General features: G+C 73.9%; 50 protein-coding genes, 2 tRNA genes and 2 pseudogenes (1 of these 54 cut by a window edge). 24 read left to right on the top strand and 30 right to left on the bottom strand.

What is annotated here, in order from left to right; all coding sequences use genetic code 11:
• Positions 1–16: 16 nt before the first annotated feature.
• Positions 17–281: pseudogene (locus AB0D10_RS08535) on the bottom strand (MarR family winged helix-turn-helix transcriptional regulator); the annotation flags it as partial.
• Positions 282–384: 103 nt separating this feature from the next.
• Between AB0D10_RS08535 and AB0D10_RS08530 the strand changes: the two are divergent.
• Entirely contained in the window at positions 385–687 is a 303-nt protein-coding gene (locus AB0D10_RS08530; RefSeq protein WP_360253561.1) for a hypothetical protein, read from the top strand.
• Positions 688–750: 63 nt separating this feature from the next.
• Here the strand turns inward: AB0D10_RS08530 and AB0D10_RS08525 are convergent, their stop codons facing one another.
• Positions 751–1,596, bottom strand: a complete 846-nt coding sequence (locus AB0D10_RS08525) for an NAD(P)H-binding protein (RefSeq protein ID WP_360253292.1) — start codon at positions 1,594–1,596, stop codon at positions 751–753.
• Between the two features lie 84 nt (positions 1,597–1,680).
• Here AB0D10_RS08525 and AB0D10_RS08520 point away from each other — a divergent pair, with 84 nt between their 5' ends.
• Positions 1,681–2,280: a TetR/AcrR family transcriptional regulator gene (locus tag AB0D10_RS08520; protein ID WP_360253290.1), complete on the top strand. Its 600-nt coding sequence runs from the start codon at positions 1,681–1,683 to the stop codon at positions 2,278–2,280.
• Between the two features lie 61 nt (positions 2,281–2,341).
• On the opposite strand, the gene AB0D10_RS08515 is transcribed toward AB0D10_RS08520, so the two are convergent.
• Both AB0D10_RS08515 and AB0D10_RS08510 read right to left on the bottom strand, forming a co-directional pair.
• A complete protein-coding gene (locus AB0D10_RS08515; RefSeq protein WP_360253288.1) occupies positions 2,342–3,178 on the bottom strand; it encodes an NAD(P)H-binding protein in 837 nt (278 codons plus the stop codon).
• Positions 3,179–3,220: 42 nt separating this feature from the next.
• A complete protein-coding gene (locus AB0D10_RS08510) occupies positions 3,221–3,805 on the bottom strand; it encodes a hypothetical protein (protein WP_360253286.1) in 585 nt (194 codons plus the stop codon).
• Positions 3,806–3,998: 193 nt separating this feature from the next.
• Between AB0D10_RS08510 and AB0D10_RS08505 the strand changes: the two genes are divergently transcribed.
• Complete coding sequence (locus AB0D10_RS08505) at positions 3,999–4,769, top strand: MBL fold metallo-hydrolase (protein ID WP_360253284.1); 771 nt, start codon at positions 3,999–4,001, stop codon at positions 4,767–4,769.
• A 25-nt stretch (positions 4,770–4,794) separates the two neighbouring features.
• Here the strand turns inward: AB0D10_RS08505 and AB0D10_RS08500 are convergent, their stop codons facing one another.
• The gene (locus tag AB0D10_RS08500; protein WP_360253282.1) at positions 4,795–5,781 is read right to left on the bottom strand and encodes a zinc-binding dehydrogenase; all 987 of its coding nucleotides are present in this window, start codon (positions 5,779–5,781) and stop codon (positions 4,795–4,797) included.
• Positions 5,782–5,890: 109 nt separating this feature from the next.
• Here AB0D10_RS08500 and AB0D10_RS08495 point away from each other — a divergent pair, with 109 nt between their 5' ends.
• The gene (locus AB0D10_RS08495; RefSeq protein WP_360253280.1) at positions 5,891–6,277 is read left to right on the top strand and encodes a metalloregulator ArsR/SmtB family transcription factor; all 387 of its coding nucleotides are present in this window, start codon (positions 5,891–5,893) and stop codon (positions 6,275–6,277) included.
• Positions 6,278–6,282: 5 nt separating this feature from the next.
• On the opposite strand, the gene AB0D10_RS08490 is transcribed toward AB0D10_RS08495, so the two are convergent.
• The 5 genes from AB0D10_RS08490 to AB0D10_RS08470 form a co-directional block, all read right to left on the bottom strand.
• Positions 6,283–8,100 carry a phospholipid carrier-dependent glycosyltransferase gene (locus AB0D10_RS08490; RefSeq protein WP_360253278.1) on the bottom strand — a complete coding sequence of 606 codons (1,818 nt, stop codon included), beginning with the start codon at positions 8,098–8,100 and terminating at the stop codon, positions 6,283–6,285.
• 101 nt (positions 8,101–8,201) lie between these two features.
• On the bottom strand, positions 8,202–8,939 hold the full coding sequence (locus AB0D10_RS08485; protein ID WP_360253276.1) for a hypothetical protein: 738 nt from the start codon (positions 8,937–8,939) through the stop codon (positions 8,202–8,204).
• On the bottom strand, positions 8,936–9,589 hold the full coding sequence (locus AB0D10_RS08480) for an RNA polymerase sigma factor (RefSeq protein WP_360253274.1): 654 nt from the start codon (positions 9,587–9,589) through the stop codon (positions 8,936–8,938). The genes AB0D10_RS08485 and AB0D10_RS08480 overlap by 4 nt, the downstream gene beginning before the upstream one ends.
• 104 nt (positions 9,590–9,693) lie before the next feature.
• Positions 9,694–10,299: a hypothetical protein gene (locus AB0D10_RS08475; protein WP_360253272.1), complete on the bottom strand. Its 606-nt coding sequence runs from the start codon at positions 10,297–10,299 to the stop codon at positions 9,694–9,696.
• Positions 10,300–10,531: 232 nt separating this feature from the next.
• Positions 10,532–11,299 (bottom strand): CDP-alcohol phosphatidyltransferase family protein, encoded by a 768-nt coding sequence (locus AB0D10_RS08470; protein ID WP_360253270.1) that lies wholly within the window; start codon positions 11,297–11,299, stop codon positions 10,532–10,534.
• A gap of 367 nt (positions 11,300–11,666) precedes the next feature.
• On the opposite strand from AB0D10_RS08470, the gene AB0D10_RS08465 reads away from it, so the two are divergent.
• Complete coding sequence (locus tag AB0D10_RS08465; RefSeq protein WP_360253268.1) at positions 11,667–12,242, top strand: NUDIX domain-containing protein; 576 nt, start codon at positions 11,667–11,669, stop codon at positions 12,240–12,242.
• 88 nt (positions 12,243–12,330) lie between these two features.
• Positions 12,331–13,017 (top strand): HAD family hydrolase, encoded by a 687-nt coding sequence (locus AB0D10_RS08460; RefSeq protein WP_360253266.1) that lies wholly within the window; start codon positions 12,331–12,333, stop codon positions 13,015–13,017.
• A gap of 59 nt (positions 13,018–13,076) precedes the next feature.
• Here AB0D10_RS08460 and AB0D10_RS08455 read toward each other — a convergent pair whose 3' ends face one another.
• Together AB0D10_RS08455 and AB0D10_RS08450 are read right to left on the bottom strand one after the other, a co-directional pair.
• The gene (locus AB0D10_RS08455) at positions 13,077–13,769 is read right to left on the bottom strand and encodes a YidC/Oxa1 family membrane protein insertase (RefSeq protein ID WP_360253264.1); all 693 of its coding nucleotides are present in this window, start codon (positions 13,767–13,769) and stop codon (positions 13,077–13,079) included.
• Positions 13,770–13,867: 98 nt separating this feature from the next.
• Complete coding sequence (locus AB0D10_RS08450) at positions 13,868–14,161, bottom strand: DUF6412 domain-containing protein (RefSeq protein ID WP_360253262.1); 294 nt, start codon at positions 14,159–14,161, stop codon at positions 13,868–13,870.
• Between the two features lie 516 nt (positions 14,162–14,677).
• On the opposite strand from AB0D10_RS08450, the gene AB0D10_RS08445 reads away from it, so the two are divergent.
• Positions 14,678–14,962, top strand: a complete 285-nt coding sequence (locus AB0D10_RS08445) for a type II toxin-antitoxin system prevent-host-death family antitoxin (protein WP_360253260.1) — start codon at positions 14,678–14,680, stop codon at positions 14,960–14,962.
• A complete protein-coding gene (locus tag AB0D10_RS08440; protein WP_360253258.1) occupies positions 14,955–15,377 on the top strand; it encodes a type II toxin-antitoxin system VapC family toxin in 423 nt (140 codons plus the stop codon). Before AB0D10_RS08445 ends, AB0D10_RS08440 begins: the two co-directional genes overlap by 8 nt.
• On the opposite strand, the gene AB0D10_RS08435 is transcribed toward AB0D10_RS08440, so the two are convergent.
• The 3 genes from AB0D10_RS08435 to AB0D10_RS08425 are packed head-to-tail and all read right to left on the bottom strand — an operon-like array spanning position 15,364 to position 17,876.
• Positions 15,364–15,969, bottom strand: a complete 606-nt coding sequence (locus AB0D10_RS08435) for a hypothetical protein (protein WP_360253256.1) — start codon at positions 15,967–15,969, stop codon at positions 15,364–15,366. The genes AB0D10_RS08440 and AB0D10_RS08435 overlap by 14 nt on opposite strands.
• A gap of 55 nt (positions 15,970–16,024) precedes the next feature.
• Positions 16,025–17,128: a Gfo/Idh/MocA family oxidoreductase gene (locus AB0D10_RS08430; RefSeq protein WP_360253254.1), complete on the bottom strand. Its 1,104-nt coding sequence runs from the start codon at positions 17,126–17,128 to the stop codon at positions 16,025–16,027.
• A gap of 13 nt (positions 17,129–17,141) precedes the next feature.
• Complete coding sequence (locus AB0D10_RS08425; RefSeq protein WP_360253252.1) at positions 17,142–17,876, bottom strand: MarR family winged helix-turn-helix transcriptional regulator; 735 nt, start codon at positions 17,874–17,876, stop codon at positions 17,142–17,144.
• Between the two features lie 132 nt (positions 17,877–18,008).
• Between AB0D10_RS08425 and AB0D10_RS08420 the strand changes: the two genes are divergently transcribed.
• From AB0D10_RS08420 to AB0D10_RS08400, 5 genes are all read left to right on the top strand, one after another.
• Positions 18,009–18,566 carry a carboxymuconolactone decarboxylase family protein gene (locus AB0D10_RS08420; protein ID WP_360253250.1) on the top strand — a complete coding sequence of 186 codons (558 nt, stop codon included), beginning with the start codon at positions 18,009–18,011 and terminating at the stop codon, positions 18,564–18,566.
• Between the two features lie 163 nt (positions 18,567–18,729).
• On the top strand, positions 18,730–19,509 hold the full coding sequence (locus tag AB0D10_RS08415; RefSeq protein ID WP_360253248.1) for an HAD-IIA family hydrolase: 780 nt from the start codon (positions 18,730–18,732) through the stop codon (positions 19,507–19,509).
• 136 nt (positions 19,510–19,645) lie between these two features.
• Positions 19,646–20,953, top strand: a complete 1,308-nt coding sequence (locus AB0D10_RS08410) for a low temperature requirement protein A (protein ID WP_360253246.1) — start codon at positions 19,646–19,648, stop codon at positions 20,951–20,953.
• Positions 20,954–21,061: 108 nt separating this feature from the next.
• Positions 21,062–21,739 (top strand): uracil-DNA glycosylase, encoded by a 678-nt coding sequence (locus AB0D10_RS08405; protein ID WP_360253539.1) that lies wholly within the window; start codon positions 21,062–21,064, stop codon positions 21,737–21,739.
• 293 nt (positions 21,740–22,032) lie between these two features.
• Positions 22,033–23,067 (top strand): glycoside hydrolase family 6 protein, encoded by a 1,035-nt coding sequence (locus AB0D10_RS08400; RefSeq protein WP_360253244.1) that lies wholly within the window; start codon positions 22,033–22,035, stop codon positions 23,065–23,067.
• 53 nt (positions 23,068–23,120) lie between these two features.
• Here the strand turns inward: AB0D10_RS08400 and AB0D10_RS08395 are convergent, their stop codons facing one another.
• The 3 genes and pseudogenes from AB0D10_RS08395 to AB0D10_RS08385 form a co-directional block, all read right to left on the bottom strand.
• Positions 23,121–24,980: a kelch motif-containing protein gene (locus AB0D10_RS08395; RefSeq protein ID WP_360253537.1), complete on the bottom strand. Its 1,860-nt coding sequence runs from the start codon at positions 24,978–24,980 to the stop codon at positions 23,121–23,123.
• A gap of 85 nt (positions 24,981–25,065) precedes the next feature.
• Positions 25,066–27,219 (bottom strand): cellulose synthase catalytic subunit, encoded by a 2,154-nt coding sequence (locus tag AB0D10_RS08390; protein WP_360253242.1) that lies wholly within the window; start codon positions 27,217–27,219, stop codon positions 25,066–25,068.
• Positions 27,220–27,776: 557 nt separating this feature from the next.
• Positions 27,777–27,878 (bottom strand): annotated as a pseudogene (locus AB0D10_RS08385) (succinyl-CoA--3-ketoacid-CoA transferase); the annotation flags it as partial.
• A gap of 307 nt (positions 27,879–28,185) precedes the next feature.
• Here AB0D10_RS08385 and AB0D10_RS08380 point away from each other — a divergent pair.
• Positions 28,186–29,091, top strand: coding sequence for an alpha/beta hydrolase (locus AB0D10_RS08380; protein ID WP_360253240.1), 906 nt, complete (start codon positions 28,186–28,188; stop codon positions 29,089–29,091).
• Positions 29,092–29,271: 180 nt separating this feature from the next.
• On the opposite strand, the gene AB0D10_RS08375 is transcribed toward AB0D10_RS08380, so the two are convergent.
• Positions 29,272–30,552 (bottom strand): hypothetical protein, encoded by a 1,281-nt coding sequence (locus AB0D10_RS08375; protein ID WP_360253238.1) that lies wholly within the window; start codon positions 30,550–30,552, stop codon positions 29,272–29,274.
• 388 nt (positions 30,553–30,940) lie between these two features.
• The gene (locus AB0D10_RS08370; RefSeq protein ID WP_360253535.1) at positions 30,941–31,528 is read right to left on the bottom strand and encodes a VTT domain-containing protein; all 588 of its coding nucleotides are present in this window, start codon (positions 31,526–31,528) and stop codon (positions 30,941–30,943) included.
• Between the two features lie 628 nt (positions 31,529–32,156).
• Between AB0D10_RS08370 and AB0D10_RS08365 the strand changes: the two genes are divergently transcribed.
• Positions 32,157–33,248: an LLM class flavin-dependent oxidoreductase gene (locus tag AB0D10_RS08365; protein WP_360253236.1), complete on the top strand. Its 1,092-nt coding sequence runs from the start codon at positions 32,157–32,159 to the stop codon at positions 33,246–33,248.
• Between the two features lie 54 nt (positions 33,249–33,302).
• Here the strand turns inward: AB0D10_RS08365 and AB0D10_RS08360 are convergent, their stop codons facing one another.
• The gene (locus AB0D10_RS08360) at positions 33,303–35,378 is read right to left on the bottom strand and encodes an EAL domain-containing protein (RefSeq protein WP_360253234.1); all 2,076 of its coding nucleotides are present in this window, start codon (positions 35,376–35,378) and stop codon (positions 33,303–33,305) included.
• Between the two features lie 383 nt (positions 35,379–35,761).
• Positions 35,762–36,187, bottom strand: a complete 426-nt coding sequence (locus tag AB0D10_RS08355) for an OsmC family protein (RefSeq protein ID WP_360253232.1) — start codon at positions 36,185–36,187, stop codon at positions 35,762–35,764.
• Between the two features lie 285 nt (positions 36,188–36,472).
• On the opposite strand from AB0D10_RS08355, the gene AB0D10_RS08350 reads away from it, so the two are divergent.
• Together AB0D10_RS08350 and lepB are read left to right on the top strand one after the other, a co-directional pair.
• Positions 36,473–36,808 carry a chorismate mutase gene (locus tag AB0D10_RS08350; RefSeq protein WP_360253230.1) on the top strand — a complete coding sequence of 112 codons (336 nt, stop codon included), beginning with the start codon at positions 36,473–36,475 and terminating at the stop codon, positions 36,806–36,808.
• Between the two features lie 211 nt (positions 36,809–37,019).
• On the top strand, positions 37,020–37,886 hold the full coding sequence (gene lepB, locus AB0D10_RS08345; RefSeq protein ID WP_360253228.1) for a signal peptidase I: 867 nt from the start codon (positions 37,020–37,022) through the stop codon (positions 37,884–37,886).
• On the opposite strand, the gene AB0D10_RS08340 is transcribed toward lepB, so the two are convergent.
• From AB0D10_RS08340 to AB0D10_RS08330, 3 genes are all read right to left on the bottom strand, one after another.
• The gene (locus AB0D10_RS08340; protein ID WP_360253226.1) at positions 37,849–39,030 is read right to left on the bottom strand and encodes a DMT family transporter; all 1,182 of its coding nucleotides are present in this window, start codon (positions 39,028–39,030) and stop codon (positions 37,849–37,851) included. The genes lepB and AB0D10_RS08340 overlap by 38 nt on opposite strands.
• A gap of 225 nt (positions 39,031–39,255) precedes the next feature.
• On the bottom strand, positions 39,256–41,673 hold the full coding sequence (locus tag AB0D10_RS08335; RefSeq protein WP_360253224.1) for a transglycosylase domain-containing protein: 2,418 nt from the start codon (positions 41,671–41,673) through the stop codon (positions 39,256–39,258).
• A gap of 220 nt (positions 41,674–41,893) precedes the next feature.
• Positions 41,894–41,967 (bottom strand) — tRNA-Lys (locus AB0D10_RS08330).
• Positions 41,968–42,089: 122 nt separating this feature from the next.
• On the opposite strand from AB0D10_RS08330, the gene AB0D10_RS08325 reads away from it, so the two are divergent.
• Positions 42,090–42,950: a DUF998 domain-containing protein gene (locus AB0D10_RS08325; RefSeq protein ID WP_360253222.1), complete on the top strand. Its 861-nt coding sequence runs from the start codon at positions 42,090–42,092 to the stop codon at positions 42,948–42,950.
• An 89-nt stretch (positions 42,951–43,039) separates the two neighbouring features.
• On the top strand, positions 43,040–43,891 hold the full coding sequence (locus AB0D10_RS08320; protein ID WP_360253533.1) for an alpha/beta hydrolase: 852 nt from the start codon (positions 43,040–43,042) through the stop codon (positions 43,889–43,891).
• Between the two features lie 122 nt (positions 43,892–44,013).
• Here AB0D10_RS08320 and AB0D10_RS08315 read toward each other — a convergent pair.
• The 4 genes from AB0D10_RS08315 to AB0D10_RS08300 form a co-directional block, all read right to left on the bottom strand.
• Positions 44,014–44,087, bottom strand: a tRNA-Lys gene (locus AB0D10_RS08315).
• A gap of 60 nt (positions 44,088–44,147) precedes the next feature.
• A complete protein-coding gene (locus tag AB0D10_RS08310) occupies positions 44,148–46,280 on the bottom strand; it encodes an ABC transporter ATP-binding protein (RefSeq protein WP_360253220.1) in 2,133 nt (710 codons plus the stop codon).
• Positions 46,277–47,275 carry an ABC transporter permease gene (locus AB0D10_RS08305; protein ID WP_360253218.1) on the bottom strand — a complete coding sequence of 333 codons (999 nt, stop codon included), beginning with the start codon at positions 47,273–47,275 and terminating at the stop codon, positions 46,277–46,279. The genes AB0D10_RS08310 and AB0D10_RS08305 overlap by 4 nt, the downstream gene beginning before the upstream one ends.
• Before the next feature lie 14 nt (positions 47,276–47,289).
• Entirely contained in the window at positions 47,290–48,270 is a 981-nt protein-coding gene (locus AB0D10_RS08300; RefSeq protein WP_360253216.1) for an ABC transporter permease, read from the bottom strand.
• A 416-nt stretch (positions 48,271–48,686) separates the two neighbouring features.
• On the opposite strand from AB0D10_RS08300, the gene AB0D10_RS08295 reads away from it, so the two are divergent.
• Both AB0D10_RS08295 and AB0D10_RS08290 read left to right on the top strand, forming a co-directional pair.
• Positions 48,687–50,393 (top strand): ABC transporter family substrate-binding protein, encoded by a 1,707-nt coding sequence (locus tag AB0D10_RS08295; RefSeq protein ID WP_360253214.1) that lies wholly within the window; start codon positions 48,687–48,689, stop codon positions 50,391–50,393.
• Positions 50,394–50,833: 440 nt separating this feature from the next.
• Complete coding sequence (locus tag AB0D10_RS08290) at positions 50,834–52,045, top strand: low temperature requirement protein A (RefSeq protein ID WP_360253212.1); 1,212 nt, start codon at positions 50,834–50,836, stop codon at positions 52,043–52,045.
• A 53-nt stretch (positions 52,046–52,098) separates the two neighbouring features.
• Here the strand turns inward: AB0D10_RS08290 and AB0D10_RS08285 are convergent, their stop codons facing one another.
• Positions 52,099–53,073 carry a LysR family transcriptional regulator gene (locus AB0D10_RS08285; RefSeq protein WP_360253210.1) on the bottom strand — a complete coding sequence of 325 codons (975 nt, stop codon included), beginning with the start codon at positions 53,071–53,073 and terminating at the stop codon, positions 52,099–52,101.
• Positions 53,074–53,342: 269 nt separating this feature from the next.
• Between AB0D10_RS08285 and snpA (AB0D10_RS08280) the strand changes: the two genes are divergently transcribed.
• The 3 genes from snpA (AB0D10_RS08280) to AB0D10_RS08270 form a co-directional block, all read left to right on the top strand.
• The gene (gene snpA / locus AB0D10_RS08280) at positions 53,343–54,002 is read left to right on the top strand and encodes a snapalysin (RefSeq protein WP_360253208.1); all 660 of its coding nucleotides are present in this window, start codon (positions 53,343–53,345) and stop codon (positions 54,000–54,002) included.
• A 301-nt stretch (positions 54,003–54,303) separates the two neighbouring features.
• The gene (snpA, locus tag AB0D10_RS08275) at positions 54,304–54,927 is read left to right on the top strand and encodes a snapalysin (protein WP_360253206.1); all 624 of its coding nucleotides are present in this window, start codon (positions 54,304–54,306) and stop codon (positions 54,925–54,927) included.
• 207 nt (positions 54,928–55,134) lie between these two features.
• Positions 55,135–55,713, top strand: partial view of a pentapeptide repeat-containing protein gene (locus AB0D10_RS08270; protein WP_360253204.1) — the 5' portion only. Its footprint extends 81 nt past the window's final position; only the first 579 of its 660 coding nucleotides appear in the window; its start codon is at positions 55,135–55,137; its stop codon lies off the right edge, out of view.

Raw genomic sequence — 55,713 nt, 5'->3', positions numbered from 1 at the left:
GGGCCGCGTGGCCGGGTCACCCCCGGGGCCAGGGCCGCCCCGGCGATGTCCTCGATGCTGGTGTCGAACCGGCGCAGGTACCCGGCGAACCGCTCGACGTCCTCCTCCGGCCAGTCGGCCATCACGAGGTCCAGGGCCCGGACGTGGGCCGCGCGTTCGTCGACCAGCCGTTGCTGTCCCGCCGCCGTCAGCCGGAACGTGCGGGCGATGCCGCCGTCCGGATCCGGGATGGGTTCCAGCAGTCCCGCGCTCTTCGGTGCCGCCGTCTGCCGGTTGAGGCTGCGGCCGGGTACGGGCCGGCACTGCCGCTGACGGGGGATCCACCTGGGGCGTGCTGATCGCCGGGATCGTCTCCAGCGGCGGTGTGACCCGGCCTGCGGCGCGATGCCCGCGCTGATCACGGGCGCGGCCCCGCTGTCCGCGCCGGCGTCGGCGAACAGCTTCAACGCCCTGACGCGTTCGCTGGGCACCTCGGTGTCCGCCGCTGTCGTCGGTGTGGTGCTGTCCCAGCTGACCGTCATCCTGGACGGTCACACCCTCCCGTCGGAGAGCGGCTTCCGGGTCGTCCCGGTGATCGGCTGCGGCGTCGCCCCGGTCGCGGCCGCCGTCGTCGCCGTCCCCGCCCCGCCGGCTCCCGCGCTCCGGTCGGTGCCCGCCCCGGGGGGGGCGAGGACGGTGAGGCGGTGAACCCCGCCACCGCCCGATCCGGTGCGGGGTCCGGCCCCGCGCGGTGTCGGACCCCCGCGGCCCCTACCGGAACGCCGACAGGTTGCGAACGGCCCACGCGCCGAAGGGTGCGGCCGGGCGGCCCAGGATCGCCGCCACGTCGGGGCTGATCGTCAGTTCGGCCGGGAGCGGGAGCCCGAGGACGTCCAGCGTTCCGGGGATGACCTGCTCCGGCATGAACCGGGCCAGGTGGGCGTGGGCCTGCTCGCGGGACAGCTCGACGAAGGCGACCTCCTCGCCCAGTGCCTCGGCGAGGGCCGCGGCCTGTCGGCGCGGGCTGATCGGCTCGGGGCCGGTCAGCTCGTAGGTGCGGCCGGCGTGCCCGTCCTCGCGCAGGACGGCTGCGGCGACCGCCGCGATGTCCGCCGGGTCGACGACGGGCAGCGCCACGTCGCCGAACGGGGCGAAGACCGTGCGCTCGGTGCGGACCGTCTCGGCCCAGGCGAAGGCGTTGGAGGCGAAGCCGCCGGGGCGCAGGACGGTGACGTCCCGTCCGGACGCGCCCAGGGCGTCCTCGAACTGCCGCAGCCGGGCGTGCGAGGGCGAGTCCGGGCGGGTGGCGCTGACCTGTGAGGAGACCAGGACGATCCGTTCGACCCCGGCGTCCGCGGCGGCGTCCAGCAGGGCCTCCGGGCTCTCGCCCCGGGTGTTGAGCTCGCCGCCCAGCAGCAGGAACAGCGCCCGGGACCCTTCGAGGGCGGGCCGCAGGCCCGCGGTGTCGCCGAGGTGGCCCCGCGCCCAGCGGACGCCGGTCGCGGGGGCGGCGGGCTGCGGCTGCCGGGACACGGCCACCACCTGTTCGCCCGCTCCGGCCAGCAGCTCCACCAGCGTCCGGCCGATGTTGCCGGTGGCACCCGTCACTGTGATCATCGAGATCCCCTCCCGTATGAGTTAGTTGACTGACTTAGAAAGACCGTAGCACGCGCCCACGGGAGGCTGTCTATAGTCAGTCGGGTGACTGACTCAGTGAATCGGCGCGCCCAGGCGTCGCAGAAGCGTCGGCGGCTCGCGGCCGCCGCGGCCCGGGTCCTCCACGAACAGGGCGTCGAGCGCACCACCCTCGCCGACATCGCGCGCGAGGCGGACGTCCCGGTCGGGAACGTCTACTACTACTTCAAGACCAAGGACGAGCTGGTCCGGGCGGCGCTGACCGAGCACGGCGCCCACCTGGACGAACTCACCGAAGCGCTGGAGCGCGCCGCCGACCCGCGGGACCGCCTCAAGGCACTGGTCGAAGCCTGGATCGGGCAGCGCGACATCGCCGCCCGGTTCGGCTGCCCGACCGGCACCCTGGCCGCCGAACTCGACAAGCGGGCCGACGGAGTCCTCGACGCGGAGGCCGGCGCAGTGATCCGGCGGCTGCTCGACTGGGCCGGGCGGCAGTTCCGTGAGCTGGGCCTGTCCGACCCGGACGGCCTGGCCCTCACCCTGGTCGCCGGCTACCAGGGCATGTCGCTGCTGGCCAACGCCCTGCGCGACCCGGACGTGATGACCCGTGAGGGGGCCCGGCTGCTGGGCTGGCTCGACTCGCTGGAGACGCCGGAGGGGAACTGACCCCGGCGCGGCGCGGCGCGGCGGGGCCGGGACCGGGGTCCCGGCCCCGGGGGCCTGACGCCTACCGGAAGTCCGCCGCGTGGTCCCGCACCCAGCTGCGGACGTCGCGCGGCGGCCGCCCCAGCACCCGCTCCACGGTGTCGGTCACCCGCTCCGGCTCGCGCGTGAACGACTCCCAGGCCCGCAGCCGGGAGTCGACGAACGCGGCGTTCCCCCAGGCCGCCGTCAGCTGCTCGCGGGCCGGCTCCGGCGCCAGTTCCTCCCACCGCAGGCCGACGCCCAGTTCCTCTCCGATGATCCCCGCCAGCTCGGCGTGCGACAGCGACTCCGGCCCGGTGACCACGTACCGGCAGCCGTGGTGCCCGTCCTCGGTGAGCGCCCGCACCGCGACGTCCGCGATGTCCTTCTCGTGCACCAGCGAACGGCGCGCCCGCCCGTACGGCCAGCGGACCACACCCGCCCGCACCTGGTCGGCCCAGGCGAGCAGGTTGCCCGCGAAGTCGATCGCCCGCACGAAGGTCCAGTCCAGGCCGGACCGCCGGATCAGCCGCTCGATCTCCTGGTGGAAGACCGCGGCCGGTTCGTCGTCCGCGAGGTCGGCCACGTCCGCCGACAGGTAGACGACGCGCTTCGCGTGGCGGGCGATCAGCTCGACGACCCCGGGTTCCACGGGCAGCCCGGGCCACATCAGGTAGACCGCCTCCACCCCGCCGGCCAGCGCGGGCTCCAGGCTCTCCGGCACCGTCAGGTCGCCCCGCACCGCCTCGACCCCCGCGGGCAGCGTGTCCTTCGCGGTGCCGCGGACCAACGCCCTTACCTCGTGGCCGTCTTCGGCCAGCGAGGCCACAACGTGCCTGCCCACACTGCCGTTCGCGCCGATCACCAGAATCGTGGTCATGCCCGGCCCAACGCCGTTCGGGCGGAGGCTATGCCCGGATGGTCAGCAACCGGACTCGTCCGGGCCGACGGGCGTCAGCCCGGCCTGCCGGGCCAGCCATTCGGCGCGTTCGAGGTCGCCGCTGCGGAAGTGGATGAACAGCGTGTGCTCCTCGGACGGCCGGTCGAAGTCCGCGTTGCGGCTGTTGAGCACGATCTGCAGGTGGGCGTCCTTGGCCCGCGGCTTCAGGTCGAGTTCCGGGACGGCGGGCCAGGCGAAGCCGCCCCAGTACAGCGCGGCGGGCCCGGACCCGACGATGCCGAGGAAACGCTCCTCGACCGACCCCGGGGGCCGCTCGAAGACGTCGACGTCGAACGGGGCCAGCTCGTCCACCCGCGGATCCCCCGTTTCGAACAGGGCGCGGACCTCGGCGCTGCTCTCGGGATGCGTCCGGTCGGAGGGCGACACCCAGCTGCCGGGGAAGGCTTCGAGCACCTGCCGCGCCTCCGCCGACGTCATCCCCAGCGCGTGGCAGTCCACCGAGACGTGGCCCCACGGCTCGGTGAAGTCCAGCAGGAGGCGGGCGGTGTCGTGGAGGGCCTGCCGGTCGGGCGTGCGCAGGACCGGAAGGGCCCGGGAGGTGCTCATGGCACGGAGTCAACCAGCCCGGGCAGGGCACGGCACGCCGATATTCGGCCCGACGGCCGACGGCCGACGGCCGACGCCCGACGCCCGACGGCCGACGGCCCGACGCCCGACAGCCGCCGCCCGACGGCCCGACGCCCGGCCGGCCCGCCACAAATGATCACGGGGGCCGGCCGCGGAGCGCTACCCTCGCCGGATGCCCGACGAACCTCTGCGCCTCACCGTCCTGGGGAGCGCGACGCCCTACCCGAGCGCCGACAACCCCTGCTCCGGCTACCTGGTGTCCGGAGCGGGCGCCCGGGTGTGGGTGGACGCCGGCAGCGGCACCCTCGGTCCGCTGCAGCGCCACGCCCGGCTCGACGAGCTGGACGCGATCTGGATCTCGCACCTGCACGCGGACCACTGCGCCGACCTGCTCACCGCCTACTACGGCGCGCTCTACGCGGACGTCCGGCTCGCCGCGCCGATCCCGCTGTACGGCCCGCGCGGAACCGCCGACCGGTTGGCGGCCTTCCTGACCAACACGGCGCGGCGCAGCCCGGTCGAATCCGCTTTCGCCGTCACCGAGCTGTCCGACGGCCACCGGGTGCGGGTCGGCGGTCTGACGCTGGTGAGCCGGGCGGTGGAGCACGGCATGCCGGCCTTCGCCCTCCGGGTGGAGGCCGGCGGCCGCTCCCTCGTCTACTCCGGTGACAGCGCCCCGTGCGACGCGCTCACCGAACTCGCCGACGGCTGCGACCTGTTGCTCTGCGAGGCGGAGAGCTCCGAGCCGGAGCCGGGCGACGGGGCCCCGGTGCACCACACCCCCGAGCAGGCCGGCGCCACCGCCGCGGCGGCCCGCGCCTCCCGCCTGCTCGTCACCCACGTCGGTCGCGCCATGACCCCGGCTGAGGCCGTCGGCCGGGCGGCGGCCCGTTTTGCCGGTCCGGTCGCCCACGCCGACCCGGGCGCGGTCTTCACGGTCTGACCGGCGGCCGGGCCCTCATGAGGGGTCAACCACTCACCCGTAGCACGTACTTGCCCGTGGCCCGGCGCTGCTCCATCGCGTCGTGCGCGGCCGCGACGGCGGTCAGGTCGGGCAGTTCGGTGACGGGGAGCTTGAGGCCGCCGTCGGCGAGGAGGTCGAGGACCCGGCGGATGGCGCGGGCCAGCCGGTCGGGGGCGGTGGCGGCCAGGCCGCGGTGGCTGAAGCCGGTGACGGTCAGGTTGCCCGCCATCAGGCGGCCGAGCGGGGGCAGGTCGGCGACGGCGCCGCCGCCCGCGTTGCCGAACAGGACGATGCGGGCGCCGGGTGCCGCCACGGCGAGGTCGAGTTCGAGGGCCTCGGTGCCCAGCGGGTCGAGGACGAGGTCGACGCCCCGGCCGTCGGTGGCGTTCCGGACGGCTTCGGACAGCGCCTCGTCGCGGGCGAAGGCGTGGTCGTAGCCGGAGGCGACCGTGGCGGCGGCCTTCTCCGGGCGGCCGACGGTGCCGATCAGCCGGCCGCCGCCGAGCAGCGGGACGAGCTGGGCGACGGCGTTGCCGATGCCGCCGCCCGCCGAGTGGACCAGCACGGTGTCTCCGGCGTCGAACCGCCCGGCGTCGGTCAGCAGCAGCATCGCGGTGGCCAGGCCGAGCGGGACGGCGGCGGCCTCGCGCAGGGCCACGCCGTCCGGGAGCGGCACGGTGAGCGCGGCTTCCGCGACCGCCACCTCCGCGAGGCCCGCGCCGACGGGCGCGGCGACGACCCGGTCACCGACGGCGAGGCCGGTGACGCCCTCGCCGATCTCCCGGACCGTGCCGGCGACCTCCTTGCCGGGCCGGTACGGCCACTCGGAGGTGTAGCCGCCGTCGCCGCGGCGGGCCATCACGTCGACGAAGTTCAGTCCGGCGTAGGCGACGTCGATCGCCACCTCGCCGGGCCCCGGGGTCGGTGCCCCGATCTCCCGGATCTGCGAGTTCTCGGCCCCACCGGGTGCGGTCATCACCAGTGCGCGCATGTCGGTCCCCCTCGACTACGATGTTCGACGAACTACGAAATTGACGCGGGACAGTGGTACCACGCCGTTTCCATGGATGTCGAACATCGCAGATCAGGAAGGTCTGACCGTGCCCCGCAGCACCCGCCGCCGACCAGCGCTCGCCCACCCCGCGACCGAGGAGATCGACCTCCTCGACGTCCTGCACGCCCTCTCCGACCCCACCCGGATGACCATCGTCGCGGTCCTGCGCGCCGAACCCGAACGGGCCTGCGGCACCTTCCCGGTGGACGTCGCGCCCTCCACGCTCAGCCACCACTTCAAGGTGCTGCGCGAGTCCGGCCTGATCAGTCAGCGGGAGGAGGCCAACCGTCGCTTCTCCGCGCTGCGGACCGTCGACCTGGAGCGGCGCTTCCCCGGCCTCCTCGACACCGTCCTCGCCGCCTACGGGCGACCCGGGGGCGAGGACGGGGGCCGTGGCGGCGGCCCCGGGGTGCGCGGCGGCGAGGCCGGGTAGCCGGCTCAACGGTGCCGCCAGACCGCCCAGTTCTGCCGCGCGTCGGCCCGCTCGACGTACCAGCCGGCGGGGTGGTCCGGCCAGTAGGCCTCCGCCGGCTGCCCCGCCGGCGGCAGCGGGGTGACCAGGGCGCTCGCCTCCGCCGGCAGGGGCTGCCAGCGGGGGTCGAGGAACCAGACCCGGCCCCGGTAGACCTCGAAGGCCTGGGTGCCGCGCAGCGACCAGTCGATGTCCCAGGCGAACACCACGTTGTCGCCCGCCCCGATCCCGGAGTCGCGGGTGAAGCCGGTGGCCAGGCCCGCGCGCCACTTCGCGTGCGGCGCGGCGACCTGCGCGGTGATCGTCGTGGTCGCGAAGGCGGCGAACAGGGCGAGCGAGACGCCGATCGCCGCGAGCACCCGCCTCCCGCCGGACAGGCGAACCAGGACCACCGCGGTGAGCACGACCAGTGCGGCGGCGGTGGTCCGGAGCATGTCGAGGCGGCCCCAGTTGCCGGCCAGGAACGAGACGTCCGGCATGCCCCAGAGTATGAAGACCTCGGTGCGCAGCTTGGCGCCGGCCGACTGGACCACCGTCTCGGCGAGCAGCAGCATGAGCCCCGCCGTCACGGCCGCCGTCCGGCCCAGGGCGCGGCGTCCGCGTCCGGCAAGCACCGCGATGCCGACGACGAAGGCCGCCGGGACGAGGTAGGAGGTGTAGCGGGCGTACACCCAGTCGTCGATCCGGCCGTCGGCCGGCAGCGCGGCGGCCGAGGCCAGGGCGGTCCCGAACAGCAGTGCCACCAGGACGCCGCCGGTGACCCGGAGTTCCCGCGGGAGGCGGCGGTCGGCCACCGCGCACAGGCAGGCGACGACGGCCAGCCCGCCGACGCCCCAGGTGGAGGCGATGAAGTACCAGATCTGCCCGGCGGTGCGGGTGAGCGTCCGCTGGGCGGCCTCCGGGTCGGTCAGCCCCCGCCAGAGGAACCCGCCGACGTCGCTGTTCTGGACGGTGAACTGCGCGTGCAGCCAGGCCGACAGCAGCTTCGCGCCGAGCACGCCGAGGCCGAGCGCGGCCAGCCCGGCGGCCGTGGCGCGCCACGGCGCGCGGCGCAGCAGCAGGACGCCGAGGAGGACGGCGGCGGTCAGCGCGACGACCACGCCGCCGCGGTCGTGCGTGGCCATCGCGTAGCCGGCCGCCGCACCGGCCCCGACGGCGTGCCAGGTGCGGCGCCGCAGGGTGCCGTCGGCGAGCCAGCCGTGCAGGCAGAGCAGCCAGGCGAGGATCAGCACGGGCAGGACGGCGTCGGTCAGCGCGAACTGCGAGTAGAAGATCACCGGCGGCAGCAGGGCGGTCACGCCGCCGAAGACGTACGCGAGCCTCCGGCGCAGACCGAGCCGGCGCAGGGCGACGTAGGCGAGCGGCAGCACCAGCGCGTTGACCACGGCGTTGATGACCATGATCAGCCGGTAGGCGGTGGTCGGGTCGTCGGCCAGGCGCAGCGCGGGGGAGATCAGCAGGGGATAGCCGCCGGGGATGACCACGCCGACCGGGATCTCGGTCGTCGGGCGGCCCGCGAGGACGCGTGCCAGGACGAGGTAGGAGTCCTCGTCCGGGTGGACGGACGGGAAGCTCATGTGCCGGACCAGGACGAGCCGGAACAGCAGCTCGGCGACGTATCCGGCGAACAGGACGACCCCGGGGTGGAGCGCGAGGGCCCGGGTGGTGAGGGCCCGTGCGGCCCGCCCTGCGGCCGTGGGCCGGGTGGTGGCGGCCGGGCGGACGGCCGTGGGTCCGGTGGCCGGGTCGGTGCCGGCGGGCCGGGTGGTGGTGAGTGGCGGCATGGGCCGCACCCCTTCTGTCGGACGACTGTATATGTCGTTGGACTGTATATGTAGTCCGATTGGTTCCGGAGAGGGGGTGCGGCGTTCGGATCAGGCCCGGATCACCGGGAGGGCGGCGGGCTCGTCGGGAACAGGCTTGCCAGCGGGTTGACGAACTCCCTGGACTCCAGGCAGGCGGGGCCCGGGGACTGCATCAGCCCGGCCTCCAGCTCGCGGAAGCTGTTGGCCGGATCGGTCTTGGCCAGTGGCAGGTAGATGAAGATCTCCGTGTTCTTCGGGAGCCGGCGCGGGTGGACGGTCAGCACCATCGGGCTGTTCCCGGGCCGCGGCTCGATGTCCCACCCGGCGTTGAGGTCCACGTGCTCCGGCTGCTTCGGCCGCTTGGTCCTGCAGCCGGGCTCGCCCGCGTAGACCCGGGCGCGGATCCCGAACCGGTCCAGGTCGTGCTGCAACTGGACCGTGTCCACCGGCTTGTTCTGCTCCAGGATGCTGAGCCGGACGACGTCCTCGGCGCTCTCCAGGGTGTACGCGACCGTGCTGGCGTTGCCCAGGGACCGGCCGGTGTCGTCGTTCGTGGCCCCCGGGTCGTCGGTCGCGAAGGTGAGGAGGGCCCCGGCCACCGCGGCGGCCAGCCCCAGCGGGAGGGCCGCCCGCAGGAGCAGGGTGCGTCGGCGGGAAGCCCGCCGGGGGGCGGCGGTGTCGGCGATGCTGTCCATCAGATGGTCCTTCATCAGGAGGAAGCGGCCCTGGTCGAGTTCCGGGGCGGCCGCGGCCGGCAGCAGCCGGGCCATCTCCTCCCGATCGGCCCGGTCGGACCGGTCCCGGGGGGTGGCGCTCATCGGATCGTCTCCTTGGTCGGCCGGACCGCGGACGTGCGGTCACCTGGTACCTGTCCGGTGCTGCCCGGGCGTTGCGCCGCGCGCGCGGAACGCGTCGCGGCCGCCGAGGCCACCTCCCGCGCCGTCAGCTCGCGCAGCCGGGTCCGGGCGCGCGACAGCCGGGAACGGATCGTGCCCACCGGTCTGCCGAGCGCCTCCGCGACCGCCGAGTGATCCAGCCCCTCCCACACGCAGAGCGCGAAGACCTCCCGCTCGGCCGGCCGCAGCTGCTCCAACGCGGCCTTCGCGGCGGCCAGTTCCTCGGCGTCGGCGATCCGCCCCGCCAACTCGCCGGAGAAGTCCGGCACGACCTCGCGCGGCGGAAGCTTCGCCAGTGCCTTCTGGTGCCGGCGCGCTGCCCGGCGGGTGTTGCGGATGACGTTCCCCGCGATCCCCAGCAGCCACGGCGCCAGGCTGTCGCCCTCGGGCGCGATCCGCGCGCGCACCCGCCAGGCCTCCAGGAAGGTCAGTGAGACCACGTCCTCGGCGGCGGTCCGGTCCCCGGTCATCCGTACCGCGTGCCGGTACACCGTCCGGGCATGGTCCTCGAAGACCTGCCCGAACGCCGCGGCGTCCCCGGCGCGGATCCGCGCCCGTATCGATTGCTCCACACCCGGTCCTGTCCGGCGGACCCCGCCCGCTGCGGTGATCCGCGTCACATCGGCCCGCTCCCGCTCCGGCGCGTGACGCCCCGGCGGGCCGTGCGGGACGCGCCTCAGGCCGTGTGGGAGAGCGCCGCCGCCGCCCGGTGGCGGCGGTGGTACGACACGGCCACGGCGGCGAGCAGCGGCGCCCAGGCGACGGTGGGCAGGTAGAGGAAGCCGACCAGGAAGTGGCCCAGCGGGGTCATGCCCGTGCCCGGCATGGCCCACCACCCGGCGAAGGGCGTCCAGAGCACGGCCAGCCCGGCGGCACCGAGCAGCGCCGCGCGAACCACCACGCGGGGGGCGACCGGGCGACCGCCGACGAACGGGACCCAGCGCGGCGGCACCGTGCCCCAGGGCCGGACCAGCCCGAGGGTGAGCAGTGCCAGCGCCTCGGTGAACAGACTCAGGAAGACCGGCCACACCGCGCCCCAGCCGGTGAACCCCATCGCCTGGTAGCCCGCGTCGGTGTAACCGCCGTGCCAGCCCGTGACCAGGCCGAGCCGCCACAGCCCGGCCGGCAGCGCGGTGACGGCCGCGACGTGCGCGGCCCGCACGGCCCACCGGGGCGGGGCCGGCACGGCGGCCCCGACGGCAGCGGCCCGGGCGGCGGCAGTGGTGGTACCGGCGGCCGGGTCGGCGACGTGTGCGGTGGCGGCGGGCTGGGTCATCGTCATGCCCCCACGGTCCCGCCCGGCCCCGGCCCGCCGCGTCCACCCGGCGACGGGCTTCGCCGGCGGTCCTCCCTCGGGCGGGGGAGGACCGCGTCACCCTCCCGCCCGGGGCCGGTTCCCGGTCGAGGGCCGTTCAGCCGTCCTTCCGGGCAGTCGGCCTTTCGTTCGGTCGGCCTTTCGTTCGGTCGGCCTTTCGTTCGGTCGGCCTTTCGGCCGGTCGGCCTCCCGGCTGGGCTCAGCGCAGCCGCGAGGAGGACAGGATCGACGCCAGGTGCGCGACCACCATGCCCCAGGTGATCGCCGTGATCCCCGCGAGCGCCGCCCGCGTCGCGTCCAGGTTGCCGAGCCCGGTGTCCACCGCGGCCGCGGCCAGCAGCACCAGCGAGGCCTCGATACCGTTCGTCACCCGGTGGATCTTGAACACCGAGGCGAACCGCCGGGCCGTCGCGATGCCCTGCGACCGCGGCTGGGTCGACTCCTCGTCCGCCGGCGGCTGCCCGCTGCGGGCCCGGGCCACGTCCACCAGGTCCGTCGACGCCTTGAGCAGCACCACGCCCAGCGCGGCCGCCAGGCCCACCGACACCCACAGCTCCGAGCCGCCGCGCGCCGCCCGGACACCTGCGCCGATCATCAGCGCCGCGTCCGCCAGGTAGGCGCCGAGCCGGTCCACGTACACCCCGGCCATGCTGAACTGCCGCTTCCAGCGCGCGACTTCGCCGTCCACGCAGTCGAACAGCAGGAACAGCTGGAACAGCACGGCCGCCAGCACCGCGCCGGTCAGCCCCGGAATCAGCAGGGCCGCGCCGCCGCCGACCCCGCACACCACCATCACCCAGGTCAGGGTGTTCGGCGACACCGAGGTGCGGACCAGCTGCCGGGTGGTCAGCAGCGAGATCCGCCGCATGTACAGCCGGCCTGCCCAGTGCTCACCGTTGCGGCTCTGTAGCTTGGCCTGCGGCTGGCACACCTCGCGCAGCTCGGCGAGCGCCGGAGCAGCCACCATGACGACATCCCTCCACCTGTCCCGTAACGATCACCAAAGGCTACGGCCTCCCCGGAACGCCCCGACCAGCCGGTACGGCCCCTGCCGCACGGCAGTACCGCCGTGCGGCAGGGCGAAAACCGGTGGGCCCCCCGACGGCCCCCGGGCTAGGCTGCGCGGGTTCGCCGGAACCGGAAGCCCCGGGCCCGACCACCCTTTCCCCACAAGCCCGTTGACGTGCTCCGAGACTGTCCGCAGTCGACCCGGAACGGACCCCGGAACGGTTCCGTCGCGGTCTCGTCAAGGACCCGGACGGTCTCGTCGCGGACCCGGACGGTCCCGTCGCGGACCCGGACGGTCCCCGGAGCAGAACGAGGAGCGCAGATCCATGGTGACCACGGGCAACCCGTCGCCCAGCTTCGACCCGGCCCGACTGCTCGACGATCACCGCCCGCAGGGCCCGGTCGAGACCGCCGACCACGAGCGGGCCCGCAGCCTCCTCGACACCCCCGACCCGTGGAACCGCAGCACCTTCCCCCTCCACTTCACCGCCTCCGCGCTGGTCGTCCACCCGCCGACCCGCCGCGTCCTGCTGCGCTGGCACGTCCGCCAACAGGCCTGGCTGCAGATCGGCGGCCACGGCGACCCCGGAGAGACCCGGCCACTCGACATCGCCCTGCGCGAGGGCCGGGAGGAGACCGGCCTCACCGACCTCACCCCGTGGCCCGACGCCGCCCTGCTCCACCTCGCCGTGGTCCCCGTCCCGGCCTCGCCCGCCGAACCCGCCCACGACCACGCCGACCTGCGCTTCCTCCTGGCGACCGCCACCCCGGACCGGGCCCGCCCGGAGAACCCGGCCTCCCCGCTGGAGTGGCTCACCGTCGAGGAGGCCAAGCGGCGCACCACCGAGGACAACCTCCGCGAGACCCTCGACCGCGCCGCCCGCCTGCTCCCACCCGCCTGACGGCCCCTGCCCGGCCCGTTCGCCCGGCCCGTTCGCCCGGCCCGTTCGCCCACCCGATCGCTCGACGCCCCACCCTGGAGACCACCGGATGCACACCGACCAGATCCTCATCTTCGACGCCGACGACACCCTCTGGGAGAACAACGTCCTCTTCGAGCGGGTCATCGACGGCTTCCTGGACTGGGTCACCACCCCGGCCGAGCGCGACCGGACCCGGTCCCTCCTGGACGGCATCGAGGCCACCAACTCCGCCACCCTCGGCTACGGCGCAACCGTCTTCCGGCAGAGCCTCGCCGACTGCCTGCAACAGCTCAACGACGGCCGCACCCCCACCCCGGCCGAGTACGCCCGGATCGACGAACTGCTGACGCCGCTCACCACCCGGCAGGTCGAACTGATCCCCGGCGTCGCCGACACCCTCACCGCCCTCGCCGACCGCCACCACCTGCTCCTGCTCACCAAGGGCGACCAGGACGAGCAGCAGGGCAAGGTCACCGCCTCCACCATCGACCACCACTTCCGGGGCGTCCACATCGTGGCCGAGAAGTCGGTCGACACCTACCGGCAACTGACCGCCGACCTGGGCCTCGACCCGGACCGGACCTGGATGATCGGCAACTCGCCCAAGTCCGACATCGCCCCCGCCCGCCGGGCCGGCCTGCGCACAGTCTTCATCCCGCACGAGCACACCTGGGTACTGGAGCACGAGGACCTCGGCCCGGACGAGGCGACGCTGCAGCTCGGGGCCTTCCCCGAACTGCTGCGCCACTTCTGACCCGGAGCGTCCGGCTCCCGGCCCGGCCCGGTTCAGCCCACCGCCCCGGCCCGACGGCCTCAGACCGGCAGTACCGCCACCGGCGCCGGCGTCCCGTCCCGGTACAGCCAGGCCCGCTCGGCGGCCGACCACGCGCTCGTCGTCAGCAGGTACAGCGCGGCAGCCACCGGCACCAGCATCGCGAACAGCACCGACCCGAACGACAGGTACGGCAGCAGCCCCGCCCCCGGCTGAGGGGTGGGCTGCGCCGCCGCCGCACGCCGCGTCCGGCGGAAGTTCACGTACCCGACCGCCGCCAGCCCCGCGTACAGCACCCCGAACACCGCGACCTGCCCGGCGCCGTGCGCACCACCCACGTGCAGACCCAGCGGCACGCCGAACAGGGTGTGGTCGAGCAGGTCGTTCGGGGTGGTGAACAGCCGGTACATCACCGAGAAGAACGGGATCTGCACCAGCACCGGCAGGCACCCCGCGAACGGCGACACCTGCTCCTCCCGGTACATCGCGGCCAGCGCCTCCTGCAACTTCTCCGGGCGCTTCTCGTGCTTCTTCTTCAACGCGGCGACCTTCGGCGCGAGCACGGCCCGCGCCTTCTCCCCGCGCGCCGCCGCCCGCGCCAGCGGATGCAGCGCGAGCCGGACGGCGACGGTGAACAGCACGATCGCCAACGCGGTCGGCAGGACGTGGGCGATGGCGGCGACGACGGTGTGCGCGACGGCGACGGCAGGATCGAGAACGGCGAGAACGGACATGGTGAAGCGAGCCCTCCGGGGTCTCAGGACATGAGTGAACGGCGGAGGACGGCCGCGAAGAAGCCCGGAGCCGCGAAGCTCCGGAAACCACGAGGGGGTTACGCGGCCGCCAGGGCCGCCCCCGGCGCCCTGGGGCGTCGCCGGCCCCGGGCGTCCGGATCACGCTGCGGAAGGAACGCCGTACCGAACGCCCGACGTCGCAGCATCCCGCTGCGCACCGCCGCCGGCGCCCGCGCCCCCAGGAGCCGAGCCCCCGCCAACGCCCCGGCGACCGCCCCGGCCACCAGCGTCACGGCCGCGACGGCCGCGACGGACGCCAGCGTCCCGCTCTCACTCCCCAGGTCCCCGGTCAACACCCGGAGCAGCCCCAGCAACATCGCAACCACGGCCACGGCTCACTCCTCCCTCGGTGTCTCGCCGGCTCCCGGACGTACAGGCAGGACGATCCTACGACCCCCCGGGTTCCCGCACGCCACCGGATTTCTCGCCAGGGCGCATCCGTCGCGTTCACCCACACCCTCGCGGCCACCGTCCGCCTCCGTCGTCGGCCGGACGGTGGCCGCGAGCCGCTTGGTGTGCCCCGGCAGCGGCTCGGCGAGGAACCCGCCCATCCGCAGCGGCCCGGCTGTCCTCGGATCCCTTGCCTCCGCCCTCTGGAATCCCTTCCGGTGCCGTGGGCGGTCCAGGGCCCGGTGGTGCGGGGTGGGGTGGGGGTTCCCCACGGGTGGACCGTCCTGGCCGTAGAGCCACGGGTTCTGGTCCTTCTCACTGGTTCCGGCCATGGCAGGCAGCCCCCCCTGGGCGAACGATCAGTGTTCGAACCTGGCGGACGGGGCAAGGCGGGGAGGGGGTTTTCCGGGGACGCGCGGGGTGTAGCCAGTGGTGCTACGCGGGGCTACCTTGGAAGCATGAAGACGATTACCCAGCGGGAGTTCCGGAACAACTCCGCCGCGGTGATGGATGCGGTGGAGGAGGGGGAGACCTTCCACATCACCAGGAACGGGGTCGAGGTCGCGGAGTTGCGGCCGGTGTCGGGGCGGCGGCGGCTCACGGCGGAGGAACTGGTGGCCCGGCACGTGAAGCTGCCGCGGGTGGACTACCAGCAGATGCGCAAGGAGGCCGAGGAGGACTTCGGGCCTGAGGAGCTGGTGGGCGACGAGGGCGACGACCCGTTCGAGCGGCGGCGTGGCTGAGCGCCGGAGGGCGTCGCGGCGGCGGCCCGCCGGGGTGCTGGACACGTGCGTCTACATCGACCTGGCGCTGCTCAGCCCGGCGGACCTGCCGGCCGTGCCGGAGCTGACCGCGATCACGTTCGCGGAGCTGCAGCAGGGCGTGTCGATGGCCCGTGACCCGGCGAGCCGGGCGGCGCGGCTGGAGGTGCTGGGTGCGGCGATGGCCGACTTCGACCCGCTGCCGTTCGACGCGGCCGCCGCCGCCCGCTACGGGACGCTGGTCACCCTGACCATCGCCGCGGGGCGGCAGCCGCGGCCGCGCCGGATCGACCTGATGATCGCCGCCGTGGCCTCGGCCCACGGGTTGCCGCTGTACACCCGCAACGTGGCGGACTTCCGGGGGCTGGGCTCGGCGGTGGAGGTCATCGGGGTGTGAGGGCGGCGGTCCCGTCCCGTTCGACCCGGGCGGCGAGGGCGGCGGCGTACCGCAGGGCCTCGCGCCGGCTGTGGCTGCGCAGCAGGACGGTGTTGTTCCCGCCGCCCTTGCCCCGGTCGGGGCCGGTGGCGGCGCCGACGGCCCAGCGGGGGCGGCCGGTGAGCCGCAGGGCGAGCCCGCGCAGGCCGGTGTTCAGGCCGACGAGGACGACGTAGAGGAGGAAGAGGAGCAGTCCTTCGACGCCTGCGGCGCTCAGGTCGGTGGCGGGGATCGGGTCGTGGTTGTTGAGCGGCTTGCGGGTGGCGCGGAAGCGTCCGAGCCACACCACGGCGATCCGTACGGGCACTTCGTCGGGGCCGGTGACGTCGAGGTAGCCGATGGACCCGGCCCGTTCGCCCTTCGCCCAGGCCGCCCGTTCCGCGGCGATGGACTCGGCCCGTAGGCGTTCGCGGCTCTCGGCCTCGATGACCTTCTGGCGTTCTTCGAACCGCGCGGTCCAGGCCTTCTCGCGCTCCTTCTGACCGGCAGACCAGGCCTGTTCGCGTTCGCGACGCTCGTCGGCGTCGATCTGCCGCCCCCGCTGACTGTTCATCCGCTCATCGTAGGAGTCGGGTCCGCGGGGGCGACAGGTTCCGGCGGGGCGTTCGTCAGCGCAGGCGGACCGTGGTGCCGGTCGCGGCGGAGGCGCGGGCGGCCTCCAGGACGGTGAGGGTGGCCACCGCGTCGTGCGGGTCGACCGGGGGCGGGGTGCCGGGGTCGGTCAGGGCGGCGGCGATGCCCGCGTAGAAGGCGGGGTAGTCGCCGGGGTCCGTCGGGAGGGTGATCGTCGACTCGTCGGTGCCGAGGGTGCCGTAGTACGAGGGGTCGTCGGCGCCCCACGGGCTGGTGCCGTCGGGGCGCAGGCCCGCCCGCAGGTCCGCTTCCTGCGGGTCCATGCCGGGCTTGACGTACCCGGCGGTGTCGCCGAGCACCCGCAGCCGGGGGCCGATCAGCGGGGTGATGGCGCTGGTCCACAGGTGCGAGCGGGTGCCGGAGGCGTGGGTGAGGGCGAGGAAGGCGTCGTCGTCCACGACCGCGCCGTCGCGCCGCACGTCGATCTCCGCGTACACCGTCTCGACGGGCCCGAACAGGGTGAGCGCCTGGTCGACCAGGTGGCTGCCCAGGTCGTACAGCGTGCCGCCGACCTCGGCCGGGTCGGCGAGCTCGCGCCAGCCCGGCTTGGGCTTGGGGCGGAAGCGTTCGAAGCGGGACTCGAAGCGGTGGACCCGGCCGAGGGCGCCGCCGCGCACCAGGCGGCTGGTGGTCAGGAAGTCGCCGTCCCAGCGCCGGTTCTGGAAGACGGAAAGCAGGACTCCCCGCTCCTCGGCGAGCCGGCACAGTTCCAGCGCCTCGGCGGCGGTGCCGGCCAGCGGCTTGTCCACGACGGTGGCCAGACCGGCCCGCAGGGCGGCGCGGGCGAGCGGGGCATGGGTGCGGTTGGGCGAGGCGATGACGACCAGGTCGAGTGCGTCCGGGTCGACGATCAGCTGCTCCGGGGTGTCCACGGCGCGGGCGCCGGGGTGTTCGCGCGCCAGCTGCTCGCGGCGTTCGGGGTTGGCGGTGACCACGGCGTCCAGCCGCAGCCCCGGTGTGGTGGCGATCAGCGGGGCGTGGAAGGCGGAGCCGGCCAGGCCGTAGCCGATCAGGCCGACGCGCAGCGGCCGGTCGGGCAGCGGCCGGTCGGGCCGGGGGCGGGAGGTCTGCGGGTTCATGCGGCCTACTCAATCACGAGGCGCCCGGTTGCTCCCGGTTTGCTGCACGGCCCCCGGAGGGCGTCGACGGCCTCGGGGCGGGACCGTCGTCGGGGAGGGTCACCGACTCGTCGTCGGGGAGGACGGCCGGTTCGTTGTCGGGGAGGACGGCCGGTTCGTGGTCGGGGCAGTCGACGCGCAGTCGGCCGTCACCGAAGGGGGCGTCGACGAAGTCGCAGTGGTGCGGTGCGCGCGGGTCCTCGGGGTGCGCGTCGGGCCGGTAGAAGCGGCAGGTGACGCAGGTGCGGGAGACCGGGACGGCGTCGTGGCGCTGGAGTGCGCGGATCATCGTGGTGGTGCCGCGGAGCATCGCGGCCACGGTGTCCTCGTCGAGTGCCGCGAGCGCCTCGCCGAGCGGTGGGGGGACGACGGCGAGGCGTTCGGCCTCGGTGCGGCCGGCGTCGGTGAGGGTCAGGGTGACGGCGCGGGAGTCGGCCCGGTCGCGTCGACGGTCCACCAGGTCCTTGCCGGTGAGGGCGCGGACGGCGTCGCTGACGGTGGGTGCGGTGGAGGCGAGCGCGGTGACGATCTCGCCCTGGCGGCGAGGCCGCGGGTCGCCGGCCAGGAACATCAGGATGTCGGCCTGGAGCGGGGTGAGCCGGACCGGGCCGGTGTGGTGCCAGGTGCTGAGACGGACGGCCTGGCCGAGCCGGGTGAGGCCGATCAGCAGTTGTTCGCTGGGGGAGAGCCCGGGCAGCTGATCCGCCATGGGGTCGGGTCCTCTCCGCTGGGTGGCGTTCGATGCCCTTGCATTCTAGGCAGTGCCAACTATATTTGGCACTGCCAACAATCACTTGGCACTGCCAATGAACGTCCATCGCAGCGAACGGAGAGCACAGCCATGCCCCGACTCGGCACGATCGACCCCGCGACCGCCGGACCCGACGCCAAGGCACTCCTCGACAAGGTCGAGCGGGCCCTCGGCGTGACGCCCAACATGATGCGCGCCATGGCCGCCTCGCCCGCCGTCCTGGAGGCCTACCTGGCCTTCGCCGGCGCCCTGGCCAAGGGGCGCCTCGGCGCCGGCCTGCGGGAGCAGATCGCCCTGGTCACCGCCGTCGAGAACGCCTGCGACTACTGCTACGCCGCCCACCACGTGCTGGGCGCCCGGGCCGGCGTCAGCCCGGCCGACCTCGCCGCCGGCGGCCACGCCGGCGCCGCCGACCCGAAGGAGGCCGCCGCCCTGCGGTTCGCCCGGGCCGTGCTGCGCAGCAAGGGCTTCGTCTCCGACGAGGACCTCGCCGAGGTGCGCGCGGCCGGCTACGGGGACGGAGAGATCGGCGAGATCATCGGCGCGGTCGCGCTGAACTCCTTCACCAACTGGTTCAACTCGGTCGGCCGGACCGAGATCGACTTCCCGGCCGTCCCGCTCCCCGAGCCCGCGCCGCTCCACGCCTGAGGCGCCCGGCGCCGGCGCGTCCTCCCGGCTGCGGCGGGAGGACGCGTCGGCGCTGTTCCGGTGGGCGGGACGTGCTGCCGTCGGCCAGGTGTGCGGATTAGGCTGTGCCGCGTCAGGGCCCTCGCACGACGCAAGACGTTGCAACACTCCGGGAGACACGCACGTGGCAGACCGCAAGCCCATTGAGTCCTGGCTGACCGACATGGACGGGGTCCTCATCCACGAGGGCACCCCCATTCCCGGGGCGGAGGAGTTCCTGCGCAGGCTGCGGGAATCCGGCAAGCCCTTCCTGGTCCTCACCAACAACTCGATCTACACCCCGCGCGACCTCAGCGCCCGCCTGGCCGGAATGGGCCTGGAGGTGCCGGAGGAGTGCATCTGGACCTCCGCCCTGGCCACCGCGAAGTTCCTCAAGAGCCAGCGCCCGAACGGCACCGCCTACGTGATCGGCGAGGCCGGGCTCACCACCGCGCTGTACCAGGCCGGCTACGTCCTGACCGACAACAACCCCGACTACGTGGTCCTCGGCGAGACCCGCACCTACTCCTTCGAGGCGCTCACCAAGGCGATCCGCCTGATCAACCAGGGCGCCCGGTTCATCTGCACCAACCCGGACGAGACCGGCCCCTCCCCCGAGGGCGTGCTGCCGGCCACCGGTTCGGTCGCGGCCCTGATCACCAAGGCCACCGGCGTCGACCCGTACTTCGTCGGAAAGCCCAACCCGCTGATGATGCGCGAGGCGCTGAACACCGCCGGCGCCCACTCCGAGACCGCCGTGATGATCGGCGACCGGATGGACACCGACATCGTCGCGGGCATGGAGGCCGGCATGGAGACCATCCTGGTGCTCACCGGCCTGACCTCCGCCGCCGACGTGGAGCGCTTCCCGTACCGGCCGACCCGCGTGGTCACGTCGATCGCGGACCTGGTCGAGCTGGTCTAACCTCTGCGGTGCTGTCGCGGGCCCCGTTCCGGCCGTTCGCCGGGACGGGGCCCGCTTCGTGGTTTTCGGCTTGCGGGGAGGCGGGGCGCGGATGAGCACGACGGGGGTATCACCGGAACCGGGAGGTCGTGAGCCGGTGGGTCGTGAACCGGCGGGCCCGGAGGATCCGTCGGGCCCGGATCCGTCGGGCCCGGAGGAGAAGCGGGTCACCTGGGCGGAGCTCTACTTCGACCTGGTCTTCGTCTTCGCGATCACCCAGGTCTCCGGCCTGCTGCACCACCACCACGACGGGGCCGGCCTGGTCCGGGCGCTGGTGGTGTTCGTGCCGGTGTACTGGTGCTGGGTGGGCACCACCGTGCAGGCCAACATCCGGGACGTGGACAACCTGCGGGACCGCCTGGGCATCCTGGCGGTCGGCCTGGCGGGCCTGTTCATGGCGCTCGCGGTCCCGGGCGCGTACGGCGGCCGGGGCGTGCTGCTCGGTGCCGGGTACTGGCTGGCCCGGGTGGTGCTGCTGCTCCTGCTGGTGCGCGTCCCGGGCGTCTGGCGCGGCCCGTACGGGGTGGGCGTGCTGGTCAGCGGGCCGTTGCTGGTGGCGGGCGGACTGCTGCCGGACGGGCCGCGGCTGGCGCTGTGGGCGGTGGCCGCGTCCTGCGACCTGGCCGCGCCGCTGGTGTTCCGGCGGCGGCTCGCGAAGGTCGCCTACCACCCGGCGCACATGCCGGAGCGGTTCGGGCTGTTCCTGCTGGTGGCGCTCGGCGAGTCGATCGTCGGGATCGGCGGCACGGCGGCCTCCGTCCGGCTGGACGCCGCCGAACTCGCCGCCGTCGCGGTCGCGTTCACCATCTCGGCGGGCCTGTGGTGGCAGTACTTCGTGTACGCGGCGGACGCCATGCGGCACGCCGTGGTGATCGCCGACTCGCGCCGGGACATGGTCCGGCGGATCTTCCAGTACGGGCACCTGGCGCTGGTCGCCGGGGTGATCGGGGTCGCGGTCGGCTTCGGGGAGACGGTCGCGGATCCGTGGCAGGCACTCGGACCGGGGGCGGTGGCGCTGCTGTACGGCGGGTGCGGCCTGTACCTGCTGACCTTCGGGTACACGCGCTGGATGATGTTCCGCCAGGTCGCGACGACCCGGATCGTCGCGGCGGGTGTGGTGCTGGTGCTGGTGCCCGCGATGGTGCGACTGCCGGCGCTGGTGGTGCTGGCGACGCTGGCGGTGCTGCTGGTGGCGCTGAACGTGCTGGAGCACCGGCGGGTGGAACGCGCGGACCGGGACGCCGCCCGGCGGGCCGGTCCCGGTCCCGGTCCCGAAACCGGTCCCGGTCCCGCAGCCGGTCCTGGTCCCGAAGCCGGAGCCGGTCCCCGTCCCGGGCCCGACGTCGCTCCTGCGGGTGCCCCGGCAGCCGCTCCTGTGGAGCGGGCTGTCGGTGGGCCTGTGTAGCGTTCGGGGTGAAAGAGGGCGTGCGGCGCAACAGCCGCGGTGTGGGAGGTAGATGTCGTGACGGACACGGTCGAGGCGGGCGTGGTCGAGGCCGGCGAGGGCGGCGGGCTGGAGCTGCCCGAGTCCTGGCGCGGGGTGCTGGGTGCCGAGACGGAGAAGCCGTACTTCGCGGAGCTGAAGGCCTTCGTGGCGGCCCAGCGCGCGGAGCACGAGGTGTTCCCGCCGAGCGGCCAGGAGTTCGCCGCGCTCGACGCCACCCCGTACGACAAGGTCCGGGTGCTGGTGCTCGGCCAGGACCCGTACCACGACAACGGCCAGGCCCACGGGATGAGCTTCTCGGTGCTCCCCGGCACCAGGACGCCGCCGTCGCTGCGCAACATCTTCAAGGAGCTGGACGCCGACCTGGGCGTTCCGGCCCCGGACAACGGCTACCTGATGCACTGGGCCGAGCAGGGCGTCCTGCTGCTCAACGCGGTGCTCACGGTCCGCGCGCACGAGGCCAACTCGCACAAGGCGAAGGGCTGGGAGAAGTTCACCGACGCGGTGATCAAGGCGGTGAGCGAGCGCGAGGAGCCGGTGGTCTTCGTGCTGTGGGGCAACTACGCGAAGAAGAAGCTGCCGCTGATCGACACCGAGAAGCACGTGGTGGTGCAGGGCGCGCACCCGTCGCCGCTGTCCGCCAAGCTGTTCTTCGGCAGCCGTCCGTTCTCGCAGATCAACGCCGCGCTGGACGGTTTCGGCGGCGAGCCGATCGACTGGCGGGTGCCGGACCTGAAGCAGGGCTGAGCACACAGCAGGCCGAGCGCGCAGCGGGCTGAGCACGCAGCGGGCCGAGCACGCAGCGGGGCCGAGCAGGGCCGGGCCCGAGCTGCGCCGAGCGCGGGGTGGCCGTGGTCCGGACGGGTTCGATCTCCCGTTCGCCCAGGGCCACTTGGCGTTCACCGCCGGTGGCCGTCGGCCGGTGCCGGGTGTGCTTAGCTGGTGCCGACCGGTCGCCGGACCGGTTCCGGGAGGGGCGGTACGTGCACGGGCTGGGGCGGTCGAGGACGTTTCGGTGGGCGGGTGCTCCCCGGTGGGCCGTGCGGGCGGCGCTGGCCGGTGTGCTGGTGGCCGTGGCCGGCTGCAGCGGTGCGGACGGCGGCGGGCCCGGTGCCGCGCCCGTCTCCCCGACCGCCGCGGCCACCGGCGGCGCCACCGGCGCGGGTCCGGCCGACGGGCCCGGTGGCCTCGCCCAGCTGCCCGGGCAGACCTTCTACGTCTCCGACCGGACCAACGCCGCGCGGCAGGTGGCCGCGCTGCGTGGCCAGGGCAGGACGGCGGAGGCCGACACGCTGCTGCGGATCGCCTCCCAGCCCTCCTCGCAGTGGCTCGGTGAGCAGGGCGCCAGGGAGATCGCCGAGGAGGTGAGCCGGCGGGCCGCCGAGGCGGGCCGGACGGCGGTCTTCGTCGCGTACGACATCCCGCACCGGGACTGCGGGCAGTACTCGGCGGGCGGTGCCCCCGACGCCGCGGCCTACCGGTCCTGGATCACCGGCGTGGCGCAGGCCCTCGGCGACCGCAGCGCGTGGGTGGTGCTGGAGCCGGACGCCGTCGCGCACACCCTGGACACCTGCGGCGTCAAGGGTGATCTGGCCGCCGAGCGGTACGGCCTGCTCGCCTTCGCCGTCCAGGAGTTGAAGAAGCGTCCGAACGTCCGGGTGTACGTGGACGCGGGCAACCCCGGCTGGGCGCAGGACCCGGACGAGCTGGCCACCGCCCTGCGCAAGGCGGGCATCGCCGCGGCGGACGGCTTCGCCGTGAACGTCGCCAACTTCTACGACACCGACCGGAACGCGGCGTACGGCGCCAGGCTCTCCGCCGCGCTGGGCGGCAAGCCCTTCGTCGTCGACACCAGCCGCAGCGGCAACGGCGCGCTGGGCGGCGACTCCTGGTGCAACCCGCCGGGGCGCGCGCTCGGTGAGCGGCCGACCGCCGACACCGGCCGCCCCGGAGTGGACGCCTACCTGTGGATCAAGAACCCGGGGGAGTCGGACGGCGACTGCGGCCGCGGCGAGCCCCGGGCGGGCGAGTTCTGGCTGCCGTACGCGCTCGGGCTGGCCCAGGCGGCACGCTGAGGCCGTCGGCCCCGCCCCAGCGGGCGCGCTGAGGCCGCCGGCCCCGCCCCGGGTTACCCGTCGACCCGGATCCAGTGGGCGACCGACGGGGTGCCGGCGGCGTCGGTCAGGAACAGCATGTACCAGCCCGGCGGCAGCAGGTTCGGGTTGCCGGGGAGGGCGAGCGAGACGCCGTCCGCCGTCCGGCCGGTGATGTCCAGGGCCACCGAGCGCTGCTCGACGTCCGTCACGTGGGTGACGGAGCTCGGCCGGATCAGCTTGGCGGTGGCGACCGCGTCCGGCCGGGAGGTGCCCACGTTCACGGTGCCGCCGAGCTTCGCCGCCTGCGGCGCGCCGCCGACCTGCGGGCGGTCGCCGCGGTACAGGTACGGCGGGGTGTAGATCTCGATGCGCTGCTCGAAGCCGCCCGGCTGGGTCTCGGCCTTGTCCGCGAAGAGCGGGTTGGAGCCCAGCACGGCGACCCGGCCGTCCGGCAGCAGCAGCGCCTCCGAGTGGTAGTCGCGGCCGACGCCCGGTTCGGCGGCGGTGGTGAAGCTGTTGGAGTCCGGGTGGTACACCTGCGCCTTGAGCAGGTCGCTCTCTCCCCGGCCGCGGTAGCCGCTGGAGCCGCCGGTGGTGAGGACGGTGTCGTCCGGGAGGATCACGCTGTTGAGGTAGCGGGTGCCGCCGGCGGGCAGGTCCGGGCCCGGGGCGAAGGAGGGCGCGGCGACGGAGAGGTCGGCGATGTCGGTGCGGGCCGTGGACAGCGGTGACTCGCCGACGCCACCGCCGCCGAGCACCATCACCTTCTGCGCCTGCGCGGGCGGCAGCAGCACCGCGGAGGAGGTCTCGGTCAGCTCCGGGTCGCGCAGGCCGGGCACGGGCTGGAAGCCGTTGTCCGACAGGTCCCACACACCGGGCACGCGGCCCTTCTCGGCGGGACCGTAGCCGCCGTTGGAACCGGAGTAGAAGAGCTTGCCGGAGGCGGTCAGGAAGATCGCCGGGTAGGTCGGGAAGTAGCGGTCGGGGGCCTTGGTCCAGGTCTTCCCCTTCGGGTCGTAGACCTCGTTGCTGTTGCCGTCGAGGATCTCGCCGGTGTCGTCCAGCCCGGAGACGGTGACCACCCGGCCGTCGCCCAGCCCGGTCAGCGTCGGGTACCAGCGGGCGTGCGCCATGTCGGTGACCGGCTCGTACAGCTCGGTGTCCGGGTTGAACTCGAAGGCGGAGCGGATGCCCTGGTACTCCTGCTTGTCCAGGGTCAGCTTGTCGCTCTGCCCGTAGAGGTCGTGGGCGTCGGCCCCGCCGAGGCCCTTGATCCGGTACTGGGCGGGGGAGGGGACGACGTAGTCGGGCCCGGTGCCGACCGCCTCCACGAACACGTGCTGGCGGCCGGCGGTGACGACGGTCTGCTGGCCGGAGCCGCTCTTGGTCGCGGCCGGGACGGTCACCTGGACGGTGGTGGCGTACTCGCGGCCGTTCGGGGCGACGAAGACGGTGCCCTTCGGGAGGGTCCGGTCGTGCTCCGGGCTCTCGTTGCGCACCTGCATGACGCCGGCCGCCTTCTTCACCGCGCCCGCCAGCTTCTCGTACCGCTGGGTGCCGCCGGCCACCAGGACCCGGCCGTCCGGCAGCGAGGTGTGCCCGCCGCAGAACATGTCGGCCGGGGTGGGCACCAGTTTGTAGCTGTTCTGCGCCGGGTCCCAGAGCAGGCTCTTGAAGGTGCCCGCGTCGAACTGCTTCTCGTCGTTGCCGGAGCCGGCCACGATCAGGACCTTTCCGGTGCGCAGCAGGGTGGCGTGGACGGCGTTGACCCGGAACGCGGCGGGCAGCGTCAGGGTCTGCCAGTGTCCGTACCGGGCCTTGTACTCGGGCTGGTTGACCACGTAGTGGTGGTACTGCCGGCTCGCGAAGCCGAGGACGGCCGGCGCGTTCATTCCGGCCACCGCCAGCGCGACGGTGCTGCCGAGGGCGAGGCGCTTGGTGCGGCCGGTCTGGTGGATCCTCACGGTGGGTGCTCCCTCAGTGGATGGGGGTGCCGCTCTCGGCCCGGTCGGGTGCGGGGAGGGGGAAGGGTGGCTGCTGCCGTGCCTGCTGTCCGTACTGTGCGCGCTGTCCGTCCTGCGTGTACTGCCGTGACCGGGGGTCGCGGGCGTGGCGCGGACGGCGCTTCTCCAGGAGGACCTTCGGTGCCGTCGCCGGACCGCCGGTGACGGTGAGGGTCGCGGTGGGCCGGGTGCGGCGGCGGCGCACGGCGTCACCGGCCAGGATCAGGACCGGCAGGAGGGTCAGGGCCAGGGCGATCCAGGCCCAGGTGCGCATCGCGACGTGGTCGTAGCCGGTGACGTAGGAGGCGGCGATCGCGCCGCCGAACACCAGCGTCCAGAACAGGTGGTAGCGGAAGGTGCCGAGGCGGTCGGTGCTGGCCGAGCGGCCCTTCGGGGTCACCTCGAAGCGGCTGCGGCGGCGCACCAGGGCCTGCAGCAGCGAGGCCGCGTAGACCGGGCCGCAGAGCGCCGACATCACCATCCCGGCGACCCCGGAGGAGCCCGCGGGCTCGTGCGGGCTCACGTTGTGCTTGCGGTTCCAGGTGTACAGCAGGAGCTGGAGCGCGGCGGCGTCGCTGTAGAGCATCATCCAGATCTCGGAGGAGACGTGGACGCCCGAGGCGCCGAAGCCCAGGTAGAGCACGCTGGACAGGCCGCCGAGCAGCCAGGTGAGCGCGGCCATCGGGTAGAAGCCGACCATCAGCGAGTAGTTGAGCAGCCGGCCCGGCGAGAGCTGCCGGAACACCCGCCAGTACTGGGTGAGCAGCGTCTCGTAGGTGCCCCGGCTCCAGCGCAGTTGCTGGGAGAAGAAGTCGGTCCAGGAGGACGGCCCTTCACCGACGGCGAGCACGTCCGGGGTGTACACGGACTTCCAGCGGTCCCCGGTCTCCGGGTTCCGGCTCCGGTGGAACTCCAGACCGGTCGCCATGTCCTCCGTGACGGAGTCGTACAACCCGCCGATCGACTGGAGTGCGCGGATTCTGACGGCGTTGTTGGTGCCGACGAACATGGGCGCGCCGTAACGGTTTCCGGCGCGTTGGATGAGGGCGTGGAAGAGGTACTGCTGGCTTTCGGAGAATTTGGTGACGGCCGAGCCCGAGCTGCGGTAGTTCCCGTACACCTGGGGCCCGACCACGAATGCGACGTCGGGGTCGCGGAAGTAGCCGAGCATGCGCTCGCAGAAGTCGGGCAGCGGAACGTGGTCGGTGTCGACGGACACCCAGAAGTCGTAGTCGTCGCCGTGGGCCTGGAGCCAGGCGTTGTAGTTGCCGTGCTTGCTCCTGGCGCGGAACCGGCCCTCGGGGCGGTTCCAGTGCGGGCGGCCGGCGCGGGTGAAGTGGCGGACGCCCAGCTCGCCGCAGAGCGCCCGCATTGCAGGATCGTTTCCCTCGTCCAACAGCCAGACGTCGTACGGTCCTTCGTGCCGCACCGCGCGGGCCGCGACCAGGGTGGCCCGGACCATCTCGGGCGGCTCCTTGCCCGGCACGCAGGTGGTGAGGAAGGCGACCCGGGTGCCCGGCTCCGGGGTCACCGGGATCGGGTCGCGGGCGACCAGGGTGGCGTGGGTGTTGGAGACCACGTTGACCAGTCGGAACACCTCGACCACGGCGATGATCCCGATCATCACCTTGTCGCCGAGCAGCACCAGGGAGTTCGTCTCGTCCAGCCGCTCCGGCCAGTGCTCCGGCAGCAGCAGCCAGACCAGCAGCACCGCCTCCACCACGGGGGCGGCCGTCAGCAACAGGGCCGCCCGGATCCGGTGCGGCTCGCGACGCAGCAGGCTGCGGTACCGGACGCGGTAGGGGGCGGCGCAAGGAGCGGGCGGGGGCGCTTCGGGCCAGGACCCGGACGCCCGGGCCGCCGGGTGGGTGCCTGCCGGGTGGGTGGCCGCCGGGGGGCGGGTGCCCGCTGCGGGGAGGTGCACCGGCGGCTCGGGGCGGTAGACCCCACCGCCGAGGTCGTCGTCCTCGTCCGGATCGTGCGCGGGGCCGGCCAGGCGGCTGAAGTGGCCGTAGTCGTAGGGGGCTTCGGGTACGGGTAACTCGCTCAGGGCGGCCTCGTCGAGCCGCCCGGCACCTCGCCCGCGGGCCGTTCCGACGCCCTTCCGTCGTGAGAACGGCGTGGTCATGGCTGTTTCCCCCCGGAGTTCCGCGCCTTGCTTCGCTTGCTCCGCTTCGCTGGGCATTCGCTCGGCTTCGCTGGGCACTGCTCGGCATTGCTTGGCTTTGCTGGGCATTGCTGGGCTTTGCGTGGTCCCGACCCGGCGCCGTCCTTGCCGTCGGGGTCGTCCGTGCCGTCCGGACGGAACACTGCCCGGTGAACTGTGGCTTTCCGGCAGTTCCCGGGCGGCACGGCACATCCGGCCTCCGGCACATCCAGTGTGTGCGACCGGTTCGGCCGCGCGCCGGCACGGCGGCCCCGAATGCGGGATCCCGGAGCGCATTCCGGCTTCCCCTCCGGTCACGTCGGGATCCCCGGAGTCCTCAACTCTCCCTGAGCGTAACGGTGATCGCAACCAATCGGGGGGACCGTCACCGCACGAGCGTGAAGATGCCACAGTTCCCGGCCATTCCGGCGGCCGTTGATGCTATTGCCACGAATTCGCCACCGACCGGACCGCGCGATACCGCTCCGCCCCTCGCCCGCCCCGGAGACTCCCCTTCCGGTCGCCGGACGCGACAGCTCCTCGACGCCCGTCGGCAGGTGGCTGGGGACCGGGGTGGGCAGGCCGACGCCCGGGTTCACGTACCGTCCGTCGCGCAACTCCCGTGCGGTCCGGGCCGCCAGGGCGTTGCACGGGCCGAGGGCCGGCGCCAGGGTGGTGGTCGTCGGCGGTATGGCGACCGGATCCACATCCCGCCGTGCTGATGCATCGTTCGGCCACATGTCGTCGATCCCCCCGCACACTTACGGTTCCGGCATCCGCCCCGCCGTACCCTGAGGAGCCGGTCTCCGTGCGCGGCTCGACAGCCCCCACCGGACCGCCTCCCCGACCGGCGGCCCGGCCGGAGCCGCCCGCCCGCATCCGTGCCGCCCGCTCCGCCCGGACGCCGGCCGGCGTCCGGACCGCCCGTCCCACCGGAGGTACCCCCGCGTGAGCCAGTCGCCGCTGAAACCCGAGGAATCGAGCGTCCCCGTGCCCGGCGGGGACCTGACCGTCCTGCGCTGGCCCGCCGAGGACCCGGGGGCGCCGACGGTCGTGGCGGTGCACGGCATCACCGCCAACGGCCTCGCCTGGTACGAGGTCGCCCGGCGGCTCGCCGGGCGGGTCACCCTGCTGGCGCCGGACCTGCGGGGCCGCGGTGCCAGCCGCTCGGTCGCCGGACCGTACGGGCTGGCCCGGCACGCCGACGACCTGGCCGCGTTGATCACTGCGCTCGGCGCGGGGCCCGCCGTCGTCGTCGGTCACTCGATGGGGGCCTGGGTCACCGCCCTGGCCGCCGTCCGGCACCCCCGGCTCGTCCGCCGCGTCCTGCTGGTGGACGGCGCCGTGACCTTCCCGCTGCCGGAGGGCGTCCCCGCGGAGGACGCCCTGGCCGCGGTGCTCGGCCCCGCGCTGACCCGGTTGTCCATGACCTTCCCGGACCACGACGCCTACCGGGAGTTCTGGCGCCGGCACCCGGCCTTCGGCGGTGCGTGGTCCGAGGGGATCGACGCCTACACCCAGCGCGACCTCGTCGGCGAGGTGCCCGACCTGCGTTCCTCCTGCGTGCCGGAGGCCGTGCGGACCGACGGCGCCCAGGTCCTCCTCGACCAGGACGCGGCCGCCGCCGTGCACCGGCTGCCCTGCCCGGCCGAACTCCTCTGGGCGGAGCGCGGCCTGCTCGACGAGCCGCAGGGACTCTACGACCACCGGCGGATCGGGCTGGCCGGGCTGGACCGGGAACGGGTTCCGGCCGAGCCCGTGCCGGACACCAACCACTACTCGATCCTCTGGGGCGAGGCCGGGGCCGACCGCATCGTCCGCAGCCTCCTGGCGGACACCGCCGCCGCGGGGTAGCCGGTCCGGTCCGGCCAGGGGCGCTCAAGCCCCGGGCTGCCCCGGCCCCGGTCCCGGAACGACGGCGGCCGGCGGGGTGCGAACCCCGCCGGCCGTACCGTCCCGCCCGCGGCCGCGTCGTCCGCGCCGTTCGCGCCGCACAACTCCCGGGCGGTGCCAGCTCCTCCGCCCGGCGGTGCGTCAGCCGGCCGTGCCGAGGAAGGTCTCCCAGCCGCCCGCCGGGGCCTGGCCGACGTTGAGCGAACGCAGCTTGCGCAGGGCGGACTGGTCCTGCACCTCCAGCCACTCGACCAGCTGCTTGAAGGAGACCAGCCGGACGTCCGGCTTGCCCGCGATCGCCTTGAGCGTCTGCTCGACGGCGTCCATGTAGATGCCGCCGTTCCACTGCTCGAAGTGGTTGCCGACGAAGAACGGCGCGCGGTTGCTGTTGTACGCGCGGTCGAAGCCGGCCTGGTAGGAGTTCGCGGCCTGGGTGCGCCACTCGTCGTACTTCCCCGGGTCGCCCTTGGTGCTGCCGCTGGACTGGTTGGCCAGGATGTTGTAGTCCATCGACAGGACCTGGAAGGTGTGCCCGGGGAAGGGTATGGACTGCAGCGGGAAGTCCCAGACCTTGCCGTCCTGTACCTTCTGCGGCCAGATCTGGAGGCCGCCCGAGGAGCTGGCGTCGTACTTCCAGCCGAGCTTGGCGATGGTCGGCAGCAGCGCCTTCTGCCCCTCCAGGCACGGGGTGCGGCCGCCGATGAGCTCCTTCTTGTAGTCGAAGGGCAGCGGATCGACGTCGGTGAAGCCGGTGTTGGTGCGCCACTGGGTGACGAACCCGATGGCCTGGTCGATCTCGCTCTGCCAGTCCTCCGGGGTCCACATGTTGACCCCGTTCTTGTCGGGGCGGCTGGAGCAGAAGTGCCCGTTGAAGTGGGTGCCGATCTCGTGTCCGGCCAGCCAGGCCTGGCTGATGAGCTTGAGCGTGCTCTTGACCGCGCCGTCCGACAGGTACGGGATGTCGGAGGCTCCGACCGAGTGCTTCGGCGGGTGGTACAGGTCGGCCTTGGTCTTGGGCAGGGCGTAGATGCCCGAGAGGAAGAAGGTCATCGTGGCCTTGTACTGCTCGGCCAGCTTCAGGAAGCGGGGGAACTGGCCGTCGTCGGTGCCGCCCGCGCCGTCCCAGGAGAACACCACGAACTGCGGCGGCCGCTCGCCCGGCTTGAGCTTCTCGGGCTTGGGCTGGTTCGGCTGCGGGCCGGTGTCCGCGTTGGAGCCGTCGCCGATCGGGGTGCCCTTGGGGACCACGGCCTGGGTCGGGTCGCCGGTGCTGCCGCCCTGGGTGGCACCCGCGCCGCCGGAGCCGCCGGAGCCGGAGCCTTGGCCCGCACCGGATCCGCCGCTGGAGCAGGCCGCGACCGCGCCGAGGGCCGCGGTCGCGGCGGTTGCACTGAGCACCGTCCTGCGCGAGATGCTGGTCATGGTCTCCCCTGGGTGCCGATGCCGGTGGTGAGGGCGGTCCGCAGCCGCACCGGTCAAATCGGGCAATTGATGAATATTCCGCCGTTAGCATGTCATGTCGCCGCAGCGGCCTCCAAGGCCGTCGGGCTCCGACAACTCTCAACACGCCGGGGGCATCGGGCTGGGCTGCAGTGATCCGGCGTCTGTTGCCGTCCTGTGACGCTTCGCACTCCTCGCGGCCCGCGCAGTACGGTACCGCCGGGCCGCCCGGACCCAGGGGGTGTTCGTCGGTGTTCGGCCTGATTGGTCGGCCTTTTGGGAAAACTTTTGCCCCGTGATGGGCCGTACAGACCGAAGGCGGCCGGAGGGCGGCGAGTTCGGTGCGAGTCGCTCGCGCGGGACGGTCCGGTCAGAGCGCGGCGAGCCGCCGGTTGCGGCGCACTATCCGCGCGATCGCGGTGCTGATGGCGGTGGCCGCCGCGCAGGAGACCACGAGGCTCAGCCAGGCCGTGTTGAACCAGTGGCTGTTCAGCCAGCCCAGCGTCACGATGTAGGCGGCCCAGACCAGTGCCGCCAGCGCCGACCAGTGCAGGAAGCGGTGCGGATGGGCGGGGGAGTGGCCGATGGCCAGGTCGAGGACGGTCCGTCCGGCCGGGACGAACCGCGCGACCACCACCATCGCGGCGGCGGCGCCGTGCGGGCGTTCTACCAGGACCTCCTGGACCCTGGCCACGCTGGCCGCCAGCTTCGGCCGCCGGGCGAGCCGGCGGTGCAGCACCGGCGCGCCGCGGCGGGCCAGGTGGAGCAGCAGTACGTCGCCCAGGAAGGAGGCCACCGCCACGCCGAGGCCGAGCAGCAGCGGGGCCCCGTTGATCTGCGCCGTCTTGAGCACGGCCAGGATGACGAGCGTCCCGCTGGGGATGAAGGGGAGGAGGGCGTCGCCGAGCACGGCGAACAGAGCCAGGGCGCAGATCCACGAGGATCCGATCGCCGCCACGAAGTTCAAGGCCCTTACTCCCTCCACGCCGCCCGAGCGAGCAGGTGGCTGTAGGGGTCAACGCTAGCGCCTCGACTTTTCATGCCCTGAAGCACCCCGGTATGCCGCAGGTCACGACCACGGGTTCCGGCCGCCCGTCGAAGCGCCGGTCCGCGCGCGCGGACCGGGGGCGAGGGGGCGCCCCCGCGCACGGGCGTCGCGCGGACCGGACGAGCCCCCCGGGGCGGGGTGCCGTGCCGCGGGGGCTCGCGGTGACCGCCCGGAGCCGGACCGGTCCGACGATCTTGCTGGTGGGGTGCGGATGCCGTCCGGCGATCCGCCCCCATCACCGGACGGTCGGCCGCGGCACCCCGTCGCGAGCCCCGGCGCCGACGGCGTCCGGCACCGGGCGCGAAGTCGCCGAACGTGTCCGCCCGCCGGCTCTCCGTCAGCCGAACGCTCGGTCGGTGGTCCGGGGAGGAATGGCCGAAACACACCTGGACCGACATCGAACGGCATCCCGCCCCCGGGAACAGCGAGCCCCCGGGCGTGGTTGACCCCGGTCGGCAGCAGTGACCGCCGGGCCGTCCGAGACCCGTGCGGTCGCCACACGAAGGCCGGCCCGAAGCCGGTCAGGAGGGCGGACGGCATGACCACCGAGGACCAGCAGGAGCACGGGGCCGAGCCGCCGGCCGGCACGGCGGTCCGGGGCACCGCCCGCGGCACGGCACCCGCTCCGCTCTCGATCCTCGACCTGGCCACCGTCGGCGCCGGCCACACGCCCGCCGAGGCCCTGGCGGCCACCACCGAACTGGCCCGCAGGGCCGAGCAGTGGGGCTACCACCGCTTCTGGGTGGCCGAGCACCACGGCATGCCCGGGGTGGCGAGCTCGACCCCGGCCGTCCTGCTCGCCCACCTCGGCGCCAACACCACGACGCTCAGGCTCGGTTCGGGCGGCGTGATGCTCCCCAACCACGCCCCGCTGGCCATCGCCGAGCAGTTCGGCCTGCTGGAGGCCCTGCACCCCGGCCGGATCGACCTCGGGCTCGGCCGCGCCCCCGGCACCGATCCGGCCACTGCCCGCGCGCTGCGCCGCGGCCTCGGCGAAGGCGCGGACGACTTCCCGCAGCAGCTCGCCGAGCTGACCCACTTCCTCGACGGCGACTTCCCCACCGGCCATCCCTACGCCCAGCTGACCGCCGTTCCCAGGGGTGAGGGGCGCCCTCCGATCTGGCTGCTCGGCTCCTCCGGCTTCAGCGCCCGGCTCGCGGGCCGCCTCGGCCTCCCGTTCGCCTTCGCCCACCACTTCAGCAGCACCAACACCCTCCCGGCCCTGGACCTCTACCGGTCGTCCTTCCGCCCCTCCGCCGTGCTGGCCGAGCCGTACGCGCTGATCGGCGTGAGTGCGGTCGCCGCCGACGACGAGCCCTCGGCCCGCCGCCTCGCCCGCTCCGCGGCCCTCGGCATGCTCCGGTTGCGGCGCGGCAGCCCCGGCCCGATCCCCACCCCGGAGGAGGCCGAGCAGTACCCGTACACCCCGGTCGAGACGGACTTCGTCGACAGCTGGCTCGACAACGTCGTCCTGGGCGATCCGGGCCGGGTCGCCGACGGCCTGGAGGCCCTGCGCAAGCGGACCGGGGTGGACGAGCTGATGGTCACCTCGCACATCCACGGCCACGAGGCCCGGCTCCGCTCCTACGGTCTGATCGCCGAGGCGTACGGCCTGACGGCGGAGGAGTGACGGCCGGCGCGTGACGGCGGGTGCTCCGCCCGGCGCCGCACCTTGGAGCGGCCGCTACCGCCCGTCCAGGGCGGGGCGGCCCTCGCGGAGTATGGCGGCGACCAGCGAGGCCTCGCCCGGCCGGGCGAAGTACCAGCCCTGGGCGGTGTCGCAGCCGGTCAGCCGCAGCCGCTCGGCCTGGGCGGCGCTCTCGATGCCCTCGGCGGTGACGGTCAGGCCGAGGGTGTGGGCGAGCTGCACCATCGCGCCGACGATCTGCTCGTCGGCGTCGTTGCGGCGGGAGTCGAACGCGGGGAGGCCGGGCCGGTCCGCGGGGGCCGGGTCGCGGAAGCCCTCGATGAAGGTGCCGTCCAGCTTCAGCACGTGCACCGGGAGCCGGGACAGGTAGGCCAGGTTGGAGTAGCCCGTGCCGAAGTCGTCGATCGCGATCCGCACGCCCATGTCGGCGAGCGCCTGCAGGGCCTGCAGCGGGCGTCCGCCGGGGCCGAGCAGGGCGCTCTCGGTGATCTCCAGTTGGAGCAGCCGGGCGGGCAGGCCGGTGCTGTCGAGGGCCCGGGCGACGTCGGCGACGACGTCGGAGTCCCAGATCTGACGGGCGGCCAGGTTGACGCTCACGAAGGTCTCGGTGTCCGGGAACTCGGTGAGCCACTGTCGGGCCTGGCGGCAGGACTCCTCCAGCACCCACTTCCCGAGCGGCACGATGGCACCGGACTCCTCGGCGAGCGGGATGAAGCGGTCCGGGGAGAGCGTCCCGTAGCGGGGGTGGCGCCAGCGGACCAGGGCCTCGGCCCCGTGTACGGCGCCGTCGGCCAGGCCGACCAGCGGCTGGTACTCGATGGTGAACTCGCCGCGCTCCAGGGCCGGCCGCAGCGCGGTGGCGAGCAGCTGGCGGGTGAGCTGGTGGGCGCCGCGGTCCGGGTCGTAGAGGGTCCAGCGGGCGCGGCCGTCGGCCTTGGACCAGTAGAGGGTGGCGTCGGCGTCCTTGACCAGGTCGGTCGGGGTGGTCTCGTGCACGGAACGTTCGACCACGCCCACGCTGGCGGTGACCACCAGCCGGTGCCCGGCGATGTCGAAGGGCCGCTCCAGCGCCTCCAGGATCCGGCCGGCCAGTTCGGTCAGTTGCTCGCTGCCCAGGCTGTCGGTGACCAGGACGGCGAACTCGTCGCCGCCCATCCGGGCGACCAGGTGGGTTTCGTGCCCGTCGAAGCCGCGCCGCAGCCGGGTGGCGACGGCGATCAGCAACTGGTCGCCGATGTGGTGGCCGAGGGCCTCGTTGATCGTGGCGAAGCCGTCGAGGTCCAGGTAGCAGACGCCGACCCGGCGGCTCCCCCCGCCGGCCGGGCCCGGGGCGGGCTCCTCGGTGACGGAGAGGCAGGCGGCGTCGAGCCGTTCGAAGAAGTAGGCCCGGTTGGGCAGTCGGGTGAGCGGGTCGTGCAGGGCCTGGTACTCCAGGCGGTCGCCGAGTCGGCGCTGTTCGGTGATGTCCTCCACCAGCGCGAGGGTGTAGAGCGGTTGCCCGGCGCCGTCGCGGATCAGCGAGACGGTGACCTTGCTCCAGACCTCCTGGCCCTCGCGGTGCTTGAGCTGTTTCTCCACGCGGAACCGTTCCCGCTCCCCGCGGACGAGTTCGGAGAACAGCCGGTCCGGCATGCCTTCCGGGTCGATGATCTCGTACAGGTGGGTGCGGACCAGTTCGCCGACGCTCCGTCCGATCAGGCCGGCGAAGGCGGGGTTGACCTCGATGATCCGGTCCTCGGGGTCGATCAGGGCCATCCCGATGACCGCGTCGCAGAAGGCGGCCCGGAACCGGGACTCGCTGGCCCGCAGTGCGGCCAGCAGCCGGTCGGCTCCGCCGTCGGCCCGGTCGGGCCGGTCGTCCGCGCCCCGGTGCGTGCCGTCGGCGAGCGGGGTCGAGCAGGTGGGGCAGAGCAGCGCCTCGGGCTCGACCGGCGTCCCCCAGGCGTCTGGAACGGCGGCCGACCCGGTGGTGGGTCCGGTGGTGGGTCCGGGTGCCGGGCCGGTGGCCGGGGCGAGGACCGGCGCGGCGAGGTGCCGGCGGCGGTGGCGTGGTGATTCCTCGTGCCGCACGCCCGGGTGGTGTGCGTCGGCCCCCTCGTTCTGGCCCGGCACGGCATGCTCCCGTCCGCTGCTGACGCTTGACGATGGTTCGGCCGGTCTGTCGGGATCCCGGCGGCCGGCTCCGCACTCTGTCGCGGTCCTCGGAGTCGGTCCGCTGCGGGGCGCCCGCCGTGGGGCGCTGTCGCACGGGGACCCGTGTGAAGAACAGGGCGCTTCGGCCGATCATAGGCCGCGACGGCAACGCGCGGTGACCGCCGCGAGGGTGATTCGTCCGCTTTGTGATCATGGGTGGCGGTACAGGCGGACGCCCCCGGTACACATCACATGATGTGCGCCAGGGGCGCATGCGCCGAAGCCGCGCCCCCGGGCGCTGGTTGCGCGCCGGGGCGGGACGGGGGCGGAGAACCGGGCGGCGGCGGAAGCGGCCGGACGGGTCAGGCCAGCTTGGCCTCAAGGGTGATGGTGGTGCCGGTCAGGGCCTGGCTGACCGGGCAGTTGGCCTTGGCGTCCTCGGCGGCCTTGACGAAGCCCGTCTCGTCCAGGCCGGGCACGACGCCGGTGACGCTCAGGTGGATGCCGGTGATGCCCTCACCCGGTTGGAAGGTGACGTCGGCCTGGGTGTCGAGCGTGGTGGGCGGGGTGCCGGCCCCGGCCAGGCCGTGCGAGAGGGCCATCGAGAAGCAGGCCGAGTGGGCGGCCGCGATGAGCTCCTCCGGGCTGGTCTTGCCGTTGGGCTGCTCGGCGCGGGCCGGCCAGGACACCGGGTACGTGCCGATGCCGGACGAGACGAAGGTCGTCTGGCCCTGCCCTTGGAGGAGGTTGCCCTCCCAAGCCGTACGAGCGGTGCGGGTGGTTGCCACGATCGGTACCTCCATTACTGGGGGACAGCTGAGCGGTCACTTCCGGTCATGCACGCACCAGACTACGGGCAGCCCGTGGCCCGGACCGGCGTGTCACGCCGCGTCGGACGCCCCGGTGGCGCGGGCCGCCGGAGGGGGTGCCCGGGGTCCGTCGGGCTGTCCGGATCGTGGACGGATCCGTCCGACGGTGCCGGGCCGGAGCGGGGGCCCTGTTAGATTTGCCCGGGCCCGAGCCCGGCCGCCGTATGGTCGGGCGCCCACCCAGACACACCGGGAGCCGCCCCGATGACGGACCACCCCACGACCTCCGACGCCGGCCTGACCGAGGGGATCGACGACGCCGTACGCGCCGAGCTGACCAGCCTGCGCGAGAGCATCGACAACATCGACGCCGCGGTGGTCCACATGCTGGCCGAGCGCTTCAAGGCGACCCAGCGGGTCGGCCGGCTCAAGGCCGAGCACAAGCTGCCGCCGGCCGACCCGGCGCGCGAGCGGGACCAGATCGGGCGGCTCCGGGAACTGGCCGCCGGGGCGAAGCTGGACCCGGTCTTCGCTGAGAAGTTCCTGAACTTCATCATCGCCGAGGTCATCCGGCACCACGAGGCGATCGCCCGCGCCTGAAGGGCGGCCCGCGAGTCCTGACGGGGCAGGAACGCAGGAAGGAAGGGCCCTCCGGCCGGTCCCGGCACGGTCGCGGAGCAGTCCGGGAGCACTCCCGGAGCGGGCTCGCGGCACCCGGCGATGTCGGTGACGGCTAAATGCCCGATTTCGTCAGGCTCCACGGTTGGCGTAGCGTGCGGGTTTCCCCAGCCGGAGAGGTGGAGCAGCGACGATGGCGGTGAACCTGCCCGAAACGCCCAGCGGAGCCCCCAGCGATCCCGCCGCCCAGGACGCCCCGATCACTCCGATCGCGCGGGACTCCCGGAACGCCCAGGACGCCCCGTCCGCCCACCGGGTGCCCGGCGGCCGCGCCGAGGCCCGCCGTCGGGCCCGCGGCTCCGGCGGGCGCCGGGCCGACCGCCCGGGCGGGAACGGCCGTGCGGGCCGGTCGGGCCGTCGCCCCCGTCCGTGGTGGATCGAACTGCCGATGATGGCCGTGGTCGGCCTGGCGGTCGCGCTGCTGATCAAGACCTGCCTGTTCCAGGTGTTCTCCATCCCGTCCGGATCGATGGAGAACACCCTGCGCATCGGCGACCGGGTCGGCGTGAACAAGCTGGCACCGCTGACCGGCTGGGAGCCGGAGCCGGGGCAGCCGGTGGTGTTCAAGGACCCGGGCGGCTGGCTGCCGCCGCAGCCCACCGACTCGAACCCGGTCACCAACACCGTGAGCTCGGCGCTCAGCTTCGTCGGACTGGTGCCGCCGAAGGACGACAACTACCTGGTCAAGCGGGTCATCGCGACCGGCGGCCAGACGGTGCAGTGCGACGGCACCACCCTGAGCGTCGACGGGCGGAAGGTGGACGAGCCCTACCTGCACCCGGGCGACGACTCCTGCGCGGGCCTGGACTTCGGTCCGGTGAAGGTGCCCGCCGGCTACGTCTGGGTCGAGGGCGACCACCGCAGCGACTCCTCCGACTCCCGCTACCACCAGCGCGGCCCCGGTGGCGGAGCCGTGCCGGTGAGCAACGTGGTCGGCCCGGTGTCGGCCGTCGTCTGGCCGCTCAATCACCTCGACTGGTTCGGCTGGACCGGCCGCTGACCGCGCGCTCGGCGGCCACCCGCTCCCGGGCGCCGTGGCTGCCGCCGCTTCCGCCGGGGCCGGCCGGGTCCTCCGGACCGGCTGCCGCGGCAGCCGAGACCGCCGCGGCAGCCGCGGGCAGCGAAGCCGCCGCGACCACGTCCGTCGCCGCCGGATCGTCCGGGCCCGACGAGCCCGACGAGCCCGAGGCGTGCGAGTCGCCCGACGTGCCCGACGTGCCCGACGAACTCGCCTGCGCCGCGAAGGCGCCGGCCAGCACCAGCAGGCCGCCGGCGATCTGCGGCAGCCCCAGGTGCTCGCCGAGCAGCACCCAGGCCAGCACGGTGGCGACCACGGCCTCCAGGTTGGCCACCACCCCGGCGATCGGCGGCGAGAGGTACCCGACCGACACCACACCGGTCAGGTAGGCGAGCACGGTCGCGATCAGCACCATCCACAGCGCGGGGACGAACGCGGGCAGGGTGTGCCCGTTCATGACCACGTCGCCGCCGAGCCGGCTCCAGTCGGCCTGCCAGGGCCGGGTGACGGCGGTGAGCAGGACGGCGCCGATGAGCAGCCCGTACGCGCTGACGGCCAGCGGGTCGACCGGGCGATCGCCCCGGCGTCCGGCGTCGGCGAGTACGAAGTAGCCGACCTGGCAGCAGGCCGCGCCGAGGGCGAACAGCACGCCGAGGGCGTCGAAGCCCAGACCGTTCCAGACCTCGACCACGCAGGCCAGCCCGGCCACCGCGACGCCGGCGCCGACGGCCGCGCCCCGGCTGATCGGCTTGCGCTGGACGAACTTGACGTAGCCGATCAGCAGCGGTGGTCCGAGGTACTCGATGAGCAGGGCGACGCCGACCGGGATGCGGGAGATCGCCGCGAAGTAGCAGGCCTGGACGCCCGCCACGGCGAGCAGACCGAAGCCGAACAGCAGGCCGGGGCGGCGCAGGACGGCGTCCCGGTGCCGGTAGGCGATCGGGAGGAGGGCCACGGCGGCGCCGGTGACCCGCAGCCACACGACGTGCAGGGGGGAGAGCCCGGCCTCGATCAGCGGCTTGGCCGCGGTACCGGAGCCGCCGAAGGCGAAGGCGGAGACCAGTGCGAGGCCGAGGCCGAGGGTTCGGCCCGAAGGGAGGGTGGGCGAGGCCGTTGATCTGTGCACCGCCGCATTGTGACAGTCATACCGATACTTCGGTAAGGCGCCATTTCGGCATTTGGTCCTGCACTCAACTGTGCGCAGTGGCGCAATCACCGAGCCGACAGGCAGGAAGACGGCGGGCCGCTCGGCAGGCAGGCACGCACGCAGACCGGCGGACAGACAGAAAGACCGGCTGACCGGCCGGAGCCGGTCAGCCGGTCTTTCTGTCAGCCGGCGCGTCGTCGCAGGTCAGCCCCCGGAGCCCGCCGAGGCCCCGGTGAGCGCGTCCGCTCCGGCCGTGGGCTGGGTGGTCGGCTGCGTGGTGGGGGCCGTGGTCGGCTGGGTGGTCGGCGTCGGCCGGGTGGTGGGCCGGCCGGTCGGACGGGATGTGGGCTGGGTGGTCGGCTGGTCGGTCGGGGGAGCCGTCGGCGCCGTGGTGGCCCCGCCGGTGCCGTCCGCCGGCGTCTTCGGGCCGGAGTCGTCGCCCGACGGGGTGGTGGCGCTGCTGCTGGGGCTGCCGGTGGGCGCGCCCGTCGACGGGGTGCCGGTCGGCGTGCTCGGGGCGGTCGGCAGGTCGGTGGCGCCCGAGGAGTCGTTGCCGTCGGCCGGGGTCGGGAAGTCGCTGACCGGCTGGCCCTTGAGCGCGGCCTTCATGTAGCCGGTCCAGATCTGTGCCGGGTACTGGCCGCCCGCCGCGCCGTCGATCCCGCCGACGCCGCTCAGGCTGACCTGGGCGCCGGTGTCCGGGTCCTGGCCGAACAGCGCGACCGAGGTGACCAGCTCGGGGGTGTAGCCGACGAACCAGACCGACTTCTGGTCGTCGGTGGTGCCGGTCTTGCCCGCGACCGGGCGGCCGAGCGCCTTCGCCCGCCAGCCGGTGCCGCCCGGGTCGCTCACCACGCCCTGGAGCATCGAGGTGACCCGGTTGGCGGTGTCCGCGCTGATCGCCTGGGTGGTCCTGTGTGCGGGCATCGTCACGGCCTCGCCCTCGCGGTCCACCGACTGCACCAGCCACGGGGTGATCTGCTTGCCGCCGTTGTCCAGCGTGGCGTACACGCCGGCCATGTCGAGGACGCTCGGGGTGGCCGCGCCCAGCGGGATGGAGGGCACCGGGTCGAGGCCCGGGGTGTTGCCGGGCAGGCCCAGCGCGACACCGGTGTCCTTGACCTTCTGCAGCCCGGTGTCCTGGGCGAGCTGCGCGAACGCCGAGTTCACCGACCAGTCGACGGCCTGCTGCAGGGTGATCTGGCCGTAGCTCTTGTCGCCCTCGTTCGGCGGCGCGTACGGGGTGCCCTTGCCGCCGCGGACCTTCCGGCCGCTGGTGCCGTCGTAGACGGTGCGCGGGGTGACGGTGCGGCCGTCCTGGGTCCTGGCGTCGTTCTCGAAGGCGGCGGCCAGGGCGATCGCCTTGAAGGTCGAACCGGCCTGGTAGTCGCGCCGGGTCGCGTTGTCCACGTAGTGCTTCACGTAGTCGGCGCCGCCGTACAGGGCGACGATCGCGCCGGACTTCGGGTCCACCGAGACGGCGCCGGCCTGGGCGGCCGCGTCCTTCTTGCGCTTGTCCGGGTTCAGGGTGTCGCGCAGCTGCGCCTGGACGGAGTCCTGGAGGGCCTGCTGGCGGCCCGGGTCGATGCTCAGCTTGACCGTGTAGCCGCCCTTGGCCAGCTCGCTCTCGCTGATGACCCCGCTCGTGGTCAGGTACTGGGTGGCCGCGTTCACCAGGTAGCCGGCCTGGCCGGACAGGCCCGGGTTCGGCTGCGGGTCCCGGACGTCGGGGAAGGCGGTCCCGGCCCGCTCGTCGGCGGAGAGCCAGCCCTCCTTGACCATGCCGTCGAGGACGTAGTTCCAGCGGTTGACGGCGTTCTGCTTGCCCGCCGCGGTCGCGGTGGCCACGTCGTAGGCGCTCGGGGCGTTCAGGAGGGTGGCCAGGTAGGCGCCCTGCGCGGGGTTCAGCGCGGAGGCGTCGACACCGAAGTAGGCCTGGGCGGCGGCCTGGATGCCGTAGGCGCCGCGACCGTAGTAGGAGGTGTTCAGGTAGCCGGAGAGGACCTCCTCCTTGCTCTCGGTGGCGTCCACCTTGATGGCGATGAACAGTTCCTTCACCTTGCGGGTGACCGACTGCTTCTGGCTCAGGTACGTGTTCTTCACGTACTGCTGCGTGATGGTGGAGCCGCCCTGGGTGCCCTCGCCCTTGGCCGTGTTGACCGCGGCGCGGACCAGGCCCTGGACGTTGACGGCGCCCTCGTTGTAGAAGTTCCGGTCCTCGGCGGCCAGCGCGGCGTGCTGCGCGGCGGGGGAGACCTTGTCCAGGGTGACGTTCTGCCGGTTGGTCTGGCCGGTGCGGGTGATCACCGAGCCGTCCGAGTAGAGCCAGGTGTTGCTCTGCGCGGTCGCGGCGGCGTGCGCGTCCGGGACCTTCACCAGCGCGACCCCGAGCGCGAACAGGCCGACGCCGAGCAGCAGCGCCGAGGCGAAGCCGAGCAGGGTCATCCGCCAGGTGGGTATCAGCCGGCGCCAGCCGGCGCGCTTCGGGCGGCGCGGCTTCTTGCCGCCGGACCCGCCGGACCCGCCGACGCCGTCGACGGCGCCGGCCGGGCGCTGGAACCGCTGGATCGGGCGGAGACCGATCGACGGCGTGCGACGGCCGCCCTGGGCGTTTCTGGACAAAGCGCGGCCTTTCCTGCGGGCGCAACTGAGCAGCCTGCACGGACGGGGACATCGGTCGGGGACCTTTGTCCCGATTCCGGTTGTACTGCCCTGGACGAGCAGGACGGGCCTGATGGCTCCGTCGGATAGCCAATCGAGACCGACATCACACACAAATCGGACTTCGAGGGCCAAAAAATCGGGGAGCCCCTCGCGACTGCGAGAGGCTCCCCGGTGTCTGTGCGCCGCCAGGGACTCGAACCCCGGACCCGCTGATTAAGAGTCAGCTGCTCTAACCAACTGAGCTAGCGGCGCCTGCTGACCTGGAAAACAATACACGGTCCCGAGGGTGCCTCGAACCGCCCCGGACGGCCGGCGGGCGATACATCCCTTTCCTTCCGGTTGGGGCGGAGTTCGCCGCTGGTTAGGGTGGAACCGTGCCCAGCCCCCAGCCAGGACACCGCACCGCACGGACGGCGGTCGCCGCCCTGCTGCTGCTCAGTGCCGTGGCGTACACCGCCTGGGTGCTGGAGGTGGTGCTGAGCACCGGCCTCGACCCCGTGCAGGCCTACATCAGCGAACTCGCCGCCGAGGACCAGCCGCTGGGCGGCCTGTTCCGGGCCACCGACCTGGTCGCCGGACTCTGCTTGCTCGCCGCCGCCGGCACGGCCCTCGCCGGCGGCCTCGCCGCCGGGCCGGTCACCGGCGGGGGAGCCGGCCGGACTGCCGGCCGGGCCGACCGGTCGGTCACCAGGCGGACCGGCGGCGCCCGGCACCGCCGCCGCTGGGCTGTCGTCGGCTGGTCCGCCCTGGCCCTCTTCGGCGCCGCGACCGCCGCCGACTCCCGGCTCCCGCTCAGCTGCACCCCCACCAGCGACGAGATGTGCGCGGCCCGCGAGACCGCCGGGCTCGTCCCCGCGACCCACACCGCGCACGCCGTCACCAGCAGCCTCGCGGTGCTCGGCGCCCTCACCGCCCTGGTCTCGCTCACCGTCGCCGCCCGCCGCTACGGCTGGTGGCCGCCGGTGCGCCGGTTCGGGCCCTGGCTGCTGGGCGCCGAACTGCTCGCCACCGGCTGGAGCCTCGCCGCGATCGCCGCTTTCCAGGCCGGGCGCGGCACCTGGGCACTCGGGGCCGGCCAGCGGCTGCAGGTGCTGCTGGTCGCGCTCTGGCTGGCCGTCCTGGCCGTGGGCGTCGCCCGCTCCACCCGGCGGAACGGGCCGGACGGGCGGGACGGGCCGGCCGGGCCGGCGGGGCGGCACCCGGCCGAGCCGCTCCCCGAACGGAGGACGGCGTGAGGGCACCCGGCGACCCCGACGACCCCGGCGCCCCCCGCGCGCACCGTACGGGCGGCGACCCCCGTCGGCCCGACGACCCCGGGGCCCGGGTGCGATTCCTGCGCGTCGACGGGGTCCCGCTGCACGTCCGCACCGAGGGCAGCGGCCCGGTCTGCCTGCTCAGCGGCGGCCTCGGCAGCAGCTGGTTCGACTGGGACCTGGTCGTCCCCTTCCTCACCCCCTACCGCACGGTGGTCCGCTTCGACCGGCCCGGCTACGGGCTGAGCGCCGCCGAGCCCGCCGCCGGGCGGCCCGCCCCGACGGCGGCCGGGGAGGCCGGGCGGATCCGGGCGGTCCTGGACGGCCTCGGGCTGCCCGGGCCCTGCACCGTCGTCGGCCACTCGCTCGCCGCCTTCCACGTCGAGGCCTTCGCCCGGCTGCACCCCGAGCGGGCCGCCGGGCTGGTCCTGGTCGACGGCAGCGTCGAGCCGGGGGCCCGGCCGTATCCGGCGCCCGGTGTGCGCGACCTGGCGGCCCGGGCGGCGGCCGGCACCGCCACCGCCCTCGCCGTGCCCTACCTGCTCGGCCCGGCCGTGCGGCGGACGGTGGCCCGGCTGTCCACCGTCCGCCGCGAGGACCTCGCTCCGGCGCCGCTGGTCCGGCACTGCTACCGGACCGGCCGGGCCCTGCGCGCGCTGCTGCGGGAGAACGCGCGCTACCTCGACGTGGCGGCCGAGCTGGACGGGCTGCGGCGCACCCGGCCGCTGCCCGAGGACCTGCCGGTCACCGTGCTGGCCGCCGACGACGGCTGCCGGACCCGCCGCACCGAGGCCTGGCTGGCCGAGCAGCGGGAACTCGCGGCACTGCTCGGCGCCGACTTCCGTACCACGGCCCCGGCCGGGCACCTGGTGATGTTCGACCGCCCGGACGCGGTGGCCTCGGCGGTGCTGGACACCCGCTGAGGCGGCGGTCGGGGGAGCGGTGCCCCGGGCCGGCGGCCGGAAGGCGTCACAGTGCCACCTCCACCCGCCCCGGAAACGCCTCAGGCCGCCCACCGAAGTGAGCGGCCTGAGACCTTGCCATGTGCGCCGCCAGGGACTCGAACCCCGGACCCGCTGATTAAGAGTCAGCTGCTCTAACCAACTGAGCTAGCGGCGCGTGCTGACGTCGAAGACATTACACGGCGCGGGCCCGATCCGCCGAATCGTCGGCGGGTGGTCACCCACCGTGACCGTCTCCGACCGGCGGCTCGGGGTGGTGGCAGGCCGCCTGGTGGTCCGTCCCCGGGGCGCCGCCGGCCAGCGCCGGCCGTTCCCGCTCGCAGCGGGCCCGGTCCGCCGGGTCGGTGAGCCCGGCGTGGCGCGGGCAGCGGGTGCGGAACGGGCAGCCGGTGCGGCGCTCGGTGGGGGAGGGCGGGTCGCCGGCGAGCAGGACGCGGTCGCGGGCCCGCTCGGCGGCGGGATCGGGGAGCGGGACGGCGGAGAGCAGGGCGCGGGTGTACGGGTGGCGGGGGCGGTCGAAGACGGCGGAGACCTCGCCCTGTTCGACCGTCCGGCCGAGGTACATCACGCTGACCCGGTCGGCGAGGTGGCGGATCACCGAGAGGTCGTGCGAGACGAACAGGTAGGAGAGGCCGAGTTCCGCCTTGAGCGCCTGCAGCAGGTTCAGCACCCCGGCCTGGATGGAGACGTCCAGCGCCGAGACCGGTTCGTCCAGCACCAGCAGCCTGGGGCGGACGGCGAGGGCCCGGGCGATCGAGACGCGCTGGCGCTGGCCGCCGGAGAACTGGTGCGGGTAGCGGACGGCGTGGTCCGGGTCGAGACCGACCTGCCGGAGCAACTCGGGCACCCGGAGGGCGATCTCCGCGCGGGGGGCGCGCTGGGCGAGCAGGGGTTCCGCGACGATGTCGCCGATCGGCATCCGGGGGTCGAGGCTGGCCATCGGATCCTGGAAGACGATCTGCAGTTCGGCGCGGAGCCGGTGGGCCTCGGCCCGGGTGAGCTCGGCGGTGTCGTGGCCGAGCAGTTCGATCCGGCCGGTCTCCGGGGCGCCGAGCCGCAGCAGTTCGAACAGCGTGGTCGACTTGCCGGAGCCGGACTCCCCGACCAGGCCGAGGGTCTCGCCCTCCCGCAGGTCCAGGTCGACGCCGTCGACCGCGTACACCTCGCCGACCCTGCGTTTGAACACCGTGCCCTTGAGGAGCGGGAACGTCTTGCCGAGGCCGCTCACCGCCAGGACCGGTGCCAGGCCGGAGCGGTCGCGGCGGGCAGTGGCGGCGGGCAGCTCCGGGACGGGGTAGACCTCGGCGGGCGCGGGCCGCCGCTCGGCGAGCTCCGCCGACCGCAGGCAGGCCGACAGGTGTCCGCCGGCGCCGTCAGGAGCGCCCTCCCGAGCGGGTTCCGACGTGCTTCCCGGGGCGGGCTCCAGGGTGGGTTCCACCGTCGAGCAGCGTTCCTCGGCCAGCGGGCAGCGCGGCGCGAACGGGCAGCCCGGGGGCAGCTCCGCCATGGGTGCCGGGCTGCCCGGGATCGGCACCAGCGGACCGCCGCGCCCGTCCAGCCGGGGCAGCGCGCCGATCAGCCCGAGCGAGTAGGGGTGGTGCGGGGCGGTGAACAGTTCGTCCACGCCGGCCGTCTCGACCACCCGCCCCGCGTACATCACCGCGACCCGGTCCGCCGTCCCGGCGATCACCCCGAGGTCGTGGCTGACCAGGACCAGCGCCGCGCCGGTCTCCCGGCGGGCGGTGCGCAGCACGTCCAGCACCTGGGCCTGGATGGTGACGTCGAGCGCGGTGGTGGGCTCGTCGGCGAGCAGGATGTCGGGCTCGTTGGCGACCGCCATCGCGATCATCGCGCGCTGGCGCATGCCGCCGGAGAACTCGTGCGGGAAGCTGTCCAGGGCCCGGTCGGGCGCCGGGATGCCGACCAGGTCGAGGAGTTCGGCGGCCCGGCGGCGCGCGGTGGCCCGGTCCACCCGCTGGTGGATCCGGACGGCCTCGGCAATCTGGTCGCCGATCCGGTAGACCGGCGTGAAGGCGGACAGCGGGTCCTGGAAGACCATGGCGACCCGGCGGCCGCGGACCGCCGCGAGTTCCTTCCCCGGCAGTCCGACCAGCTCCCGCCCGTCCAGCCGCACCGACCCGCTGACCCGCGCCGTCCCGGGCAGCAACCCGAGCACGGACAGCGCTGTGACGGACTTGCCGGAGCCGGACTCGCCGACGATGCCGAGGGTCTCGCCGCGCCGCAGCGTGAGGTCGACCCCGCGTACGGCGGGGACCGGGCCGTGCGGCCCGGCGAAGTCCACCCGCAGGTCGCGGACGGAGAGCAGCGGGGTTTCGACGGTGGTGGTCACGGGCGCTTCCTACGGCTGACGGAACGGCGGGTACGGGAGCGGCCGGACCGGCGGGGTGCGGCCCCGGAGGTGGGGTCGAGGGCGTCGCGCAGCCCGTCCCCGATCAGGTTGACGGCGAGGACGAACAGCACCAGCAGCCCGGCGGCGAAGTAGAACAGCCAGGGGAACACCGGGGCCTCGCTGGTCCCCGCGGCGAGCAGGGTGCCGAGCGAGACGTCCGGTGCCTTGACCCCGAAGCCGAAGTAGGAGAGCGCGGTCTCGCTCATCACGGCGCCGCCGACCGCGATGGTCGCGTCGATGATGAGGAAGGAGGCGACGTTCGGCAGGATGTGCCGGCTGATGATCCGCAGCGGCCGCACTCCCATGAACCGTGCGGCGCGGACGAATTCGCGCTCGCGCAGGGAGATGGTCATCGAGCGGACCACCCGGGCGGTGATCATCCAGTTGAACAGTGCGAGCAGCAGGACGAAGGCGATCCAGCCGGCGCTCTTCAGCCGGGCCGACACGATGGTGATGACCAGGAAGGCGGGGAAGACCAGCAGCAGGTCCACCAGGAACATCAGGGCCCGGTCGGTCCAGCCGCCGAAGTAGCCGGCGCAGGCGCCGACCACGGAGGCCAACACGGTGGAGAACAGTGCCACCAGCAGCCCGATGACCAGTGACTTCTGCAGCCCCCGGACGGTCTGCGCGAACACGTCCTGGCCGACCCCGTTGGTGCCGAACCAGTGCTCGGCGGACGGGGGTTGGTGCAGCGCGGAGAAATCGGGCGTGGCGTAGTGCCAGGGCGTCAGATACGGCCCGCCGAAGGCGAGCGCGAACAGCAGCAGGACGACGACGGCCCCGGCGAGGGCCCCGCGGGCGGCGAGCAGCCGGGCCAGCACGAGCCGTCCGCGGCCGGCCGCCCGGGGCGCCGGGGCGGAGTCCGGGAGCCCGGCCGGTCCGGCGGCCGAGGGGCGCCCGGTGGGCTCGGCCGGTTCGGTGGAGAGGGTGGTCATCTCGGTCTCCTCGGTCAGGACCGCACGCGCGGGTCGAGGGCGGCGTGCAGGGTGTCCGCGAGGAAGCCGGAGGCGAGGACGACGACGGCGGTGAACAGGTTGATCGCCACGACCGAGTTGACGTCCTGTTCGTTGATCGACTGGATCAGCCACTCGCCCATGCCGTGCCAGCCGAAGATCGTCTCGGTGAAGATCGCGCCGGTGAAGATGCCCAGGAAGCTGTAGGCGAACATCGTCGACATCGGGATCACGGCGGTGCGCAGCCCGTGCTTCAGCAGCGCCCGTCCGCGGGTGAGGCCCTTCGCCTCGGCGGTGCGCAGGTAGTCGGAGCCGAGCACGTCGAGCATGGTGCCGCGCTGGTAGCGGCTGTAGGTGGCGAGGCCGCCGAGGGCGAGCGAGACGGTGGGCAGCAGCAGGTGCAGCGCCCAGTCGGCGAGGTGGGTGCCGAGGCCGCCGGTGAGCCCGGGGGTCTCGTAGCCGGTGAACGGGATCACCTCGTGGCCGGCCGCGTCCTTGGCGGCGATGGCGCCGTTCTTGAGGAACAGCGCGACCAGGAAGACCGGTGTGGAGAGCAGCACGAAGGACAGCACGGTCAGCAGCCGGTCGGAGATCCGGTACTGGCGGACGGCGCTCCACGCCCCGACGGCGGTGCCCAGCAGCATGCCGAGCACGCTGCCGAGCAGCAGCAGCCGCAGCGAGACCCAGACCCGGCGGCCGAAGTCGTCGGTGACCGGGGTGTCGTGGATGGTCCGGCCGAGGTCGCCGTGGAGCAGGCCGCCGGCCCAGTGGCCGAAGCGCTCGACGACCGGGGTGCGGTCGTTCAGGTTGAGCGCGGTGAGCTGGCGCTCGACCGATTCGGCGGACGGGCGGGGGACCTTGGCGTCGAAGTAGGTGCGCGGCTGCAGGGCGGTCGCGGAGATCGCGTACGCCAGGAAGACGGCGGCGAGCAGCAGTGCTGCGTAGTAGCCCAGCCGCTTCGCCAGGTAGCTGAGCATCAACGGCCGCCCGGGGTGGGGGTGGGGCCGACGCGTCTGGTGGGCATCGGGTGGTGGCCTTCGGTCGGGGCCCGGTCCGGGCGTCAGGGGGCAGGGTCGGCAGGGGAGTCGGGAAAGCGCAGGTCAGAGTGAAGCACTCGGGGACGGCGGCGGTGTTGCGGCGGTGTTGCCGCCCGTGGCGTTTGGATCAGGTGTGCGTTCCTCCCCCTGGTGGCGGATCTGATCCGCTGTTACGTTCCTCTGGCTCGGTGCCGGATTGAGTGCCCACGCTCAAGCCGAGTCATGCCTGCGACGCCCGAACTCGTGTTCCGGCCCGTGCCGCGTCACCGCCCGTGGCCCGTGCCGCGACCCGCACCACGACCCCGTCGGACTCCCGCCCCGACTCCCGTTCCGCAGACCTCACCAGGGGGACCCCCATGGACGCTTCCACCACGGCCCGCCGTCTCGGCCGGGCGGCCGCCGCGGCCGTCGCCGTCGCGCTCGCGGTCACCGCGTGCACCTCGGGCGGGGGCGGCTCGTCCGGCGACGTGGCCAAGAGCGAGCCGCCGAGACAGGACTCCCAGGACATCAACGCCAAGGCGCCGGACCAGCTCAAGGACGGCGGCGAGGCGCGCTTCGCGCTGGACCAGTGGATCACCCAGTGGAACCCGCTGCAGGTGGACGGCGGCTCCTACACCGACACGGTGGACCTCGTCCGGGCCCTGGAGCCGACACTCTTCGGCACCGACGCCTCCGGCACCTTCCGGCCGAACCCGAACTACCTGGTGGCGGCCGAGGTCACCTCGACCTCGCCGCAGGTGATCACCTACAAGCTCAACCCCAAGGCCAAGTGGTCGGACGGGAAGCCGCTGAGCTACCTGGACTTCAAGGCCGACTGGCAGGCGAGCAACGGCAAGGACCCGGCGTACAACGGGTACGACCCGTCCGGCTACGAGCTGATCTCCGCCGTCGAGCAGGGCGCCGGTCCGGACGAGGTGAAGGTCACCTTCTCGGAGCCGTACGCGGACTGGCAGAACCTGTTCCGCCCGCTGGTCCCGGCGGCGGGCATCGCCACCCCGGACGACTTCAACAAGGGCTGGGTGGAGAAGGTCCCGATCACCGCGGGCCCGTTCAAGATCGGCGTGGCGGACAAGACCGCGCAGACCATCAGCCTCGTGCCGGACCCGGCCTGGTGGGGCACCCGGGCCAAGCTCGACCGGATCACCTTCCGGGTGATGGACAAGGCGGCGAGCATCCAGGCCTACCTCAACAACGAGATCGACCTGGCCTCGGCCGGCACCGCCACCGCGTACGGCCAGCTCAAGAGCGCCAAGGACACGGTGATCAGGGCCGCCAGCCCCTGGGACGAGGTGCACATCTCCTTCGGGGGCACCGGCGCGCTGGCGGATCAGCGGGTCCGCCAGGCGCTCGGCCGGGCGGTCGACCGCTCGGCGCTGATCAAGATCGCCAACAACGGTGTGCCGGTGGAGTTCAAGCCGCTCGGCAACCACATCATCATGCCCAACCAGACCGGCTACCAGGACAACTCCGGCGACTGGGCGAAGTTCGACCCGGCCGCGGCCAAGAAGCTGCTGGACGACGCCGGTTGGAAGGACGGCGGCAGCGGGCAGCCGCGCACCAAGGACGGGCGGCCGCTGGAACTGCACTGGGTGCTCAGCGACGGCTCCACCCAGGCCCAGCTCGACCTCGCCACCGCGGCGGCGGCGATGTGGCAGGCGGTCGGGGTCAAGGTCGACCTGGACAAGGTGGCCGCCAACGACTACTTCGCCAAGTACGTGACCCCCGGCAAGTTCGACGTCGCGAGCTGGCGCAACACCGACTCCTTCCCCAACTCCAAGAGCCTGGCCAACTTCCGTCTGCCGGTGGGCGACAACACCTTCAGCAACCCCTCGCGGCTGGGCACCCCCGAGATCGACGCACTGCTGAAGAAGGCGGCGGGGACGGTCGACCCGGCGGAGGCCGCGAAGCTCTACAACCAGGCGGACGCGAAGATCTGGGAGCTCGGCCACACCGTCGAGCTCTACCAGCGGCCCACGGTGGTGGCGGTGCGCAAGGGCCTCGCCAACTACGGGGCGTTCGGTCTCGCGGGAGAGGACTACAGCACGGTCGGCTGGGAGAAGTAGCCGCCGCGGACGCGACGAGGCGGGCCGCACGGCAGGCGCTGGCGAGCAGCGCGGTGATCACGAGGCCGGTGGTGCGGACACGGGAAGGTCGGCTCCGCCGCCCCCGCTGTCCCGCCACCCGCCTTGACCTTCCGCGTTGCCCGCAGGCCGCCCGTGTCATGGGGCCCCGCAGGGCCCCGCGCTCTACCGACCGGGGATGAATCTAGCGGCGCTCCGGGCCCGCACGGTGCAGCGCGCGGGGCGCGTCCGGAAACCCGCCGCGCTGTCACCCGGTTCGCGCACCGCAGCGTCAACTACGGCTGACGGTAAGGAAAAAAAGGGACATTCGGGGTCATCGTACCCTCGGTCGCGTGCTCGCCGCGCCGGTGCGTGCGCCGGGCCCGGGGCGCTGCCAGGATGCGCGGGACGCCCCCGCCCCTCCCGACCCCGGAGCAGCTCCGATGGCCAGTGACCCCGCCGCCGCGGCGCCCCGCGCGCACCACGTCGACCCGCCGCCGGTGCGCCGGATGGTCCCGCGGGACCGGCACGAGCCGCACCGGGTCGCCACCCCGCTGGAACTCTTCTTCGACCTCTGCTTCGTGGTCGCGGTCGGCCAGGCCGGGCGCGAACTGGCCCACTCCCTCGCGGCCGGACACTACGCGGAGGGGCTGCGCGGCTACTCGCTGGCCTTCTTCGCCATCTGGTGGGCCTGGATGAACTTCACCTGGTTCGCCTCCGCGTACGACTGCGACGACGTGCCGTACCGGGTCACCACGCTGGTGCAGATCGCCGGTGTGCTGATCCTCGCCGCCGGGGTGCCGCGGCTGTTCGCCACCCAGGACCTGACCCTGGCGATCACCGGGTACGTGGTGATGCGCCTCGCGATGGTGACGCAGTGGCTGCGCGCGGCGGCCGGCGAGCAGGGCGAGGCGCGCCGGGTCGCCCTGCGGTACGCGCTGGGGATCACGCTCTGCCAGGTCGGCTGGGTGGTGGTGCTGTTCCTGCCGCAGGACGTGCGCCCGTACGTCGTCCCGATCGGCGTGCTGTGCGAACTGGCCGTGCCGGTGGTCGCGGAGCTGCGGGCGCAGACGTCCTGGCACCCGCACCACATCTCCGAGCGGTACGGGCTGTTCACCCTGATCGTGCTCGGCGAGACGGTGGCGGCGGCGACCGTCGCGGTGCAGTCCGCGGTGGACGAGCACGAGGGACTCGGCCGGCTGGTGCCGGTGGCGATCGGCGGTCTGCTGATCTGCTTCGCCGCCTGGTGGATCTACTTCGCCCGGCCCGTCCACGAGCACCTGCGCTCCAACCGGCAGGCCTTCGCCTGGGGTTACGGGCACTACCTGGTGCTCGGCTCGGCGGCCGCGATCGGTGCCGGGCTGGAGGTCGCGGTCGAGTCGGCCGGGCACAAGGCGGAGATCTCCGAGACCGCGGCCACCGCGACGGTCACCGTCCCCACCGCGCTGTACCTGGTCACCGTCTGGTTCCTGCACTCCCGGCACACCAAGCGCGGTGCGGTCGCCCAGGCGGTGGCGCCGGTCGGGGCGGCGCTGGTGCTGGCCTGCACCGCGCTCGGCGGCCCCGGGGTGCTCGCCGCCGGCCTGGTCTGCGCGCTGATGGTGGCGACGGGCGTGCTGGTCCACGGCCGGGAGAGCGGGTTCCGGGGCGCCTGAGGACGGGCCCGGGGCGCGGTCGGCCGCGGCCGGGCACCTGCTGGGGCGGCGCCTCAGCCCCGCCCCAGCAGGACCGGTTCGTGCCGCGTCAGCCAGGCCAGGTAGGCCGGGTTGACCTTGGCCAGGTCCAGGTAGGCGGAGCGCAGTTCGCCGTACAGCGCGTCCAGGGCGGGCGGGCTGAGCGCGCACGGCCGCCAGGTGAACAGCAGTCGGACGGCCAGCGGGTCGCCGGCCACCGGGCGGACGACCGTGCCGGGCCCGGGTGGGGAGGTCGGCTGGCAGGGGCGGACGGCCTCGCCGGAGGCGACCAGCTCGGCGGCGGTGGCGTTGTCCCGCACCTGCAGCACCCGGGGGTTGAGCCCGGCCTCACTGAAGACCCGGCGCATCGCCGCGTAGTCGTGGTCGGCGGTCGGGTCGACCATCCAGGTGTCCCCGGCGAGGTCGGCGAGGCGGACGACCGGGCGGTCGGCGGCCGGGTGTCCGGCGGCGAGTTCGACGTACTGCGGCTCACGGGCCATCAGCACCCGCTGCTCGGCGTCCGGCGGCACCCGTAGCGGGAAGCCCTCGCTCTCGTGCACGAAGGCCACGTCCAGCTGGTCGGCGGCGACCATCCGCAGCAGCGCGCTGGCCGAGACGTCGACGTGGATGGTGGTGTCGGTGTCCGGCAGGCGCTCGTGCACCCGGCGCAGCCAGGCGGCGACCGCCCGGCTGCCGACGCTGCCGATGCGCAGCCGCCGCTGCCGGCCGGGCCCGCTGGCGTCGCGCGCCTCCTGACGGGCGGCGGCCACCAGGGCGGCCATCTCGGTGATCACGGGCCGGGCCCGGGAGAGTACCGAGTGGCCGAGTGCGGTGGGCCGGCTGCCGGTCTGCTCGCGGGTGAACAGGGTTCCGCCGATGGCCCGTTCGATGCGGTGCAGCTGGGTGGTCAGGGAGGGCTGGGTCATGCCGAGCTGGAGCGCGGCCTTGCGGAGGCTGCCGCTGTCGGCGATCGCGCACAGCACCCTGAGGTGTCTCACGTCGAGCTCCACGTCGGGAGCATAGACGCCATCGAGCCACCTCGCCAAGGACATGACAGGCAATCAAGAGTGCCTGGCAGGAGGGTGCACCGGATCCCCGCCGGTATGCGGCGGTGCTATCGCCGGTTGACATCATCCGTGACGGGCCCGGACGGGTCGAAGCTCGGGGGCAGCAACCCGCCCCCGCCACCGGCCGGGGCGGCCCCCACCGTGCGTCGCCGCCGTGCCCGGCCCCCACCGGCCCCGGCGGTCCGGCACACCGCGAATCCGGAGACCCCCACATGAAGCGATCCGTGCTGTCCGCCGCCCTGGGCCTCGCCCTCGCGGCCGGTCTCGCGACCCTGCCCGCCACCGCCGTCGCCGCCCCGGCCGCGCCCGCCGCCCCGGCCGTCCAGGGCTACACCCCGGCGGCGCACGCCGGTTCGGCCGCGGAGGCCGCGAACAACCGGGCCTTCTTCCAGGCCGTGGTGGCCTCGGTCAAGGCCAAGCGGGCCGCGAACCCGTGGCTGCGGACCGTCACCGTCACCTACGACACCGCCAACGCGCCCTCCTTCACCAGCCAGATCGCCAGCGCCGCGCAGATATGGAACGGCTCGGTGCACAACGTGCGGCTCCAGGGGACCGGCGGCAACGGCGACTTCTCGTACTACGAGGGCAGCGACAGCCAGGGCTCCTACGCCAGCACCGACGGGCACGGCCACGGCTACGTCTTCCTCGACTACCAGCAGAACCAGGAGTACGACTCGGTGCGCGTCACCACCCACGAGACCGGGCACGTGCTCGGCCTGCCCGACGACTACGCCGGCCCGTGCAGCGAACTGATGTCGGGCGGCGGCCCCGGCCCCTCCTGCACCAACCCCTACCCCGACGCCAACGAGCGCAGCCAGGTCGACCACCTCTGGGCGAACGGGCTCGCGGCAGTGAACCCGGCCACCAGGTAAGGGGGTTAGGGCGCGGCGGGCCGCTCGGCCGGAATCGGGCGGCCCGCCGCTCCGGGTACTTCCCCGCATCGGAGCCTAGCCCCCACCGGAACGGAATGCCAGGGGCACGGTTGGGTCAAGACAAGGGAAAGGCCGCCCGAATCGACGAAATCCCACGGGTATTGCACGGAGCTATCGCCGGTTGACATCATCCGCGCGCCCGCCGGGCTGCCCGAAGCTCTGGGACATCACCCGCTGACCAGGTGTCCCCCCGAGCCGGCCCCCAACCGGCCACGGCACCAGAGGAATCGGAGACCCCCACATGAAGCGATCCGTGCTGTCCGCCACCCTCGGCCTCGCCCTCGCGGCCGGCCTCGCCGTGCTGCCCGCCACGGCCGCCGCCGCGGCCCCGGCCGCCCCGGCCACGCAGGGCTACACCGCCTCGACGTACGCCGGCTCGGCCGCCGAGACCGCGGACAACCAGGCCTTCTTCCAGGCCGTGATGGCCTCCGCGAAGGCCAAGCAGGCCGCCAACCCCGGCCTGGCGACCGTCGTGGTCACCTACGACGCCAGCTCGGCCCCGACCTTCCGCAACCAGATATCCCAGGCCGCGCAGATCTGGAACGGCTCGGTCGCCAACGTGCAGCTGCGCTCCGGCTCGGCCGCCGACTTCCGCTACTACGAGGGCAACGACAGCCGTGGCTCCTACGCCAGCACCGACGGGCACGGGCGCGGCTACATCTTCCTCGACTACCAGCAGAACCGGCAGTACAACTCGGTGCGGGTGACCGCCCACGAGACCGGGCACGTGCTCGGCCTGCCGGACCACTACTCCGGCCCGTGCAGCGAGCTGATGTCGGGCGGCGGCCCCGGCACCTCCTGCACCAACCCCTACCCGAACGGCACCGAGCGCAGCCGCGTCAACTCCCTCTGGGCGCGCGGCTGACGGACCCGTCGGGCCCCGGGCCGGCCGCCCCGCGCGGCCGGCCCGGGGCTGCGCCGGTCCCGGTCGCCGTTCCGCGCGGGCCCGGTCGGCGCGGGCGTCCAGCGGCGCGGGGCGTCGCCACCGCGGGCGTCGTCGGTGCGGGGGCGTTGTCGGTGCCGCGTGCGAGCATGCGGGCAAGACCCGACCGCCCCGACCGCGAGGTGCCCCATGCCCCGTTCCGCCCCCGACCGGCTCGACGACCTGCCGTACGCCGAACTGCTGCGCCCGCACACCGGGCCGCTGCGCAGCGACGAGCGGTACGACACCGTCCACTTCGACGGTGGCGAGCACACGGACGAGTCGGGCGCCGGGGCGGCCTTCCTGGAGTGCGCCTTCACCGGTGTCGCGCTCAGCGGGGTCAAGCTGCGCCAGGCCCGGTTCAACGAGGTCTGGGTGCAGGCCGGCCGCTGGGTGGCCTGCGACCTCAGCGACTCCGAGTGGCAGGACAGCGCCTTCGTCGGCGGCGTGCTGGCCGGGGTCGCCGGGTACGGCTCGGCGCTGCGCCGGGTCGTGTTCCGCGGCTGCAAGCTGGAGGCGGTCAACCTGCGGTCGGCCGTACTGCGGGACGTCGTCTTCGAGGACTGCCTGCTGCGCGACGTGGACTTCGGCGAGGCCAAGCTGACCGGGGTGTCCTTCCCCGGCTCGACACTGGAGGAGGTCCGGCTGCGCGGTGCGACGCTGAGCAGGACGGACCTGCGCGGCGCAGTCCGGTTGGGGCTGGCCGACGGTCACCAGGGGCTGCGCGGC

Origin of the sequence: Kitasatospora sp. NPDC048545, assembly GCF_040651155.1 — a bacterium.
Taxonomy (GTDB): domain Bacteria; phylum Actinomycetota; class Actinomycetes; order Streptomycetales; family Streptomycetaceae; genus Kitasatospora.
This window is presented reverse-complemented; position numbering and strand designations above follow the sequence as displayed.

Excerpts from the sequence above, each read along its gene's own strand:
- AB0D10_RS08505 (WP_360253284.1), top strand. The coding sequence starts at position 3,999 with ATGCCCGACGAACCTCTGCGCCTCACCGTCCTGGGGAGCGCGACGCCC.
- AB0D10_RS08490 (WP_360253278.1), bottom strand. The coding sequence starts at position 8,100 with ATGCCGCCACTCACCACCACCCGGCCCGCCGGCACCGACCCGGCCACC.
- AB0D10_RS08420 (WP_360253250.1), top strand. The coding sequence starts at position 18,009 with ATGCCCCGACTCGGCACGATCGACCCCGCGACCGCCGGACCCGACGCC.
- AB0D10_RS08515 (WP_360253288.1), bottom strand. The coding sequence starts at position 3,178 with ATGACCACGATTCTGGTGATCGGCGCGAACGGCAGTGTGGGCAGGCAC.
- AB0D10_RS08435 (WP_360253256.1), bottom strand. The coding sequence starts at position 15,969 with ATGAACAGTCAGCGGGGGCGGCAGATCGACGCCGACGAGCGTCGCGAA.
- AB0D10_RS08525 (WP_360253292.1), bottom strand. The coding sequence starts at position 1,596 with ATGATCACAGTGACGGGTGCCACCGGCAACATCGGCCGGACGCTGGTG.
- AB0D10_RS08470 (WP_360253270.1), bottom strand. The coding sequence starts at position 11,299 with ATGGTGGCTGCTCCGGCGCTCGCCGAGCTGCGCGAGGTGTGCCAGCCG.
- AB0D10_RS08425 (WP_360253252.1), bottom strand. The coding sequence starts at position 17,876 with ATGGCGGATCAGCTGCCCGGGCTCTCCCCCAGCGAACAACTGCTGATC.
- AB0D10_RS08390 (WP_360253242.1), bottom strand. The coding sequence starts at position 27,219 with ATGACCACGCCGTTCTCACGACGGAAGGGCGTCGGAACGGCCCGCGGG.
- AB0D10_RS08295 (WP_360253214.1), top strand. The coding sequence starts at position 48,687 with ATGGACGCTTCCACCACGGCCCGCCGTCTCGGCCGGGCGGCCGCCGCG.
- AB0D10_RS08430 (WP_360253254.1), bottom strand. The coding sequence starts at position 17,128 with ATGAACCCGCAGACCTCCCGCCCCCGGCCCGACCGGCCGCTGCCCGAC.
- AB0D10_RS08510 (WP_360253286.1), bottom strand. The coding sequence starts at position 3,805 with ATGAGCACCTCCCGGGCCCTTCCGGTCCTGCGCACGCCCGACCGGCAG.
- snpA (WP_360253208.1), top strand. The coding sequence starts at position 53,343 with ATGAAGCGATCCGTGCTGTCCGCCGCCCTGGGCCTCGCCCTCGCGGCC.
- AB0D10_RS08365 (WP_360253236.1), top strand. The coding sequence starts at position 32,157 with ATGACCACCGAGGACCAGCAGGAGCACGGGGCCGAGCCGCCGGCCGGC.
- AB0D10_RS08395 (WP_360253537.1), bottom strand. The coding sequence starts at position 24,980 with ATGAACGCGCCGGCCGTCCTCGGCTTCGCGAGCCGGCAGTACCACCAC.
- snpA (WP_360253206.1), top strand. The coding sequence starts at position 54,304 with ATGAAGCGATCCGTGCTGTCCGCCACCCTCGGCCTCGCCCTCGCGGCC.
- AB0D10_RS08455 (WP_360253264.1), bottom strand. The coding sequence starts at position 13,769 with ATGTCCGTTCTCGCCGTTCTCGATCCTGCCGTCGCCGTCGCGCACACC.
- AB0D10_RS08290 (WP_360253212.1), top strand. The coding sequence starts at position 50,834 with ATGGCCAGTGACCCCGCCGCCGCGGCGCCCCGCGCGCACCACGTCGAC.
- AB0D10_RS08485 (WP_360253276.1), bottom strand. The coding sequence starts at position 8,939 with ATGAGCGCCACCCCCCGGGACCGGTCCGACCGGGCCGATCGGGAGGAG.
- AB0D10_RS08465 (WP_360253268.1), top strand. The coding sequence starts at position 11,667 with ATGGTGACCACGGGCAACCCGTCGCCCAGCTTCGACCCGGCCCGACTG.
- AB0D10_RS08305 (WP_360253218.1), bottom strand. The coding sequence starts at position 47,275 with ATGACCACCCTCTCCACCGAACCGGCCGAGCCCACCGGGCGCCCCTCG.
- lepB (WP_360253228.1), top strand. The coding sequence starts at position 37,020 with ATGGCGGTGAACCTGCCCGAAACGCCCAGCGGAGCCCCCAGCGATCCC.
- AB0D10_RS08300 (WP_360253216.1), bottom strand. The coding sequence starts at position 48,270 with ATGCTCAGCTACCTGGCGAAGCGGCTGGGCTACTACGCAGCACTGCTG.
- AB0D10_RS08375 (WP_360253238.1), bottom strand. The coding sequence starts at position 30,552 with ATGACCAGCATCTCGCGCAGGACGGTGCTCAGTGCAACCGCCGCGACC.
- AB0D10_RS08530 (WP_360253561.1), top strand. The coding sequence starts at position 385 with ATGCCCGCGCTGATCACGGGCGCGGCCCCGCTGTCCGCGCCGGCGTCG.
- AB0D10_RS08500 (WP_360253282.1), bottom strand. The coding sequence starts at position 5,781 with ATGCGCGCACTGGTGATGACCGCACCCGGTGGGGCCGAGAACTCGCAG.
- AB0D10_RS08475 (WP_360253272.1), bottom strand. The coding sequence starts at position 10,299 with ATGACGATGACCCAGCCCGCCGCCACCGCACACGTCGCCGACCCGGCC.
- AB0D10_RS08445 (WP_360253260.1), top strand. The coding sequence starts at position 14,678 with ATGAAGACGATTACCCAGCGGGAGTTCCGGAACAACTCCGCCGCGGTG.
- AB0D10_RS08460 (WP_360253266.1), top strand. The coding sequence starts at position 12,331 with ATGCACACCGACCAGATCCTCATCTTCGACGCCGACGACACCCTCTGG.
- AB0D10_RS08350 (WP_360253230.1), top strand. The coding sequence starts at position 36,473 with ATGACGGACCACCCCACGACCTCCGACGCCGGCCTGACCGAGGGGATC.